This window comes from Pantoea sp. AS142, from assembly GCF_037152305.1.
In the GTDB taxonomy this organism is placed as follows: domain Bacteria; phylum Pseudomonadota; class Gammaproteobacteria; order Enterobacterales; family Enterobacteriaceae; genus Pantoea.
The window spans coordinates 1-57,671 of sequence record NZ_JBBCMO010000015.1; the positions used below are offsets into that span (position 1 = coordinate 1).

55 protein-coding genes and 1 pseudogene (1 of these 56 running past the window's edge) are annotated in these 57,671 nt (G+C 52.8%); 16 read left to right on the forward strand and 40 right to left on the reverse strand.

Annotated features, from left to right (window positions below; genetic code table 11):
* Window positions 1-111: 111 nt before the first annotated feature.
* Window positions 112-1,155 (forward strand): annotated as a pseudogene (gene umuC, locus WFO64_RS20680) (translesion error-prone DNA polymerase V subunit UmuC); the annotation flags it as partial.
* 52 nt (window positions 1,156-1,207) lie between these two features.
* Here umuC and WFO64_RS20685 read toward each other — a convergent pair.
* The 4 genes from WFO64_RS20685 to WFO64_RS20700 form a co-directional block, all read right to left on the reverse strand.
* The gene (locus tag WFO64_RS20685; protein WP_337013910.1) at window positions 1,208-1,444 is read right to left on the reverse strand and encodes a hypothetical protein; all 237 of its coding nucleotides are present in this window, start codon (window positions 1,442-1,444) and stop codon (window positions 1,208-1,210) included.
* 24 nt (window positions 1,445-1,468) lie between these two features.
* Window positions 1,469-1,711, reverse strand: a complete 243-nt coding sequence (locus WFO64_RS20690; protein ID WP_337013911.1) for a hypothetical protein — start codon at window positions 1,709-1,711, stop codon at window positions 1,469-1,471.
* Window positions 1,712-1,806: 95 nt separating this feature from the next.
* Entirely contained in the window at window positions 1,807-2,076 is a 270-nt protein-coding gene (locus WFO64_RS20695) for a ribbon-helix-helix domain-containing protein (RefSeq protein WP_337013912.1), read from the reverse strand.
* A gap of 44 nt (window positions 2,077-2,120) precedes the next feature.
* Window positions 2,121-2,777: an AAA family ATPase gene (locus WFO64_RS20700; RefSeq protein ID WP_337013914.1), complete on the reverse strand. Its 657-nt coding sequence runs from the start codon at window positions 2,775-2,777 to the stop codon at window positions 2,121-2,123.
* A 318-nt stretch (window positions 2,778-3,095) separates the two neighbouring features.
* Here WFO64_RS20700 and WFO64_RS20705 point away from each other — a divergent pair, with 318 nt between their 5' ends.
* Window positions 3,096-3,458 carry a hypothetical protein gene (locus WFO64_RS20705; protein ID WP_337013916.1) on the forward strand — a complete coding sequence of 121 codons (363 nt, stop codon included), beginning with the start codon at window positions 3,096-3,098 and terminating at the stop codon, window positions 3,456-3,458.
* 60 nt (window positions 3,459-3,518) lie between these two features.
* Here WFO64_RS20705 and WFO64_RS20710 read toward each other — a convergent pair whose 3' ends face one another.
* The 3 genes from WFO64_RS20710 to WFO64_RS20720 form a co-directional block, all read right to left on the reverse strand.
* Window positions 3,519-3,737, reverse strand: coding sequence for a hypothetical protein (locus WFO64_RS20710; RefSeq protein WP_337013918.1), 219 nt, complete (start codon window positions 3,735-3,737; stop codon window positions 3,519-3,521).
* 42 nt (window positions 3,738-3,779) lie between these two features.
* Window positions 3,780-3,974: a hypothetical protein gene (locus tag WFO64_RS20715; RefSeq protein WP_337013920.1), complete on the reverse strand. Its 195-nt coding sequence runs from the start codon at window positions 3,972-3,974 to the stop codon at window positions 3,780-3,782.
* Between the two features lie 133 nt (window positions 3,975-4,107).
* The gene (locus WFO64_RS20720) at window positions 4,108-4,485 is read right to left on the reverse strand and encodes a hypothetical protein (protein ID WP_337013923.1); all 378 of its coding nucleotides are present in this window, start codon (window positions 4,483-4,485) and stop codon (window positions 4,108-4,110) included.
* 8 nt (window positions 4,486-4,493) lie between these two features.
* Between WFO64_RS20720 and WFO64_RS20725 the strand changes: the two genes are divergently transcribed.
* Window positions 4,494-6,059 carry an FRG domain-containing protein gene (locus WFO64_RS20725; RefSeq protein WP_337013925.1) on the forward strand — a complete coding sequence of 522 codons (1,566 nt, stop codon included), beginning with the start codon at window positions 4,494-4,496 and terminating at the stop codon, window positions 6,057-6,059.
* A gap of 173 nt (window positions 6,060-6,232) precedes the next feature.
* Here WFO64_RS20725 and WFO64_RS20730 read toward each other — a convergent pair whose 3' ends face one another.
* The 3 genes from WFO64_RS20730 to WFO64_RS20740 form a co-directional block, all read right to left on the reverse strand.
* A complete protein-coding gene (locus tag WFO64_RS20730; RefSeq protein WP_337013927.1) occupies window positions 6,233-6,772 on the reverse strand; it encodes a hypothetical protein in 540 nt (179 codons plus the stop codon).
* On the reverse strand, window positions 6,747-7,301 hold the full coding sequence (locus tag WFO64_RS20735) for a hypothetical protein (protein WP_337013930.1): 555 nt from the start codon (window positions 7,299-7,301) through the stop codon (window positions 6,747-6,749). The genes WFO64_RS20730 and WFO64_RS20735 overlap by 26 nt, the downstream gene beginning before the upstream one ends.
* Before the next feature lie 175 nt (window positions 7,302-7,476).
* The gene (locus WFO64_RS20740) at window positions 7,477-7,929 is read right to left on the reverse strand and encodes a hypothetical protein (protein ID WP_337013931.1); all 453 of its coding nucleotides are present in this window, start codon (window positions 7,927-7,929) and stop codon (window positions 7,477-7,479) included.
* Between the two features lie 361 nt (window positions 7,930-8,290).
* On the opposite strand from WFO64_RS20740, the gene WFO64_RS20745 reads away from it, so the two are divergent.
* Together WFO64_RS20745 and WFO64_RS20750 are read left to right on the forward strand one after the other, a co-directional pair.
* On the forward strand, window positions 8,291-8,557 hold the full coding sequence (locus WFO64_RS20745; RefSeq protein ID WP_313678799.1) for a hypothetical protein: 267 nt from the start codon (window positions 8,291-8,293) through the stop codon (window positions 8,555-8,557).
* Window positions 8,558-8,559: 2 nt separating this feature from the next.
* Entirely contained in the window at window positions 8,560-9,222 is a 663-nt protein-coding gene (locus WFO64_RS20750) for a recombinase family protein (RefSeq protein ID WP_337014077.1), read from the forward strand.
* A gap of 229 nt (window positions 9,223-9,451) precedes the next feature.
* Here the strand turns inward: WFO64_RS20750 and WFO64_RS20755 are convergent, their stop codons facing one another.
* The 5 genes from WFO64_RS20755 to WFO64_RS20775 all read right to left on the reverse strand — a co-directional run bounded on the left by WFO64_RS20755 (window position 9,452) and on the right by WFO64_RS20775 (window position 15,402).
* On the reverse strand, window positions 9,452-12,631 hold the full coding sequence (locus WFO64_RS20755) for a hypothetical protein (protein ID WP_337013935.1): 3,180 nt from the start codon (window positions 12,629-12,631) through the stop codon (window positions 9,452-9,454).
* 122 nt (window positions 12,632-12,753) lie between these two features.
* On the reverse strand, window positions 12,754-13,047 hold the full coding sequence (locus WFO64_RS20760) for a DUF1493 family protein (protein ID WP_337013937.1): 294 nt from the start codon (window positions 13,045-13,047) through the stop codon (window positions 12,754-12,756).
* Entirely contained in the window at window positions 13,041-13,499 is a 459-nt protein-coding gene (locus WFO64_RS20765) for an STM2901 family protein (protein ID WP_337014079.1), read from the reverse strand. The genes WFO64_RS20760 and WFO64_RS20765 overlap by 7 nt, the downstream gene beginning before the upstream one ends.
* A 147-nt stretch (window positions 13,500-13,646) precedes the next feature.
* Complete coding sequence (locus WFO64_RS20770; protein WP_337013939.1) at window positions 13,647-15,044, reverse strand: DUF1173 family protein; 1,398 nt, start codon at window positions 15,042-15,044, stop codon at window positions 13,647-13,649.
* Complete coding sequence (locus WFO64_RS20775; RefSeq protein ID WP_337013941.1) at window positions 14,989-15,402, reverse strand: phospholipase D-like domain-containing protein; 414 nt, start codon at window positions 15,400-15,402, stop codon at window positions 14,989-14,991. The genes WFO64_RS20770 and WFO64_RS20775 overlap by 56 nt, the downstream gene beginning before the upstream one ends.
* A 225-nt stretch (window positions 15,403-15,627) precedes the next feature.
* On the opposite strand from WFO64_RS20775, the gene WFO64_RS20780 reads away from it, so the two are divergent.
* Complete coding sequence (locus WFO64_RS20780; RefSeq protein ID WP_337013943.1) at window positions 15,628-15,876, forward strand: Hha/YmoA family nucleoid-associated regulatory protein; 249 nt, start codon at window positions 15,628-15,630, stop codon at window positions 15,874-15,876.
* A gap of 323 nt (window positions 15,877-16,199) precedes the next feature.
* A complete protein-coding gene (locus WFO64_RS20785) occupies window positions 16,200-17,075 on the forward strand; it encodes a RepB family plasmid replication initiator protein (RefSeq protein ID WP_337013945.1) in 876 nt (291 codons plus the stop codon).
* Window positions 17,076-17,138: 63 nt separating this feature from the next.
* Here the strand turns inward: WFO64_RS20785 and WFO64_RS20790 are convergent, their stop codons facing one another.
* Complete coding sequence (locus WFO64_RS20790; RefSeq protein ID WP_137230246.1) at window positions 17,139-17,381, reverse strand: DNA polymerase III subunit theta; 243 nt, start codon at window positions 17,379-17,381, stop codon at window positions 17,139-17,141.
* Window positions 17,382-18,235: 854 nt separating this feature from the next.
* The gene (gene repA / locus WFO64_RS20795) at window positions 18,236-19,171 is read right to left on the reverse strand and encodes a plasmid replication initiator RepA (protein ID WP_337013949.1); all 936 of its coding nucleotides are present in this window, start codon (window positions 19,169-19,171) and stop codon (window positions 18,236-18,238) included.
* 914 nt (window positions 19,172-20,085) lie between these two features.
* On the opposite strand from repA, the gene sbnA reads away from it, so the two are divergent.
* From sbnA to WFO64_RS20840, 9 genes are read left to right on the forward strand one after another with little or no spacing between them, the layout of a single operon-like run.
* Window positions 20,086-21,078, forward strand: coding sequence for a 2,3-diaminopropionate biosynthesis protein SbnA (sbnA, locus tag WFO64_RS20800; protein ID WP_337013950.1), 993 nt, complete (start codon window positions 20,086-20,088; stop codon window positions 21,076-21,078).
* Entirely contained in the window at window positions 21,071-22,105 is a 1,035-nt protein-coding gene (gene sbnB / locus WFO64_RS20805) for a 2,3-diaminopropionate biosynthesis protein SbnB (RefSeq protein WP_337013951.1), read from the forward strand. The genes sbnA and sbnB overlap by 8 nt, the downstream gene beginning before the upstream one ends.
* Before the next feature lie 3 nt (window positions 22,106-22,108).
* Entirely contained in the window at window positions 22,109-23,098 is a 990-nt protein-coding gene (locus WFO64_RS20810; protein WP_013360154.1) for a TauD/TfdA family dioxygenase, read from the forward strand.
* A complete protein-coding gene (locus WFO64_RS20815) occupies window positions 23,085-24,824 on the forward strand; it encodes a non-ribosomal peptide synthetase (protein WP_337013953.1) in 1,740 nt (579 codons plus the stop codon). The genes WFO64_RS20810 and WFO64_RS20815 overlap by 14 nt, the downstream gene beginning before the upstream one ends.
* Entirely contained in the window at window positions 24,824-25,549 is a 726-nt protein-coding gene (locus WFO64_RS20820) for a thioesterase II family protein (RefSeq protein ID WP_337013954.1), read from the forward strand. Before WFO64_RS20815 ends, WFO64_RS20820 begins: the two co-directional genes overlap by 1 nt.
* 21 nt (window positions 25,550-25,570) lie before the next feature.
* Window positions 25,571-26,845: a dapdiamide A synthase gene (gene ddaF / locus WFO64_RS20825; RefSeq protein WP_337013956.1), complete on the forward strand. Its 1,275-nt coding sequence runs from the start codon at window positions 25,571-25,573 to the stop codon at window positions 26,843-26,845.
* Window positions 26,846-26,855: 10 nt separating this feature from the next.
* Window positions 26,856-28,028: a fumarate--(S)-2,3-diaminopropanoate ligase gene (gene ddaG / locus WFO64_RS20830; protein WP_013360159.1), complete on the forward strand. Its 1,173-nt coding sequence runs from the start codon at window positions 26,856-26,858 to the stop codon at window positions 28,026-28,028.
* Window positions 28,029-28,050: 22 nt separating this feature from the next.
* A complete protein-coding gene (gene asnB, locus WFO64_RS20835; protein ID WP_013360160.1) occupies window positions 28,051-29,874 on the forward strand; it encodes an asparagine synthase (glutamine-hydrolyzing) in 1,824 nt (607 codons plus the stop codon).
* Window positions 29,875-29,883: 9 nt separating this feature from the next.
* Window positions 29,884-30,834 carry an EamA/RhaT family transporter gene (locus WFO64_RS20840; protein WP_337013959.1) on the forward strand — a complete coding sequence of 317 codons (951 nt, stop codon included), beginning with the start codon at window positions 29,884-29,886 and terminating at the stop codon, window positions 30,832-30,834.
* Between the two features lie 117 nt (window positions 30,835-30,951).
* On the opposite strand, the gene WFO64_RS20845 is transcribed toward WFO64_RS20840, so the two are convergent.
* The 23 genes from WFO64_RS20845 to traC all read right to left on the reverse strand — a co-directional run.
* Complete coding sequence (locus WFO64_RS20845; RefSeq protein WP_013360163.1) at window positions 30,952-31,755, reverse strand: DsbA family protein; 804 nt, start codon at window positions 31,753-31,755, stop codon at window positions 30,952-30,954.
* A gap of 71 nt (window positions 31,756-31,826) precedes the next feature.
* Window positions 31,827-32,432, reverse strand: coding sequence for a hypothetical protein (locus WFO64_RS20850; protein ID WP_337013962.1), 606 nt, complete (start codon window positions 32,430-32,432; stop codon window positions 31,827-31,829).
* A gap of 26 nt (window positions 32,433-32,458) precedes the next feature.
* Window positions 32,459-37,582, reverse strand: coding sequence for a MobF family relaxase (mobF, locus tag WFO64_RS20855; RefSeq protein ID WP_337013964.1), 5,124 nt, complete (start codon window positions 37,580-37,582; stop codon window positions 32,459-32,461).
* On the reverse strand, window positions 37,579-40,200 hold the full coding sequence (gene traD / locus WFO64_RS20860; RefSeq protein ID WP_337013966.1) for a type IV conjugative transfer system coupling protein TraD: 2,622 nt from the start codon (window positions 40,198-40,200) through the stop codon (window positions 37,579-37,581). Before traD ends, mobF begins: the two co-directional genes overlap by 4 nt.
* Before the next feature lie 99 nt (window positions 40,201-40,299).
* Window positions 40,300-40,659 (reverse strand): hypothetical protein, encoded by a 360-nt coding sequence (locus WFO64_RS20865; protein WP_337013968.1) that lies wholly within the window; start codon window positions 40,657-40,659, stop codon window positions 40,300-40,302.
* A 420-nt stretch (window positions 40,660-41,079) separates the two neighbouring features.
* Window positions 41,080-41,763: a complement resistance protein TraT gene (traT, locus tag WFO64_RS20870; protein WP_129063691.1), complete on the reverse strand. Its 684-nt coding sequence runs from the start codon at window positions 41,761-41,763 to the stop codon at window positions 41,080-41,082.
* 179 nt (window positions 41,764-41,942) lie between these two features.
* Window positions 41,943-42,503, reverse strand: coding sequence for a hypothetical protein (locus tag WFO64_RS20875; protein WP_337013970.1), 561 nt, complete (start codon window positions 42,501-42,503; stop codon window positions 41,943-41,945).
* Window positions 42,504-42,518: 15 nt separating this feature from the next.
* Window positions 42,519-45,566 carry a conjugal transfer mating-pair stabilization protein TraG gene (gene traG, locus WFO64_RS20880; RefSeq protein ID WP_337013971.1) on the reverse strand — a complete coding sequence of 1,016 codons (3,048 nt, stop codon included), beginning with the start codon at window positions 45,564-45,566 and terminating at the stop codon, window positions 42,519-42,521.
* The gene (traH, locus tag WFO64_RS20885) at window positions 45,559-46,926 is read right to left on the reverse strand and encodes a conjugal transfer pilus assembly protein TraH (protein ID WP_337013973.1); all 1,368 of its coding nucleotides are present in this window, start codon (window positions 46,924-46,926) and stop codon (window positions 45,559-45,561) included. Before traH ends, traG begins: the two co-directional genes overlap by 8 nt.
* 34 nt (window positions 46,927-46,960) lie before the next feature.
* On the reverse strand, window positions 46,961-47,239 hold the full coding sequence (locus tag WFO64_RS20890) for a hypothetical protein (protein ID WP_337013975.1): 279 nt from the start codon (window positions 47,237-47,239) through the stop codon (window positions 46,961-46,963).
* 31 nt (window positions 47,240-47,270) lie between these two features.
* On the reverse strand, window positions 47,271-47,894 hold the full coding sequence (gene trbB / locus WFO64_RS20895) for an F-type conjugal transfer protein TrbB (protein WP_313678711.1): 624 nt from the start codon (window positions 47,892-47,894) through the stop codon (window positions 47,271-47,273).
* Window positions 47,884-48,096: a hypothetical protein gene (locus WFO64_RS20900; protein ID WP_129063645.1), complete on the reverse strand. Its 213-nt coding sequence runs from the start codon at window positions 48,094-48,096 to the stop codon at window positions 47,884-47,886. The genes trbB and WFO64_RS20900 overlap by 11 nt, the downstream gene beginning before the upstream one ends.
* Complete coding sequence (locus WFO64_RS20905) at window positions 48,093-48,563, reverse strand: hypothetical protein (RefSeq protein WP_337013978.1); 471 nt, start codon at window positions 48,561-48,563, stop codon at window positions 48,093-48,095. Before WFO64_RS20905 ends, WFO64_RS20900 begins: the two co-directional genes overlap by 4 nt.
* A gap of 10 nt (window positions 48,564-48,573) precedes the next feature.
* Window positions 48,574-49,371 carry a type-F conjugative transfer system pilin assembly protein TraF gene (traF, locus tag WFO64_RS20910; RefSeq protein ID WP_129063647.1) on the reverse strand — a complete coding sequence of 266 codons (798 nt, stop codon included), beginning with the start codon at window positions 49,369-49,371 and terminating at the stop codon, window positions 48,574-48,576.
* Entirely contained in the window at window positions 49,371-51,215 is a 1,845-nt protein-coding gene (gene traN / locus WFO64_RS20915; protein WP_337013981.1) for a type-F conjugative transfer system mating-pair stabilization protein TraN, read from the reverse strand. The genes traF and traN overlap by 1 nt, the downstream gene beginning before the upstream one ends.
* Window positions 51,212-51,841 (reverse strand): type-F conjugative transfer system pilin assembly protein TrbC, encoded by a 630-nt coding sequence (trbC, locus tag WFO64_RS20920; RefSeq protein ID WP_337013983.1) that lies wholly within the window; start codon window positions 51,839-51,841, stop codon window positions 51,212-51,214. The genes traN and trbC overlap by 4 nt, the downstream gene beginning before the upstream one ends.
* Window positions 51,842-51,850: 9 nt before the next feature.
* Window positions 51,851-52,843, reverse strand: coding sequence for a conjugal transfer pilus assembly protein TraU (gene traU, locus WFO64_RS20925; RefSeq protein WP_337013985.1), 993 nt, complete (start codon window positions 52,841-52,843; stop codon window positions 51,851-51,853).
* Window positions 52,840-53,181 carry a hypothetical protein gene (locus tag WFO64_RS20930; RefSeq protein ID WP_337013987.1) on the reverse strand — a complete coding sequence of 114 codons (342 nt, stop codon included), beginning with the start codon at window positions 53,179-53,181 and terminating at the stop codon, window positions 52,840-52,842. Before WFO64_RS20930 ends, traU begins: the two co-directional genes overlap by 4 nt.
* 166 nt (window positions 53,182-53,347) lie before the next feature.
* On the reverse strand, window positions 53,348-53,728 hold the full coding sequence (locus WFO64_RS20935) for a hypothetical protein (RefSeq protein ID WP_337013989.1): 381 nt from the start codon (window positions 53,726-53,728) through the stop codon (window positions 53,348-53,350).
* 91 nt (window positions 53,729-53,819) lie between these two features.
* Window positions 53,820-54,503 carry a hypothetical protein gene (locus WFO64_RS20940; protein WP_337013991.1) on the reverse strand — a complete coding sequence of 228 codons (684 nt, stop codon included), beginning with the start codon at window positions 54,501-54,503 and terminating at the stop codon, window positions 53,820-53,822.
* Window positions 54,500-55,123 (reverse strand): type-F conjugative transfer system protein TraW, encoded by a 624-nt coding sequence (gene traW / locus WFO64_RS20945; protein WP_337013993.1) that lies wholly within the window; start codon window positions 55,121-55,123, stop codon window positions 54,500-54,502. The genes WFO64_RS20940 and traW overlap by 4 nt, the downstream gene beginning before the upstream one ends.
* A complete protein-coding gene (locus WFO64_RS20950) occupies window positions 55,120-55,566 on the reverse strand; it encodes a TrbI F-type domain-containing protein (RefSeq protein ID WP_337013995.1) in 447 nt (148 codons plus the stop codon). Before WFO64_RS20950 ends, traW begins: the two co-directional genes overlap by 4 nt.
* Window positions 55,567-55,580: 14 nt before the next feature.
* Window positions 55,581-57,671 carry the 3' portion of a type IV secretion system protein TraC gene (traC, locus tag WFO64_RS20955; RefSeq protein ID WP_337013997.1) on the reverse strand. The gene runs 555 nt beyond the window's last position, so only the last 2,091 of its 2,646 coding nucleotides appear in the window; the start codon falls outside the window, past its right edge — the gene reads right to left on this strand; the stop codon is at window positions 55,581-55,583.

Genomic DNA, 57,671 nt, shown 5'->3' on the forward strand with positions numbered 1-57,671 from the left:
CCTGCCAGTAAGCATACCGAAGTGGTTCAAGGCTGAATAATTCCTGTTCAGAAAATAAACTTCAGAGGAATGGTAACTTATTTTTTTGTTTAAATTGCATTCCACATAAACCACAGCATGTCTCAGCGCGTCATGACCGCGCTGGAAGAGATAACACCCCGCGTTGAGCAGTATTCCATTGATGAGATGTTCCTGGACCTGACCGGCATTGACTTCTGCGAAGACTTTGAACATTTTGGCCGTCGACTGCGCGTACACGTGCTGGCTACGACCGGCCTGACTGTCGGCGTCGGTATGGGGCCGACAAAAACTCTGGCCAAATCAGCTCAGTGGGCCAGCAAAGAGTGGCCGCAGTTCCGCGGTGTACTGGCGCTGACGCCGGGTAAGCCTAAGCGTACCGCGACCCTGCTGGCGAATCAGCCTGTGGAAGAAATCTGGGGTGTCGGCCGGCGCATCGGTAAGCGACTCAATCTGATGGGTATTGAACACGCCCTGCAGCTGTCGCGCGCCCACCCTGCCCTTATCCGTAAAAACTTCAGCGTGGTGCTGGAGCGTACTGTCCGGGAACTTAACGGAGAATCCTGTATTCCCCTCGAAGAGTTTGTGCCTGCGAAACAGCAGATTGTCTGCAGCCGGTCCTTTGGCGAGAGAATTACGTCGAAGGTGCTGATGCAGGAAGCGCTGTGTCAGTACGCAACCCGGGCTGCGGAGAAGCTCAGAAAGGAGCGGCAGTTCTGCCGGCGCATCAGCGTCTTTATCCGTACCTCGCCGCATGCGCAGGGTGAGATATTTTATGGCAATAGCGCCGGCGAGAGTCTTACGATCCCTACTCAGGACACACGTGACGTGATTGAAGTTGCCATGCGTTCGCTCGACCGTATCTGGCTTGAAGGGCGACGTTACATGAAGGCCGGGATAATGCTCGATGACTTTACGCCGAATGGTGTCAGTCAGCTGAGCCTGTTTGATGAAGATAAGCCACGTGCAAACAGTGCGCAGCTGATGAAGGTTCTTGACGGGATCAATCAGTCCGGGCTGGGCTGCGTGTGGTTTGCCGGTCAGGGCGTGAATACGGAATGGAAAATGAAGCGGGACATGCTCTCACCGGCGTGGACCACGCGCTGGAGTGACATACCGGTGGCGCGCGTGATTTAGACGGGGCCTGCAGGGTACAGCATACTTTACGTCTGCCTGATGCCCTGCATTCTCAGGAAAACTGCTGCCATAACTCATCCACAATGATCAGGGGTTTACCCGGGCGCTTTCCGCGGAAGTATCGTCCGCGCGGAACCCTCTCCTTACGCGAAAGTTGATGAAGCCAGTCATCAAAGGCCGGACGGCGCCTGCGGACGGGTCCCTTAAACATACTGGCGGACTGCGTAACAGTTTTGAATACAATCCCCGGGCTGCGCATCTGCGTCAGCAGTTCCTGCATTTCTTTCATAGCTTCCTCTGGGTTAAATATTATTCACTGCCGTGTCTTTTTCTTCTTCCAACTACCGTTGGCCAGGAAGGCTGCGCGCGAAACGCAGGCGCCCCAGAGCAGCTGCATGCCGATTTTGGCAAGCTCACTGGCATCATCCATGAAAAAAAGCGGCACAATAAACAGTGTGCTCAGCAGAAACCCCCATTCAGCAGCGCTTTTTCTCTCAGGCGCGCTGAGTTTACTGAATCCAAAAAAGCCGGATATAAGTTGTATGATTTTCTTCATTGCGCTCCTGAATGTAATTTCAAAAAACATCTGAAAAGGTATTACTTAAAAATCAATATAATATTAAATTAATATTAAAAATATATTATTCTGATTTAACCTCCTACCTGCGCACCTTTGTCGAGTAGCTGACGCACAGCCATCCTGATAAGTGCAGCGCGAGACAGGCCTTCATGCAGAGCCAGATCGTCCAGCTGGGCAATGATGGCGGTATCGAACGTCACTGTAATCTGTTCACGCTGCCCTTTCTTAACTCCCCGCTTTTCAGTCTTATTTCCATCCGGGGCATCATTGATGAACTTTTCTATATCAGCCTGTTCCGACGGGGTTGCCACAACAGACTTGGGTCTGGCAGTAATAGCCATTACACATCACCTCGATATTGTTTTAATATTACAATAACATCTTATCAATCTTTAAAAACCATTGATATAAGCTTTTGAAGCTCATCCTTTGCTGGCCGCTCATGGGGTTTGAGTTTAAGCTCAACAACAGATCGACCGCTGCCGGCTGCATTAGCGAATGCTTTACGCAAATGGAGGAGATGGTCCAGCACCGGGATCTCATCCGCATATTCTGACATAGCGGTCACCATCTCCTGGTTGTCTTTGCTGCGTGGATTAACGTCAGCCCTGTTAAGAATAGAAAACGCAGGGAAAGGTTCACGTATGCTCCGGGCTTCCTGCAGCATTTTTACAACGTCTTCCATTGCCCATGCTTCAAAGCTTCCAGGAACAAACGGCACAAGCGCATAATCAGTAAGCGTGAGCGCTGCCCTCATGGCAGTCGAATCGCGTCCGCCACATTCGATAATGACGTCATCATAGTTGTCTTTCTGCTGCAGAACCTGCGTTCTCAGTACCGGTCCGTCAGGGAAATGAGAGCAGGCGATACCTGGCTGTACATCTGCCTCTGAACGTATAAGAATTGCTGTCTGAGACGACCCCTGTTTATCACCGTCAACGAGCCAGACTTTCCTGCCCTGATGCGCCCGGGCAATCGCAATATTAACTGCAAGAGTGGATTTACCCACGCCGCCTTTGGTATTAACAATAGTTAAAATCATATCAAAAACACCCCATTTTAATATTAAAAAAAGACTAGTCTGGATGAACGTGCTGGCGCAGATTGTAGTTTAAAAAAAAACGTAAAACAATCACATCAACATCATTATAATATTTTTTTAATATTAAAAAAATATTACTTCACACCCATGACTGCAGCGACTGGCGGATTTATGAAACAGGTGAGGGTAAAGGACCGCAGGTGTAAGGGCAGGGATTACAGAAAAAACGCAGACTGCCGATAACCTTCCGGACGACGGATGTTACAGCCTTAAAAGGGCTTAGCAGCCCAGCAAATTCAACCTGCAAGAAGGAACGGTATGAAAAACTCAGTAATCAAATTTGAGACTCTTTATGAAATAATCCGTGACTATTTCACAGGAGCACTGCCGCATTTCGCTTCTCAGGATGCAGACTGTATCGTTCAGCCTTTTCTTGATAAGGCCATGTCATACACTAAAGTTCGCGGGCCGGCTTTAGATCTGATAAGCCAGGGCGCAAAAATGCATCCCATTGATGAGGTTCTGTGCAATGCAATTAAACGTAAGGCATTTTTAGAGGATATCGATGCGAGCCTCAAATGGCTTAGCGCTAATGATTATCTGACATGGAACGGAAGCGGGAATGGTTCGTACCGGGCGACAGAAAAAATGCTTCAGGTCAAAAAATTAGAAATACTTTAACCTATAAAAGGCATCCCAACAGTGGCCGCCTGAGCGGCCTTAGCTTGGGCTGAGACACACTCAGGGAACAATCCAAAGCCGGTTTCTTCGCCTCATTTCATCCAGAATTTGCCTAATAATTATCGGGCTAGTCTGCAGTTCCCGGGTGGCTATTTCTCTCATTAATGGATTAGCAGAGTTATCCGCATAGTCCTCCTGACGTCGAATTTCAGCCAAAACTCTGTCCAGAAAATCCCGGAGTTCCTGATCGGTATAATCCCACAGATCACTTTCCTTCATGGCACAGCTCCTCAGTAATGAGTTTACCTGCAGACATAGATGTCATCTGATAATGCCAGAAATGTCTGGCATTATCAGTGTACTTGCATCCTCCGATGTCATGGAGAAACGTACACCCAGCTCGCGCGTCACGTCCAGCTCCATGACCTGCATGTACCATTCAGTCGACTTCTCATCCCTGTGGCCCATCATCGCCTTAATGACTTTCTTAGGCACGCAGTGCTGCACCAGATGCATCGCAAACTAATCCCGAAACGTTTTGGTCGTAATGGGGCGGATGCTAAAGGTGACGCCTACAAGCTCGGACGCGCTGACGGCCTGCCTTATCCAGGTCCATACGGTGTACGGGCTGCCTATTTCCCAGATATGCTCACCTTTTCAGTCTGACGGTGGCGAAATGCTCCCGCAGCCGGCGCACGTATCCGGGATCTGTAAGCGGTACAGCACGGGGCGGGATAGCCTCTGCCTCACGCAGTGCCGCCTGTTCCTCTTTCGTCGGCCTGCAACGCCCGCGCTGCTTCTGCCGGTCCCCGTCGCGCCTCTCCTTCAGGGTATGCAACACAACGAAAGGCGCATCGAGTGCGCGCCCGTCCTGGCCGTCCAGCGTAAAGTCCTTAAGGGTAAGAAGCAGCACTTCGTTCAGGCGCCCGCCGGTATTCCAGAACGCCTCGATCAGCAGCCTTTTGCGCTGGTCACGATCGGCGTCGAGCAGTAGCGCCACGTCCGGTGACAGCAGGTAGCGGGGCATTGCTGACTATGATGCATTCTGAACTTCATGGCAGAGCGGGCTCTGAGCATACAGAAAATACTTACGATGAAATTGTCAGTAGCAATACCAAACAGTTGAGTACAAGTGTAAGTAAATTGACCCATCAGTATTCACTTAATCAACGATTCTGGCATGATGAAAAGGTAAAAAAAATTTATGTAAGGATGACTGAAATGTTGAATCTTATCGTGGTCGGCAATCCCGACAAACACAGTTTTTTTTCTGAAGATCATGGAGAGGGCGCTTTCCCGGTTTCCCGGCTCTTTGAATCCACTCCGGACTCACTGAGAAGCAAGCTTCTTCCTCTGACCAGTAAAACCTTAGAATTTCTTCAGGAACTGCCGGTCATATTTATGACGGAACCGGAATTTGAAGTTGAAGTTGAAGAACATGAAGATCATGACTTAGGTGGATGGAAAAGCCATGTCAGCATAGGAAGAATCAGTAACATTAAGTTATCAGATAAAAAGCGAGAAAAAGTACTGGTATTTGACTATGAGTTAACCAAAAAAATTGGTTATCAGTACCTAGCCAGTGACAACAATTATAAGGAACTGGAACTGGGTAGCTTTGGACTGAGCAGAAATTTTTGGGCAGTAAAAAGCATGAACCTTAACCACTGCCTTGATATTTTAGGCCTCGGTGCTTTCGCCGCTGACGTTCCCGCAGCGGTCACAGCTGAAGCTCCAGACAATGAAGAAGATCTTGAGGTGATTTCGGATATTAATCAGTTCTTGGAAATCATACTGAATCATCCGCAGAACGATAATGAAGATGTATTTTATCGGGGTCATTCAGATATCAGTTATCAGCTGGAACCATCGCTTTTTCGCAAGGATGCGCAGGGCAATTATCGTTATCGTCATCACGAATCTGACATGATAACGGAGCTGCTTACCGTACAACCTGCCGAGTTCAGAGATGACCGTTATATGCTTGATAAACTTGTACGCATGCAGCATTATGGCCTGCCTACTCGCCTGCTTGACGTATCAACTAATCCTCTCATCGCTCTCTATTTTGCCTGTTCTAAAATAAAACGTGATGAACTTGGCAACGAGATCGATGGTAACGTCATCATACTGACAACACCTAAAAGTGAGATTAAGTTTTTTGATTCTGATACCGTAAGCTGTATTGCCAATCTCTCAAGGCTTCCTTCCCGAATTAAAAGCATACTTAATACCAGCCTTTCAACACCGGAATTTAATGCTACCGAAGAATGTGGGCAACTACTGCACCTCATCCGCAATGAGAAATCTTATTTTAAAAGTATTATAGATCCAGCACACCTTAACAAAATAGTTCTGGTAAAAGGACGTCTCAGCAATGTGCGTATCTCATCTCAGGCTGGAGCATTCCTTTTATTCGGTGAAAACGTTGATTTGCCAGAAACAGGCCTCAGCACGCTGAATGTCCGAAAACTGCTGATAAGAAATAAGGAGCATTTAATGCGGCAACTCAGCCGCTTCGGCATCAACGAAAGCACTGTATATCCGGGTATAGAGAAAGCCGCTACGGAAATCGCAAAGCTGTACGATGGCAGGAGTTAGTAAGACAATGGGCATACAATGCTGCTGTATGCCTTTACTTTCTGAGCCAAACTGCACTACCGATTTTGAGTCATAAGCGCATGAGGATTTAAAAAAACCGCCCCTAGGCGGTTTTTTCAATAATCTCGGGATTAGCTAGGTGTAACTGAATGAGATCAGCGCTAAGCAGCACTTTATTTCACTTTAGGTGAAATCAACCCGTAAGATTGCGACTGAACTTTAGTTTGTAAGCGCTTTCTTCTTTTGATACCCACTAAAGGACCTTCGCTTGCTGACTGACCTTCTACAGGATGCATTGTTCCTGTTTTAGCATCGTATCGGAAAAGTTGACCATCTCTTGGAACGGCTCTTGAACAATTTTTCCTGATAGGTGCAGCGGCCAAAACATGCATAGCAGGACGAGTAGTTCTCTCGACCGATGCCGCAGTTAAACTTTTCCGACTGCCAATCCACTGAGGCGTTACTTTGCGTATAAAAGGTTTATGAAGATCGCCCGTTTTGTAAACATCGACTTTGGTATCATTTTGGGCTGGTTTATAGGCTGCTTCCTCAAGAACATATGCTGGAACAACCTTACCGTTATGGTGAACATACTCACCAGTCTCAAGTTTACGTTTAGCTATATTGGCTGAAGCTTTTTTAAGTCTGCGAGTCAGAAAATCATCTAACTGATCTGCTGTTAAGCTTTCAGTAGTATTGCGTGATGATTGCATAACCCCTCCCGGCGTCGCCTAACTCGTTGAAATTTTTGGTCAACGGGATGGACTTAAATTTAAAAGGCGTTTCTCTGGCAAGGCCTAAAGCCTTGTTATAAACGCGATTCAGTTCAGGTCTGGCTGCTTTCCAAAGATAGAGCCCCGACTTACTCACATTGTAATGGTCATATAATGCGCTAGCAACCCCTATGATTAAGTCTTTCTTTTGTCTGAAATTTAACTTTACGTGGTCAAAGTTTTCACTATTTGCAAGACTAAATGTAACAATCCAGGCAGCGCTCTCCGGTATAGATATCATCTTGCCATCATGCTCAGCATCGCCAACAAAAAGCCTAAGGTGGCTTTCCTGAGAAACCCTGTTGAAGCCTATAGAATAAAGAAAACCGTCAACCCTACTGCCTACCCAAAATTCCCTTAAAACATACTCATCGGTTTCGTTTTGTGTGAATGCCTGATAGGGGTCATGCGGATCTGGTTCATCTGAGCTCTCTTCTTTTTCAAAATCATGCCAATTCCATTGATGCAAATCTTCCCCCTAACGACACTGAATTAAACAAAGCTGCTTATGTATGTTATTCACATCAAAATCTGAATAACTCCCATTTTTAAAATACCGATAATTAAAATTGAGTCTTGCATGAAAGCTATTTGCTTTAAGTGTAATTTAACAAAGTAAGAAACACCATAGAATCATGACACCTCTAACCATCTGAATTAAAACCAGAAAACTTACTTTTCCATGTACTAACCGTTTCCAAGACATGTTTATTAACTGAACGATTGAAAGTGGTTTGGTGTACGTAAGGTCTACCAGTTAAATGTTCAACTGCTAATGAGCTAATTACTGCGTTAGAAGAATCCTGCGGGGCACGTAAATCAACAAAATTATCATCGGCGACAACGTCAATGAATTGTTCTCCATCATCCGCGAGAATAACTACGACGCTACGAGGTTCGTCAGCATACTTGCGGGGAACTCTTCCTGAAATTTTCATCAGGAAGAGTTCCCATACAGCTGGCGACATTGAGCGTTCGCCACTTTCCCAGTACTCCCAAGAACGTTTGGTCGCATAAACAAGATTCGCAGCTTGTTCGGTTGATAGTCCTATTGAGTTTCTAGCATGAAAAATTGCTTTAGGTTCCGGCCCATTCATTTTTAAATCTCCGCACAAAAAAACCTGACAAGATAAGAGCCTACCATTAACCCAAAACAAACCTCAAGTTCGAAAAACGAAATATATTCAAAATCACACTAAATAGTCACTTGATAACCTTAACATCGATAAGATTTATATTGTTCACAATCTTGATGGTTACTATAAGCAAGCTAATAGAATCTATAGGTAATTTGTTGAGTCATATTCGGTTTTAACTTTGAATAGGCTATTAAAGGTGGCCAATATCTACATAGCCAATATAGACCGTTTTTAATCTATAATGGCCTGTTAGAACGATAAGGCTATTTTAGGTATACTCAAATTGACCACCACTCAACTTATAAAGAGAGGAGTTTGAATGCTGGGTACTAAAACGAGAACTTTTTCGGGCAATGTGGTTCGGACCGCTCATGTGGCTACGATCAATGAAACGAACCTCATGCTCTATGGCGTTCTGCTTACTGGGGATACGGAATGGTTGCGCATCTGCACTACTAAGATTGAAGATGCTGAGAAAATTGCATTTCTTAGCCCGGGCACTTACGTCGGACTTAAGGTGCGAGGAAACATTCCCTTCCAAGGAACGGTATACATGGAATTTCACTCACTGGTTTTGTCAGTATGATTATGCAGATCGCACGTATATATCTACGCGTCAGTACCGACGAGCAGGAACTGACAAGGCAGAACAGCATTATTGAAGATGCCCGGGGTAGGGGTTTTTATGTCGCTGGCGTATATAAAGAGAAGGCATCAGGTGCCCGGGCAGACCGTCCTGAACTTCAGCGCATGATTGCCGACCTACAGCCCGGGGAGGTGGTCGTGGCTGAAAAAATCGACCGTATCAGCCGTCTTCCCCTTACGGAGGCTGAACAACTGATCGGCTCGATAAAGGCTAAGGGGGCAAAGCTGGCCATTCCCGGCATAGTGGATCTGTCCGAACTGGCCGTCAGCCATGACGGCGTGGCTAGAATCGTGCTTGAGTCCGTTCAGGATATGCTGCTTAAGGTAGCCCTTCAGACCGCACGGGACGACTACGAAACCCGTCGAGAAAGGCAACGGCAGGGCGTTGAACTGGCGAAGGCTTCAGGTAAGTATAAAGGGCGCAGACCGGAACCCAAAACGCACGAACGTATCATTGCACTCAGGGAGTCTGGCATGACGATAGCGCGCACAGCTACCTTAGCGGGATGCAGCGTCAGTCAGGTCAAGCGGATATGGGCCATTCATAAAGAGAATACAGCAGGCAAAACGAACGCCATTCCCCCCCAGGAAAGAGGAAAAGAATGAAAATTACTGGCTAAAGTTCTTATGCCGTACCCGGTCATAAACGGTAAAAAATTCAGTCGGGAAAATGACTGTCAGATCATTTTGTGCCCCAAACTCCTCGATGACGCAACCTGAAAAGCCGGAGGGAATAAAATGCGTCTCGAACGTTAGCAGCAGTAACTTTTTTGCTGAAGCCGTTCCGGGTATGATGCCGCAGTCGCCTAATGTTGCACGGCTGCGGTCTTTACGGCTATACGGTGCTGCGGTTGTTATGGTCAACAAATCTGATTTTTACCGGCTCGCTGACGATGCACTGATATTCAATGTCAGCGTGTAAAGAAATTTTTAAGTCGTCTTCAGGATGTTTTTCAGTTCTAAAGTTTATAGCACCTTTGCCTGCAGGCGCTTTAATTCTGAACTCACTGAAGGCCCTGAGATTGACGATAAAAGGATCGGCTTTTCTGTAAAAGCGGAAATGCAGCAACGAACAGTCTTTGTGTACACCCCGGATTTTAAGTTTGCTGTCTGAGTCATAATACAGTAATGATTTGCCATCATTCCTGCCCCATAAATCTCCCAGCATTACAGATAACTCCTGACTCATGGCTTCATTACAGACAATCAGGCAATCGCCATCTTCTGTGTCGGGAAGTTTAGAGACAACGTCTAGAATTTCACACAAGCTGGACTCGACAATTTCTCTGCTGGCTTTTTCGCATCCCAGCCAGCCAAGTATTCGTGCTTGCAGGGAATTAACAATGCTTGAGTACAAAAATGAGTCCGCGTTGATAACAGTTTTGCTAATCCCTTCAGAGTAATAAATTTTATCATCAACGTGCCAATATGGAAGAACAACACCATTATCAAGTACCTGATGATAGGTCAGCTCGCGAAACTGATTGAAGGGAAAAGCATCCGGGAGTTTATCGCTGAGCATCTCTGAAACTTTTCTGCTCAGCGCATCTACTTTTGACACGCTGACAGGAAATGAGAGCACATCCTGCTCCATGCTATTGGTTAAGAGATTCAGATATTCTTTAAGTAGGGCACTGGTCGCATCCTTACAGGCGTTAACATCCTTACCGTTCTCAATTCTGAAAGACGCGATTCTTTCGACCGCAGTTATAGATTGCTGAAGACTTTCTGCCAGTCTTTCTTTTACACCGTAACTCAGCAAACCAGCTGTCAGGCAGGACTCGAATCGCTTAGATACCGACTCACCAGTGGCCGAACTGACCATCATCATCAGTTCAGCAAACTCACTGTACAGGTCTGAAATGCCAGATAGCCGGTTACCACTGTATATCCGCCCGCTTATCATTCTTTTCCCGTGTTGTGATGACATATGCCGGATCATCCCGCTTAGCCACCCGCTTGCGGGATTCGAGTTTTTTCTGCCCCAGGCAATGATCCGTATAAATACGTCTATAACATCCGATGATTTGGTAAGAGCCATAGAGACCCGTTCAAAACCGCCAGTATTTTCGACGAGTTTACCGCTGAGAAGGGTATCAACTGTAAAACTGAGTACATCTGCGTTCAACTCACTTCCGCGATGGAGGAGAAAAGCAGCAGTGCAAAGTCTGACATCCGTCAGCGCGTTCGAGAATGCATGCTCTGCCAGATTATCAGTGTGGATGATCTGTGTACCAGAAAGATTTTTGGGGTTAAACGGTTCATCACCGTTGAATATAGCCGGCGTGATGAAAAACTCCTGCCAGATAAGCAGGCCGGTATGGCCCAAATCATTAGTCGGTCGGTTGAGCCAGCGGTTAAACATATCGGCAGCGTGACGAACTGTTTCATCATCTCCGGCGACGGCTGCATGTATCAGAATATCCGGCATCAGGCGTAAATGCTCGAGCCTGCTGACATGAAAAAGTCTAGTATTGCCAGGTTTTGCTATTTTATAATGCAAGCTGTCTGACCAGCCTTCCCATAGGGCTACAAACTCCATGACCAGTTCATCGTACGTCAGTCGCAGTGTGGCATCTACTTTACTGACGTGAACTTCCCCCCAACTCATCAGCGTTTCCCAAGCGTAAATACTATAGGTCATTCCGAGACTGACCTCCTCAAACGTGCTCTCTGCCCTGTATTCAAATAACATACGAGGCAGTTGCATACACCCACTGAAGAACCTCCCGGAAAGTCCCATCCGCAGCACAGCTTGTGAGTTGAGACGATAGAGTTCCCTGTAGAACATTTGGCTAAAGCTTTGCTCCCACAATGCATCATTTTTAATAAGCAACAGGTTGCCAGCCTCAAGCTCGTTGCTGAAGCTGAACACATTAGCAATAGCGGTGAAATCACGACATACGCTGTCCAGCGCCTCTTCAAAAGCGTAGATATCTCCTGCAGCGAGAGCGTCAACGGCTTCACCGAGCATCCCCCTGATAATCCAAAGATTGTCGACAGTGTCTTTTGAAGGCCTGGCGGTTTTGAAAAAAAGCTTCATAAGACATACGGAGAATGAATCTGGTGATAGTCCCCGGACCTTAAACAGGGGAACATGGTCTGCAGAATGATTAACCTCAAGCGGATGGTAAAACGTAAATGATAAATGATTTCTTCCTCTTCTTTGTAACCTATTAATGAAGAAGAAAACCATTTTCATCGGAGTTAGATATATATCTGTCACAACCTCGTTGCGGCTAATTTTTTTTGTAATTACCGTAAAATCATCATCAAATGAATAGTCCTCAATAGAAATGTGAGGATATTTACTGGCATCTATCAATTTGCTGGCCAGGGGTGCGGCACTGAAAATATCTGACACCCTCTTTTTAAGGATAACAGCAAGAACGTCAGCGGTTAGAAAGCGCAAAACCATACGGTCACGCTCGACGTCATTCAGTACACTCAGACTTTTTATAAAAAACCAGACGGACAGAGCGATGTTAACCATCATCCAGATGACGCAGATAGCACAAAGAAGAGCATAGCTGTAATTGCTGCAAAACGTTCTGATGAAAATGCCCAACAAGATAAACCCTGAAAGTACAAGACCGCTCAGCCCGGCCAGCATGAACCCTGAGTATGACTGATAGGCTGCCTGCACTATTTTTCTGGCAGACTTCTTTTGAAAAATAATGCTTATCAGCCCGACAACCAGAGGGTAGACCACCCCAATGATGGTAAGCTGCCCCCCTAACAGGGTTGTCTGCCAGTCAAAAATTTTATCCCAGTGAGGGAACCATTTTGTCGCTACAGGCTGAATATGAGGGCGTAAAAACTGCATCACAGTAAAGATACAGAAAAAAACTAGAATTAGACTCCCGATGGCCCTGCCCGGATATTTTGAACTGGAGATGATTGTTTTTTCAATAAAATTCCATTTAAGTTTCTCATAAGATTCTTTTGATTTTATATTTTTTCTTATAAACCGGTCTGATTCATGACGGACCCCGCCTAATATTTTACTGAACATATCTTCCTTATGAATTTTCAGCCTTACGTTTCAATAAAAAAATCTATCAAGGAGTAGATGAAAGGTGCGGGATAAAAACCTGACCGCCTGAGCGCTTATAACTGTCTCCGGCGGCCTTGCAATCAGTCATAGCACCATCGCCTGGCTCGGGCTGACTCGATCAGCATATCTATGGTAAGAGGGATAGCCTCACGCGTTTTTTTTGGATAGTAGAGGCTGAAAGTCACCTGGTCAGTATCCATTCCAAACGCATCGAAGACGTTCTGCAGGCATTCTGCCGCGTCCTCCGGGTCGAGCTTCATGTCCAGATTTAGCGACATTTCTGGCGTGAGTGTTTTTTTCCGGAAAGTCAGCAGGGAGCGGCCGTTCCACGGCTCAATGAGTGCCATTACGCGTGCCTGGATGTCATCTACCATAACTTATCCTCCCCGCGAGCGATGGCATTGTACAGTCTGACCGAATTGAAACTGATATCGGCAACATCTCTGGCCAGAATTACCCAGCCAACGACGGGTATAGCCCGTCCAATAAAGGTGCTGAGCTTATGCGTAAAGAGAATGCGCGCGGTACGGGGTGGGTACCCTCCTACAATGGTCGGGAGCTTAATGCCGAAGGGAAACTTGGCTTTAGGGAACACCCTGCGCGCTGCCCGTGAGGCATAGGAGGTTCCCTTAAGAGCATCGCGCGGTTTAGTGCGGGTAGTCAGGACATTACGCCCAGACAGGATGGCCACGATCGCGCCGAAGTCATCGATGCCCAGCTGTTCAGCGATTTCTTCACAGAAAATCATGAAAAAGAGCTCACCAGCGGTGAGGTTCGGTCTGCCCGCGTAGAAATAGGTGTTATTGAGTTCTTCAGTCGTGTCCACTGCCAGCTCCTGCAAGTTCAGCTTCACTTATCGTCCTGACGATTCTTAAACAATACCTTCCGCGTTCAGGCCTGACAACCTGTCAGCCATAGGATAAGCAGATACGGTACTTCAGCCATATCTCCCTGCAGTTAAAAGACACCAGTGTCAGGCGCAGGGAAATGCAGGCATGTCTGACTTCGCAGCTGCATCCCAGTACCACCAACACCCGGGTCCATATTCCGCCTCATAGTGAGAGGTTTTTACCTGCCTGCGCTGCAGGTACTCAGGCGAGTTCATGCCGAACACTTCCATCGGCAGCGCATCCACGCCAGGAACGTCCTTGAGCACAAAATCCGGAAACACATCTTCCTCACCGTCGTAGCGCAGGGGCTTGATAAAAGCGCGTTTTTCCTGCCACAGTTTTTCTTCGACAGCCGCCTCATAGCCTGAATCGAGCGGAATGAAGCGTGGACTGACCGTCATCAGCGCCACATCGAGCACGGTACTGCAGCTCGACGGCCGGTTACGCCCGTCTACTTTTCTGAACGACGTTTCAGGCGGCTCCGTTTCAGCGATAACTACGACTTTCATTCCCCTTCGCCAGTCCCCGAGCTCGCGGCTGAAGCTCCGTTCCAGGCGCAAGCGCACGTCCTTCGGCAGAACCATGTCAGGAAAACCAGAAAACAGACCCAGTGGCACCATAGTTTTCAGTTGTGCTTCACCGGCCTCACTCCAGCCAGCCAGCACAGAAATGACAATGAGTCGTCTTTTGTTCTTTTCGGCGGCTCTCAGGTGTTCCCGGTTAGCGATAACCTGCTGAGTGCCCTTCGTGGCCATCAGCAGCAGGGATTCTTCCAGCGGCACGCGGCCGATACGCATCCGGGTAGCCGTCTGCTGCAGGCGCCAGCTCACCCAGCCAGGGGTGCGTTTCTTTTTATCGAAAGCGGGGTGCCAGACATTGATACCAGACTGCTCCCACAGCAGGTGCAGAAGCCCCAGCAGGCTCATTGAGGGCCGCCGTTTGCGTTTCACCGGTTCGTCATCTGAGACGTTTTCAGCTGGTTTTACCTCGGAAGGGGCTTTTTTCTGGAGGCCCGTGGGCAGTCTGACCACAATGGTGCCATCAGCTGCTGCACGAACAGTGTCCCCCAGATAAATCTCTGCCTGGCGTTCATCAGACCACACCGAATAAAACCGGCAGTCAGGTTTATGCTCATTACCCGTAAAGGCGTATGACGATAGCCAGCAGCGCTCGATATCCCGGGAGTAGTGAACCTTCAGCCGCCTCCTGACCGGCTCGCTTTCTGCCGGCAGACAGCTGCAGGTCACCACTGTCGTTTTTTTATTATCCCTGGAGTGCTTGAGCCAGCGCTGCCAGGTAGATGTTTCATTCTGCTGGAAAGCCTCAGACGCCTCCTGCTGACCCCGCTGGCCAGTGAAGTGAACCGGATAAATTTTTTTCTTAGTCATATACAGTCCGCTCAGCAGATGATATTTCGCATGTAGATCATGAATAGTTACATTGTACGGGCGATGACTCAGCCCAAAGGCGATTAAATTCATTTTGATATTGCTGACTCAGAAATGAATTGCCTCGGATAATCAGGGCGTTTTCGGCATTACGTTTTTCAGCCGATGATGTGTAATTAAACGATCCCGTCTGCACGCCGTTATTTCCTGTCACAATAAACTTGTTATGCATGATGCTATACTGCTCGTCTGTTCTGACCTGAATACCTGAACAGGCCAGTTTGTTAACCAGTGACCAGCGGTCGTGACTTTTCTTTTCATCTGCAACAATCCTTACATGTACGCCACTTTGCGCCAGTTGACTGATCGATTCAGCAATGGGAACGCTGGTAAAATCGTAAGCGGCTACGTCGGCAGAACCGGCAGCTGTGTGGATAAAACTGAGGATCAAAGTCTGAGCTGTCCCCCCCTGGTGAAAACCCGACACCGACCTCAGCGTCAGCCTGAGAAAAAAAAGGTAAAACAAAAAGAAACAAACAGCAATTTTTCAAAGTTTGTAACCTTATATAGAGATAACTATCTTTAATATTGATTATAATAACTCTACCATATGAAGGTTGCCATTTTTTTGCTTCACTCATAAAAAGTAAATAATTTATCAATCGGATAGCGAAAAATGGAAATTATAAATTCACTTAATTCAAAAATTAATTGGAATGATATGACTAAAACAGACTGGCTAATGAAATTCAGGCGTTGCCATACACTTGAAACCCTTGAGACTGTTTATGAGAATCTAAGCTACAAAATTCCTGACGATGAAGGATTTGCCATGACACAAGCTTATGATCATCGCAAAGCTGAGTTTGCAGCAGGTAAACTTTTTGATCGTGTACTTGGGTATGTATGGAGGTTTGTTAAATAGATACGTGCTTTGGATTAGCTGGTTGGCTCCTCACTTGAGGACTCGACAGAGGTTCTTACCATCCAACTTATCCACTGGATAGTCTAAATAAAAGGATCATTAGAGGATCAATAGTAGATTAATAAGGAATAAGATCGCTCTGAGACCTTTGATAGCAACGACTTCAGCCTGATTCAATACACTGCACAGGGTAAGTCCATCCACTGTGAAGGGTATGTTATCCACTATATAGGGTTCAAACTACACTATAGCGGGTAGATTTGATCCACTGCACCGGGTACTATACCGCTCTTATACACTCACTTTGATATTTGGAATTGTTAATGGAAAACAATAAGTTATCGCTAATTATCGAGGAAACATCCAAAGAATCAGGTGAAGTTATTCACCTTCTTCCTACTCTGCGTCAGACAATACAACCTAAAGTTCTGCTGCGACTGGGGGTCTTTGTGCCCACGCTGAAATCAACGGATAAGGGCGGCAGAAAAAGTCACAGTATCGACGCAACAGAGTCACTGTCACGACTGTCCATTGTAGAGGGTGAGGGTTACAACCAGATTCAGATTTACGGTCCGCGTCTCGACATGGATACCGATTTCAAGGTCTGGGTAGGTATTATTTATGCGTTATCGAATAAAAAGCTCGATAACGACGATCAGCTGGAACTCAACTTTGCTGACTTCGCAAAGTACTGCGGTTTCGAAACAAAGCGCATCGACAGGCAGCTGAAAGACAGGTTTGATGCTTCTCTTACCCGAATTGCCCGGACCAACATAAGCTTCGTGAAGAGCGTACCCGGTACAGACGATCGTATCACTATCAACATGCACCTTGTTGAATCGACTTACTACGACAGCCACACTGGCAAAATCATCATCAAGCCAAACTCAAAGCTCAATACACTGTACCGGGTAGATGGTAAAACCAGGTTGTATCTTAAAGCACTCCAGAAGCTTTCCCGTAAAGAGTCTGCACAGGCACTCTATCTTTACCTGGCTGAGTTACCGCCAACCTTTTATCGGATTGGTTTTGACCGGCTGCGTGAGCGTCTTCAGCTGACATCACACCTGGGTAACCAGAATGCCACTGTGAAGAAGGCTCTTCAGCAGCTGAAAGACATCGGCTTTCTCGAATATTCCGTAGATAAAGAGGGGAGCGAATATGTGCTCAATATCCTCAAACGCAATAACAAACTCTGAATCCCCCGGTATAGTGGATAGCCCGGAACGCAGGACGATCACCCGTCATAGTGTATCTCAGGACTACTCTTTGGCCTCTTTTTGATAAACAGCATCAGTACCTTTAGGTAGTAGCTGTGATTGCTGCCGGTAATGAACAACTCTTTCACGAAAGTACTCACGCAACGCCGCTGGCTGCTGTAATTCGACTTCATGCGGGATCACCGGCATGTTGAGGCGTTCTTTGTAAGCCACCCCTGCAGCAGCAAGGTCAACGCTGACCCTTTCTCTTTCACTCTTTTCTTTACTGGCCAGATTGTAAGACATGTTGGCACCTCCGAAGCTGAGTATAATGCGTTGCATGCCGCGTTAGCGGCATAAAGGCGCCAGATGCTGTCAGGGCAGGGTATAGTGGTTAGACGGCGCCGTACGCCCGGCGCAGCCGGTTACGGTCTGATATATTGCGCTAACCAACCCCTTCCTGCTGAGCAAAACGGCCTCAAAGCGACGATCACGTTAATTTAATCCCATAGCCCCGGTGAGCGGGCTGGACGGCGCAGAGCGACGTACAGGGCGTGATTTCCGGGGTCTTGGTTTTACTGTTCATTATGAACAGTAAAACTTAGAGGATTAGTTACACCATCCATTACAGCCACTCCTGTTCCGGCCCTATGGGCCGGGGCGGGGGCGGCCTGTCAATGGGCACTCGGAGTTTCAGGTCTGCTCCGGTTCTGGCTGAGAGGGGCTTGAGGGTTCAGGTTGACTCTGATTTGGTCTTATATCGTGTTTATGAGTGTTGTAACTAATAGTTTAACTATGCCCGCCGCAGGCGGGAGCTACTTCAGATTCTGAGCGGCGCGGACGCCTGCGGCCGCTGCAAGCGAAGGCCTCATTAATCCCTCAGAATAGCCTGACTGAAAACCTTATTTTCTTTTTGATTATTTCTTTGCTGACCAGAGGTCAGGAATGTCTTGCGGGTAACATCAGGCTCAAGTGCAGGTAAGGTTAACTTTCCGATTGCGGGTAAATGTGGATAAAAAAAATCAGCACCTGAAAGTACTGAGTTCTGGCAGGTCAGAGTGCCGGAAGTTCATGCCCGCAGCCGCAAAACCAGGGTTTTCTGTAGACGACGCAAACGACTTTACCGCCAGTCAAGGCGGTTAGAATCAGGCGGAGAGACGTCAGTGAACGACGTCGGGAGGCGCAGGCTCGTAGCCGAGTCCCAGCTCCAGCTGGTTAAGATGCTGCCACACAAGGCGATCAAAACTGTCGGCATCGAGATTAATCAGTTCGTGGTTCGGCCGCGTGCGGATGAGCCAGCTGGCCATCGTGCTGCGCCGTTCGTCGAGAGGGAGTCTGCCCAGCTTATTACGACGCTTCTCCCGCACTGCTTTCTCACGCCGGCTGAGCAATGTCGCTATGCGCGCTTTTTCATACCAGCGCCGGCGGGCAGCACGAACAGAATCACGCGTGCCGGGTTCGAGAATGCCTTCTTCTTCAGCTTCGATGCGCAGGTTTCGCTGCAGCAGCAGCTTATCCATATTGACACCGCACAGCTGCCAGAAACGTTCCGTAAGAATAATATGACGGGGCATCCAGTACTGTTCGATCGGGTCCCATTCCAGGTCGGGCATTTCAATAAGACCAAACCGGGCCAGTTCAGGGAACAGACGCGACAGCCGGCAGGGTTCTACCCGGGTTTCAGGGATGACATGGCCATCACTGTCTTTCGGGCTGAGTTCACTGGCCAGCCGGCTGACGTTAACAGTCACAACCCAGGTGGCCATGTCGGCACGCTGAACAAGCAAAGGGAATATTGCATCAATAAGCGCACGCCGTTCCGGCCGGAAGTGACGATCGCGACCTGCAGCTTTACGGTACTGGGTGAAGTAAGGATGGAGTGACGGCCGGATACGCAGTTTCCATTTACCGCTGGCTTTCTCTTTGACGACCAGACGGCGCATGGCATGGCCAAACTCCCCGGGAAGCGGGCGATAGCCGTCAGGTGCGAACCACTGCGGATCAGGACATTTGCAGGTGACATCATGATCGCCGCGGCGACGTCTGTCATTTTCTGAGGTCGGGCGGTTTAACCCGATTAAAATCTGGTCATTCACCCTGTCCCGTACTTATGGCGGACAGGGGTTGTCTTATGAATAGCATGCGTTATAATCCTTCACAGGCGCTGCGCCTGCTTTTGGACCCCCTGATTTCTGACTCTTCCGCCAAGTTGATACCAGATTTCGGGGGGTTTTTGCATTCAGAGCCCGATGAAACGCGGACTCCATACCCTGGACGTTTTTACGGATACGTTTTATCCGGTTAGTTCATTCCCGCGCCGCGCATGATCGACCACAGGTTTACTGCAAACCCTCATCGTCAACCACCACAGTATTCGATAAGGATCTAAAAAGGATCGCCGCCCGGCGAATTCTGAAAAGGATACCCATCTCACCCGCTTAAATCCAGCACAGTTTGCGCATAGTACGAATCGTATGGATAAAAAAAACTCAATGATAAGTTCATTTTGACCACCCTCAAGATAACGACCTGACTTAATCCAAATCACGCGTCTGGCGGGATGGTGCCCCTCTGGCAGGATTTCGGATGATCGCATTTTTAGAGCGACGGGCAGAGCATTCCGGTTGAGGCATACCGCTGCGTTGCGAGGAACGAACAGCCTGAATGATGTGGCAGTCTGATGGAAAAGGTCCTGATGGGATGACATGTCTCCGCGGAGAGTAGGAGTGTTCGGGCATGTTGTTATCAGTCTAAGGAATGATGGTGTTATGGCCTTTATCTGAAAATCTTCCTACCTCTGTTAATCAATCACTCGCGCAAATACCGTCAATTAGGACTCTCTGCTGCTTATTCTAAGCCACATCTGCAAGTATTTTAATGCTGGCAAATTTTGAATGATAGTAATCACGAACCCTGTTACGTTACATTTTATTAACTTTTTAACTTTCATAGCTCAACGTTTATGATAAATTCGCCTTACCTATAAGGCTGAGTTTCAACCGGAGTAAGCATGCAGCTAGAATCGGTAGATGAAATTATAAATGACGATATATTTCTGAAATTTAAGGCTTTTACTTATGATATTGACGTTTTTGTAAAAGTGGAAGGGATGAATGCTGGCGGTTCCATTAAAATGAAAACTGCTAAAGCTCTAATTAATGACGCTATTGAAGAAAAAGGTTTACTTAAATCAAAAAGATTTATCGAGTCCAGTTCTGGCAATCTTGGTTTATCACTGAGCATCATTGCCGCCGCTAAGGGATTACATTTCACTTGTGTCGTAGATAAAAACACTTCACCGCAGAACGTTAAAATGATGCGGGCACTCGGTACTGAAGTGATTATCATCGAACACAAAGATGCTCAGGGCGGCTATCTAGGCAATCGTTTGGCTTGCATACGCTCAGCCATCGAGAAGGATCCTGCACTCATCTGGCTTAACCAGTATCAAAATATGGCCAATCCCGCTGTGCATGCAGAAATGACTGCTAAATCTATCCTGGCAGAGTTCGGTAAGGTTGATTATCTCTTTATCGGTGCTGGTACCACAGGGACATTGATGGGTTGCGCCAGATTCTTCCGCCGTTACTCTCCGGAAACCACATTAATTGCTGTTGACTCAATAGGGTCCATCACATTCGGTACCCCAGGCGCTATCCGCCATTTGCCGGGATTAGGCTCCAGCGTTCAACCTCATTTTTTTGATGAGACTCAAATTGACTTGCTGATTCAGATCCCCGAAGCAGAAACGGTTGCGACCTGCCGCGATATCGCACGCCGCTTTGGTTATCTGGGGGGCGCTTCTACTGGCACGATACTGGCTGCAGTTAAGCGTCTACATAAGGATATCGCCAGGGATGCCAATGTGGTGGCAATTTCACCCGATATGGGTAGCGGTTATGTAGATACTGTTTATAACGACGAATGGTGTTATCGCACCTTTGGGGACAGTTGGGAAATTCAGGAAAAAAATAGCAATATGGAAGGGATAGGATATGTCTGACGATCAGGTTGATTTTGAGGTCATCACAGGCGGCTTCATAAAAAAGGTTATAGATTCTTCAAGACGGGATATTATCGCACTGGTCAGCCAGTGTTATCAGACGCATCATCAGGGTAAAACCGATAATCCAGATAGTTATTTCCTGCGATTTAAAAATAAACCAGAAGCAAGAATAATTGCACTGCCTGCCGCCATAGACAACCCTGAGGCTAACACCTCTGTTTCCGGTATCAAGTGGATTGCCAGCTACCCGCGCAATATAGAAGCCAACCTGCAGCGGGCATCGGCGGTAATTTTGCTTAACGATTATGAGACAGGATACCCATTCTCATGCATGGAGGCGTCGCAAATCAGCGCAGCACGAACTGCGGCTTCTGCAGTACTGGCGGCCAATCACCTGGGACCATCAAGTAAAAAAACAAAACGCCTGTCTATTATTGGCGGTGGTCTGATCGCCAGAACGATTCTTGCTTTCTTTAAAGATGAAGGTTGGTCTTTTGACAACATTGTTATTCACGATATCTCGACAGAATACCGAGATAAATTCATTAAGAATATTAACCAGCAAGATCTATATCCGGTGATGGCAGCAGTCGATCAGTCGGAAGCGCTGGCTGCAGACATTGTTATATTCACGACTACAGCAGCTTCACCGCATATTATGGATGACCAGCTCTTTGAGCCTCATCAGTTGATACTCAATATTTCTTTACGCGATTTATCCCCTGAGATTGTTCACGCTTGCAACAACGTGCTGGACGATATAGAGCATTGCATGAAGGCCAACACGTCACCCCATCTTGCTGAACAAAAATATGGTCATCGCCGTTTTATCAACGGAACGCTGGCGCAGGTTATCAACGATGAAATAAAGCTCGATAAATCTAAACCCACTATCTTTTCTCCCTTTGGGTTGGGCGTACTCGATCTTAGTCTGGCCATGTTTATTTATCGGTATAAATGTGATGCCCCTGGCCGACACGTCATCCCCGGTTTCATTCCCGACCCCCAACGCTGGAGCCTTTAAACAATGAGCCACTCTTATAATGTTCGTCCCTTGGTCAGCGGAGCTCCGCACGTTTCTCTGGTAACAGCTTCCACCAGTGACGCATCTATCGACGAGTTTTTCAGTAATCACCCTATCGACGAAATCCTGTCGGAGAAAGGAGCGTTGCTGTTTCGCGGTTTTTCCATCAACGAAGACCAGCAGTTCAGCCAGTTAGTAAGCATCTTAGCGAAAGAAGAACTGACCTATCAGGAGCGTTCGACACAGCGCAAGAAAACTGCTCAGGGTGTGTACACCAGTACAGAATATCCGGCAGCGAAAACTATCGCCAACCACAGTGAAAATGCTTTTCAGCAAGTTGTGCCTGGAAAAATTTTGTTCTATGCCCATCAGGCTGCACTCAAAGGCGGGGAAACCCCGATTGCAGACAATTCACGGGTGCTCTCGCTGATCGATGAGGAGATCGTCGCTGAATTTCGACAAAAAGGCATCCGCTATCTGCGCAATTTTGATGGAGGATTCGATCTTTCCTGGCAGGAAGCCTTTCAGACCGAGAACAAAAGAGAGGTTGAGACTTATTGCGTTAAAAATGCAATCGATTGTGAATGGCTTTCTGACAGCCATTTGCGTACTTCCCAGCTGCGCAGCGCGACACGCAGGCATCCTCTGAATGGCAAAGAGATGTGGTTCAATCAACTACATCTGTTCCATATCACTAACCTGGAGCTGCCCGTACGACAGGCGTTACTTGCCAGTCTTGGGCGTGATTTACTACCGCGTCACGCTGTGTATGGCACCGGTGAGGAAATCCCGGATGAGGTGGTAGATCATATTCGCGCAGCCTTAGTCAAGGCGGAGCTGGTTTTCCCCTGGCAAACCGGGGATGTTCTGATTGCCGACAATATCTTAGTTAGTCATGGCCGCAAGCCTTTTGAAGGGGAACGAGCGGTGCGTGTTGCTTTGATAGACCCGGTTTATCCCTCAGCAGAGGAGAATCCTCATGCACAGCGTTGAGGCTTTTAACTCGCCAGGCTTGAACTCGCTTCTTGAGACCACTGCACGGCGTTTTGGCAATCGTTTGGCCGTTCAGGATGACAATCATTCGCTTACGTTCGCTGATTTTTTTGAGAAAGTTGGCACCCTTGCTGAAAGATTGCGACTTATGATCAAGCGCGGCGAACACGTGGCCGTGCAACTGCCGCGGGGAATAAATTATATCGTTGCAGCCTATGCGATCTGGGAGGCTGGCGGGGTTTATCTGCCTCTGGACAATCAATGGCCATCATCACGCATTGAGGGGATCTTGCATCGTTCGCACGTGCGGGTACTGATCCATACTTCACAGACGGACCCAAGCTTAGAGCTGACAGAACTGCCTGCAGAAACGCGAGCTGAATCAACAGTGGCTGGCACTCCTGCCTATATTATTCACACCTCTGGTACCACCGGAGAACCAAAAGGCGTAATGGTTAGCCACGAATCATTGATTCATTTGGTAGAGAGTCACCAGCGTGATATTTATCAGGCGCATAACGTCGCCGAAGGGCCTGTGGCTATAAATGCCTCTTTCTGTTTCGATAGTGCGCTAGAGCGTATGGCATTAGTTGCCTTGGGCTATAGCTTACATGTTGTCAGTGATCAGGTAAGAAAATCGCCCTATGAACTAGTCAAATATCTACGCGACAACTTTATCGTTAATGTAGACCTGGTGCCTTCTCATCTCAAAGTACTGCTCAGCGCAGGTCTTAATGAAAAATGTGATGCTTTGCGGCTGGTGATTGTAGGCGGTGAGGCGATAGACGCAGAACTCTGGCGTGAGATTGTCGAAAGTCAGGCCATTTACATCAACGTATACGGGCCTACTGAGAATACAATCAATACCAGTTTTTGTGAGATCCGAGGCGAAACGCCGCATATAGGCCGCCCGTTTAAAAATGTGACATGTCTGCTCCTGAATGAAAATGGAGAGCGTTGCGCGGCCGGCGAGGAGGGTGAACTGTTGGTGGCTGGCCGCCACCTCGCGCAGGGATATTATAATGCGCCGGATCTTACGGACCGGGTCTTTGTCCAAATTGACGGGATTCGTTACTACCGCACAGGCGATCGGGTGCGCCAGAATGAACAGGGAAATCTACTGTATCTTGGCCGCATTGATGATCAGGTCAAAATCAATGGATTCCGCATTGAACTTGCCGATGTACAGCACAATCTTACGCAACTACCCGGCATACAATATGCAGCCGTAACGCCAATCAAACTACCGAATGGCCAAGGATTGCTGGCTTCCATTGTATGGAATAGCGATGCTGCCGAACAAAGTTTTACCAACCTTGAAGCATTGCTTGGTGAGAAGTTACCATCATATATGGTACCGACTCGCTGGCAAAAGTTAGATGCCCTTCCACTTACCGACAATTTGAAGCTTGACCATAAATTACTACTAAGCCACTGGAAGAATAGTCAGGAACAGAGCGGCGAGAAATTCGCTGCCGAATCTATCTCTGCTACTGAACATCAGATTAAAAGCCTTTGGCAAAAAATCCTGAGACAGCCATCCTTATCACCTGATGCCCATTTCTTCGCATCAGGCGGGGATTCGATGGCAGCTATGACCCTGCTGGTTGAGCTCAGGAAGGTGACGCCTCAGGAAGTAAGCCTGGGAGATATTTTTAAATATCCAACTATTCGCAAGATGGCCGCCTGGCTGGATGCATCTTCTGTGCAGGCGGAGAGTAAGTAATGTGTCTGATTTTTGTCCTACCACACGCTGGCGGCGGCGCGCATCACTACTATGGCTGGGCGGAGCACCTTTCTCCTGAAATTCAGTGGGAACCACTCGATTATGCGGGGCATTTTTCCCGTATGGATGAACCGCTGTATACCACTTTTGAACATGCAATTCAGGATCTGGCGGGGAAAATAATCGATCGCGCCTGCGGACAACCATTCGGCCTGTTCGGTCACAGTATGGGCGGCGCGCTTGCATATGAAATTTCGCAATACCTCACCGAGCGGCAGATGGCAGAAGATTTGTTATTCATAGCCATCTCCAGCGCCCTACCATCGAATCGCCGCGATCCTGGCATGACCCGATATTACGAGTTGCCCGATCGGGATTTTATTCAACACCTGATTGACACGGGCGGGATGACGAAGCAAATGGCCGCGGAGAGTGAATTGATGGCGAGCTATTTGCCATTAATTCGGCAGGATTATCGGCTTTATCATCAGTATCAGTCACCGTTGCATCCACCATTGAAAATCCCGCTTTATACATTGTGGGGGGAACAAGAGGAGGATCGTAACGACAATATGCCGGCATGGAAGGATTACAGTCACGCTTTTAATGGAGGTAAATCTTATCCAGGCAACCACTTCTACTGGCGATATTGTCTGGACGCGGTTACCGCTCATATTTCGTCTATCGTTTGCCAAACATTAACAGAACAAGCCGGCAGGACTTAATTATTTATCAGGAATAGCACTATGTCGATTTTGAACAATAAAGAAGTCATCGTAATCATTGATGCCTGGTCTGGTGGCAAACACTTAATCCCTGCATTTCAGGCGCTCGGATATTTTTGTCTTCACGTCCAATCTACATTTCTACCGGAAGTCTTCATCGCCGATAATCAACTGGCTATCGCCCGCAGTGACAGACATATCGTCCATGATGGCAATATTGAAACACTACTTAGTCAGCTGCAGCCTTACACCATCAAGGCTATTTTGGCTGGTAGCGAAGGCGCAGTTGGACTAGCCGATTGCCTGAATGACGCCCTGGAACTCACTTTCAGTAATCAGTTCGAACTATCTGCTGCACGACGTAATAAGTACCTGATGCAGGAACAGCTCGCTCTAAAGGACGTGGCTTCCATCAATCAGCAGCTGGCTGGGCACTCAGATGAATTACAGCAATGGCTGGCAAGTCACGCTCGCTGGCCGGTGGTACTGAAGCCAATACAAAGTGCTGGTACCGATGGGGTATTTATCTGTCATGACCTGGCGCAGGCCCTTCAGGCATTTGACGCCATTCTGGCTAAAAAGGATTTTTTTGGAAGTCCTAATCGGGAAGTATTGTGTCAGGAGTTTTTGGTAGGAGAGGAATTTGTAGTTAATGGCATTGCCTGTCAGGGGGAGTACTTTTTTACTGAATTATGGCAATCCAAAAAACAACAGCGCAACGGTTTCCCGGTATATGAAACGCAGTACCTGCACTATCAGAATGATGCCGACTTTGACGTGCTGACCGCCTATACCGCGCAGGTGTGCCAGGCACTTGGCATTAATAATGGGGCTTTTCATGCCGAAGTAATGATGACTTCGGGGGGGCCTGTGTTGATTGAAATCGGGGCCCGGGTTGCAGGCGGTGCAGACCCTTATATTATCGAAGAGTGTCTGGGGCATTCACAAATAAGCAAATTAGCACAGGCTGTGCTACATCCGGCTAAATTCCTGCAGGAGTGTAGACGGCAGCATGACTTTTCAGGCCATCGACGCGCCGCATATGTTTACATGATTTCGCCTTCCCTGGGTCGGGTGCAAGTCACACCGGAAGCAAAATTCATCAAGATCGACGGCGTTATCAGCGTCAATTATCACTACGCCCCCGGAGATATACAGCAAGTGACCTGTGACCTGTTGAGTTCTCCGGGAGTAATCATTGCTATCAGGGATAACCCTGCCTTACTAAAACAGACGATTGCAGAAATCCGTGAGGTCGAAGCGGATTTTTATCACTTGGGCTTAATGGATGAATAAGGGAGAAAACATGAATCTGGAACTGTGGGTACAAAACATCAGCGCCACATTCCCATGGTATGCGCAATTACTCAGGGATAAGCAGGCAGATCTCAGCCGCCTGGAGTCGCTCCCACTTATTACAGAGGAACTGCTGACGCAGCATTACTACCATGCGGAAAATAGCTTTCACGGAGAGCATCACAGTTATCTGACATCTGGTACCACATCCGGCAAGCGTAAGCGTATCTTTTATTCCGATAATGATCAGCGTATTTATTTGCAACAACGCATGGAGATCATCAGAGATTTTTGCGGAGAAGGGCATACCCGCGCCTGTGCTGATCTGGGTACAGGTCATGCGGCCGCAACAGCCGGAGAAATTTTTCAGGCAATGGGGTGTGATGTCGAATTGATCGATTTCACAAGGCCGATTGAGCAACATATCGAGGTGCTTAACCGCTTCAAGCCTGACATTTTTTTTACAATGCCGATGATACTTGATTCTCTTATAGCAACCGGAAAACTCGATTTTCAGCCAAAGAGGATCATCTTGTTAGGCGACGTTGCAAGTTTGGACTGGCAAAATAAAGTAGCGGACTACTTCCATATTCAACCAGCGCAGGTTTTAGATCTCTTTGGTAGCATTGAAATCGGCTCTATCGCCTTCTATAACCATGCACTCAAGCGTTATCAGTTTGATTCATATGTGCGACCAGAAGTTGTGCCGGTACAAAGTCTATATCCTGGTGCGAAATATGGTGGTGATGGCGGTATTTTACTGCTCACTTCGTTTGCTCGTGAATACTTCCCGGCTGTACGTTTTGTGACTAACGATTTAATTGAAGGATTCGCACAGGAAAATATTGGTGGACGAACCATTTACACTTATCAGCGTTGCTTAGGCCGTTTTGCCGGTGAATTCAAGCACGGTGAAAAAATTAACCTCAGCGATATAAGTGATGCTTTGGCAAATAACCTGCCTTATCACAAATATGATCTCGCCGATCATGAAGGCGGCCTGGTAATTCGCATCGCGGCAAAATCAATTCCGACCGAAGTCAGTGCAGCTATCAAGCATGATCTGTTGGCCCGAAACCCCGATATAGCTCAAATGATTTCTTCCGGATTGGTCGGTGATATTCGTATTCAGTGTGTTGACGCACAGGAAATCACCGGCAACGTCAGTAAACGCCGCTACTAAGTCGCTCTAACAAGGAAAATATATGTGTGGTATTGCAGGGGTCATCAACTATCGTCGCCAGCCGACGCAGCCTTCAATGTTATCGTCAATGTTAGCTTCTCTGAAGCACCGTGGTCCAGATCAAGAAGGTGTCTATCATCAAGAGCATGTCAGCATAGGCATGCGGCGTTTAAAAATCATCGCTCTGGATAATGGCGCACAGCCCTGTTACAGCAATGACGGGCGATATGTTCTGGTATTTAACGGTGAAATCTACAATTACCGGCGTTTACGTGCTGAGTTGATAGCTCAGGGATTTAGATTTGAAACTGAATCCGATGCGGAAGTAATAGTTAACCTCTATCAACGGGACGGTGAAGCCTTTTATCAGCGACTGGATGGCATGTTCGCTCTAGCCATTTACGACAGAATCGACGATACACTGCTACTGGCTCGCGACCCGGCAGGTAAGAAACCACTGTTTTATGCTGTTCATGATGGTATTGTCAGCTTCTCTTCTGAACTGAACTCCTTACTAAAAGATCAACGTATTCCACGCCATATTGATCCGGTGGCGCTGGATTATTTTCTGCGCTTTCGTGTGGTTCCGGGCGATCGCTGTATTTTCCAAAACATAAGTAAAGTGCCAGCCGGTGGAGGTGTCAGCTTCGCGCACGGAAAGGAAAGCCGACAGCATTATTGGCGCGTGAATTACCAGCCAGAGTCGGATGAAAAGCCGCTGGAACAGTGGGTTGACGAGATCGATGAGTATTTGAACCAGGCTATCTCTAAACGTTTGATGGCGGAAGTGCCAATTGGCACCATGCTTAGCGGCGGGCTTGATTCAAGCCTGATTACTGCCATCGCCTGCAAGCAGAGCCGACATAAGCTGAAAACCTTCGCTGTGGGCTTCAATGAATCTGCATTTAGCGAACTGGAGTACTCCCGAAGGCTGGCAAAGGATCTGGGTACAGAGCATCATGATTTCATCATTACACCGGGAGAGGCTTTCGACGCGGCACATGATCTGGTAAAGCACTTTGGTGAGCCTTTTGCTTTTCCTTCTTCAATAGCCAGTCACTTTATGTATCGTCTGGCACGTCAGCACGTGGCGGTAGTACTCGGCGGTGATGGGGCAGATGAATTATTTGGTGGGTATGCCCGTTACTCGTTGGTAGCAAATTTCCCCCATTTACCCGCTGAGCATAAACTGCCGCGCAAGGTTGACCTGTTAAATAAGACATGGCGTGCAGATGCATTCCCCGAATTTTATCAGGCGCTTTTAACCGATGGCGTAGGAGGTCAATTACGCCAACAACTCTATAGCAGATCAATGGCACTACGGTTAGCCGAAGAGGGTAGCGTTGCACAGGTAAGACGCTATCGCGATGAACTAATGATGCACTCAGACCCTCTTTCTGCTGCTATGGAATATGATTTCAATCACTGGATGCAGGAAGCTCAGATGGTCAAGGTGGACATCGCATCAATGGCTAACTCGCTTGAGGTACGCGCCCCTTTTCTGGACAGGCAGATTGTTGGTTTTGGAAGTCGTTTGCCGGGACAGCTCAAACTCCATGCCGGGAAGGAGAAATACCTCCTGCAATGTCTGGCGAAGCGCTACCTGCCAGCCTATATTGTTGACCGAAAAAAACAGGAACTTGCCGTTCCTCTGGAGCAGTGGATGGTATCGTCGATGAAAACCCTCATCATTGATACTCTGACCAGCGAGCAGGCATTATCTCGCGGCTATTTTAATCCTGACAAATTACGCCAATTCGTCAGGGAATTTGACGGTAGCCATAGTTATGCACTGTGGACACTGTATATGCTGGAAAAATGGCACCAACAGTTTTTTGATAATTAGGAGTCATGAATGACGGAGCAGGGTAAGTACCTGGCAGGTGTGTTTTTCACAATACTTTATATTTTAATCGCCTCGACACAAAGCGTGATGTTAAATATCTGGCTGCATGGTGTAAATGTTTTTTTAGTTGTCGGCATGAGCTTTATGGTTGTGACTATGGTTTTTGCTACAGTGGGTTTTGTACGCCAGAGATCAGCATACTCAATGCTATTTACTCAGTGGCGACTTTTGGTGGCATTGAATATCGTCTCAATGTTCAATTGGCTGTTTTACTTCCTGGCCGTTAAGTATCTTGAACCCTCCGTCGCTGTAACGCTGACCCAGGGCTTAGGGCCTGTCAGTATGACGATTTATCTGCTCTCTAAGGGGCAACCGGTCAGTCTGGTGACCCGCTCCTGTCATATGGTCATCTTCATTACAGCGATAGCTATGTGTGTCTATACCGTAACTTTCAGAAATGTTTATACACCGTATACCCGCGAGGAAATGATTGTGGGAATAATTATTGCGACTTTATGCAGCATCAGTATTACTGCTACCGTTGTTATATCAAAACGTTTTGCTGTCGGAAAAATACCCGCATCGGCGCTTTTGTCCCTACGATTTCCATTATTAATCGCGGTATGCCTTGGTATATTGTATTTTCAGCATGGAGTAGTTGTAAACAGCAGCATCCTCTTTGCAATCCTGCTTATTGCGCTCATTGGCGTAAGTGCCTCAATTTATTTTCTTCAAAAAGGAATAGAGCTGGCAACGCCTCTGGCGGTATCTACCGTGCTGGCACTTTCGCCGCTTGCTGTATTTATTATCCAGATGTTTAATTCTCAAACATCTTTCAGCCTGACATTGTTTATGCTGATCATGATAATTGTAAGCGTCTCAATTATATCGATAATCTACGATGCCAGGCAGTTAGGGCGGCGAGCACGTGAAGGTGAAATCTCTCTAAGTAAACAGTAAGCTAGTGAATCAGAAAACGACTTCCACCAAGCTTCGATATCTAAACTGCCCCCAAAAGGCCGATTTTTCGGCCTTTATTTTTATCAAAATAAGACCCGCCCAGCTATGCCGCTGCAGTTACAAACCCTTAGCGGCAGCAAGCGCAATGGCCTGCTGCAATACGCCTTCGCTGACTACGCCGGGTATTACCGTAATGTTCTGAGCAGTGGCATTTTCCGCCGGCATGACAATAATGCCGGGTGTTCCCGTCAGCCCCAGCATCTCAGCCAGAGCTGCATTGTTCTCCGTAATATGGTCAGAAACGGTTTTATCCTCCTCTGAAGCTTCATCTGCACCGGCCGCGGCAGCGACCTTCTCAATGTCTTCTGCCGTCAGTTTTCCTTCGTTATGCCCGGTGCGGTAAATACCATTGTGAAATGCCATGTACGCATCTGCCCCCTGCTTCCGGTAAATACCCAGCCCACGGCGTGAAGACTGCTCTGATTCAGGATAGCGGGCGGCAAATATGGTCCAGTCCCGGAACGCAAAGCGAACGCCGGCGTTTGCAGCCATCACCTTTTCCATCACCGGCGCCATCATGCTGCAGGCGATGCATTCGTAATCGAAAAACTCGGTCACGATGACTTTTGAGTCCGCCGGCCCTTTGACAGGCACGCCATCCAGCTGTATCAGCAGCCGGTGTGTTTTCAGCGCTGACTGCACGTAAGCCTGCTGCTGCATGGCCTGCTGTCGTGCCTGCAGCTTTTTACTCACCTCAATGAGCACGTCCGGGTGCGCGACCAGATAGTCCGCCGCAATCTCACCGATGCGGACCTGCTGCTCCGGGGTAAACGCGTCAGCGCCGGCAGCACCGGCCTGTACTGTAAACAAAGCAGTGCTCATGGCCAGAGCAATGCTGGCCATCTTAAAGGTATTTTTCATGATTTATCTCATATGCCTGCGGAGGCAGGCCGAAGGTGACGCAGCCGCATTGAGGACGGCCGCAAAGGATATTAACGTTCTTTCTGTATGTGACGGGTGATTTCCGGGGCAGGTAACTCCCTCTCAGGCTCCCGCCCCCGCGCTTCAGGGGGCAGGCTGACCTGCGCCTGCTGGTTGAGTTCGCGCGCGGCACTGGCCAGCGCCGCTGACGGAATTTCCGGCTGAGCCGTTTTAACTGCAGACCGCGAACGGTTAAGTTCTTCCTGAACCTGGCGGACAACATCAGCCGGGGGCGCGCCGTCGCTGCCTCCTGCGGCAGCCTGCCTGACACTGTCCGGTATACCGCCTACCGACAGCGCACCGAGCACGGCGCGCACCGCAGCATCAGATGAGGCATCCGGCGTATCCGCCAGTGTCCGGGCAGCCTGTCGGACAAGCGCGCTGTAATCCGGCCGGGACTCGCCCGGAAGACGGGGCAGTTTCTGTTCCATAACTTCTGCCACACGCGCTGCAAGCTGCACCGCCAGCGTAACCTTATCCATCCCGTCCGGGCCTGGTGGCACTGCCGGCAGGCTGCTTTTTTCCATCAGATTGTCATTACTGACTGATTTTATTGCACTGCGCAGCGCAGCCTGCTCATCCTGCTCTCTCTCCGTTCGCGGCAGAACAGCGAGCATTTCCTGCAACTCAGCTTTCACCTGGCTCAGAAGCGTGGCGTCGGACGACGCAGCTCTTCCAGGTTGCCACCCGCCACCTTCAGAAGCTGTGCGGATGGAATCTGACGTCCGTGCACTATCAATACTCCCGCTTCCGGCTTTTCGCGCGCTGCGGCAAATCCCTGTGTGAGATCGGTGACGAGCACGACCTCGCCACTGCGACTTTTCTGCAGCATGGCAGCCTGTGCACCCTCCGTTGCCAGCTGACGAAACTGGCCGGGATTAATAACGCCCTTTTCATGGCGCAGCGGAACCAGCGTCAGGCCGGCTGCTTTGCCGTTACCGTCATAAGCCGGCAATGCCAGATGCGGATCCGGATACTTGCGTGTGGGTGGAATAATGCGGGCCGTAACCGGTGCACCGCCGAGTCCGTTGCCGTTCAGAAACGCCCGCCCGATGGCGGTTTTCGTCAGCGGCTGGCCCATCGTCCATATGGCGCGGGCCTGCTTACGCTCAGTTTCCGGCGACAGCGCATCGTGGGCGGTTTTAAAGCCCTTTTCTTCCCGGATTAACGCTTTTTTCCAGAGCTCCACGTTATCGGAGTAAACCTGCACGTGCTCTTTAGCCCTCGACAGGCTGATATAAAATGCCCGCATTCCGCTCATCATGCCACGGCGGCCGGTGGCGCTCTCCAGCGCGATAACAAAGCGACTGCTTGCGCCCTGAGCACCATGACCGGTCACCGCCCACGCATAGTCGATATGCTGGTCAGCCAGAGTATTGCCCGGAGAAATCACCTTCTCACCTGACGCACCTTTCAGTACGACATTTCCATTGTCATGCAGCGCCGTCACCCGGTACTGTTCATGCGCCGCATGGCCTGCCTGCCGCTGAGTTTTGGTCATACGGACGCTGTCACCAGTACGCAGTTCAAGGGTCTGTTGCCAGAAAACCTCGATTTCAGTCGCGTTAAGCTCGGCAGGCGAGTTATAGCGCATCCGGCCATCCTCGTCCCGCAGCAGCACGTTCTTCGTGCCGCGGTCCAGGCCTGTGACCTTCAGGTAACGATCGCCGCTCAGTACAATATGGCCGACCTTCCAGGCATCAAACCTGTTAAAGTCATGGCGTCCGCTGGTGACCCGCTCAAGCACCGGCACTAGGACTGCCTTCCCGCCCAGCTCATTTGCCTCCGTCATCGCCCTGTGAATACCCGCGTTCAGTGCGCGTCTGTCGTCATTCAGTGAGGTCACGATAAGCGTATCTTCACGTGCAGACGGCGTGCGGCTCATGTAGTCGGCCACGATTACATCATGGACAAGGGGCGCCCTTTTTCCGTCGGGGCCGGGCAGTTCATTGCCATTTTCATCCTTTGGCGGCGGCGGAACTTCAATAACGGAACGTTGCGGCGCCTGGCTGCCCGCCTGACGCGACACCACGGCAGGGGATACGCGGTCAATTTTCTCCAGCGCCGCCGCGGCCTTGTTCTCAATGACGCTGTAAACCGCGCCGCGCAGATCGTCGCTGAGCTGGCGCTTGATTTCCTTCATCACCGCAACATCAATCGGGCTGCGCTCCTGCAGGAGGCGGAAGGGGGCACCGCTCTCCGGTGATTCGAGCTGAGCGACGTCGCCCACCATGACAGCACGGCCATTGCCCGCCGCGATGGCGCGCAGGGCCTCAGCCGTGTCCTGATTACCCAGCATGGAGGCCTCGTCGATGAGAAAGAGCGTATTGTCATAACTGACCTTTTCGCCGGCGGCGGTGCGCTGCTGCCAGTCAAGCAGAAATGACTTCATGGTCTGACCTTCAATACCGATGCTGCGCATTTCTTTCACTGCACGGTGCGTCGGTCCCAGGCCGATAACGACTGGCCGTACGGTTTCGGGCAGTGTATCAATGGCCGTTTTGACAGCGTCAAACTGCGTGGTTTTACCCACCCCTGCGTAACCCTGTACCGCCGTAAAGCGGTCAGCACTCTCAAGGATAAGTGCGGACGCGTCGCACTGTCCGGCTGTCAGGCTGGCGGGCAGTACGGCTGCAGCACTGGTCATCAGCGGTGTCAGGACGTTCTTTCCGGCCTCAATTTCCCTGACGATCGCTTTCTCCATCTCCCATGTGGCACGGGCTACATAGCGGATTTCGCCGTCATACGGTACCTTAATGAGCTCCCCGGCCTGCTCTAACCGGATTATTTCTCCGCCGACCCCGCCTGTGCTGCCAAGAAATTCGGCCGCTTTTTCTATCAGCTGCGCAAACGGAAAAGCGACATCCCGCATATTAGATACTGCCCGTGAGACCGCCTTTTGCGCATCAGTCTGAATGCCGGCTTTCAACGCGCCCATCGCTTCACCGGCCTCCTCCCGGCCGCTCAGCTGGCGGACCAGCTCCAGCGGTGTACGGTTATCCCGCAGGCGCCTGAGCTTCTCTTCCGCACGACCCAGCGCTTCGCCGGTATAAATTTCAGCCTGGTTTCCAGACTGCGCCAGCGAATTCATCATGTTGGCGGACAGGTCGCGGGCGCCAAGTGACGCAAGCACAGTACCCGTCTCGCTGTCCCGGCTACCTGGCGCGCTGACGTAACCGTGGGTAACGTATAACGGGCCATCCGTACTGAGGCGAAGCGGACGCTTCTGCCCGTCCCGCTGAACCGTCAGCATGCCATTTTCCACCGACGTTACCCTGAGCCGGTCGCGCGCCCTGACGCCGGCTTCTTTATCGGCTGCGAGCGCAAAAAGTTGCTCACCTGGCGCCACGCTGAGGGTGACACGCGTGAACAGGCGCCAGTCGCCGGTCAGGGCTGTCATTTTCACCCGGCTCAGCACGCCGTCACCGTCAATCAGGGTCAGCATGCGCGTATCCTCATGCACACGATCGATGACATAGTGACGCGTTTCCTCTTTTTCCGTGCGATCTTCAAGTACCATACCTGCCCGGTAGGTAGACGGAAGCCGGCGTTCTTTGGCGGAAGCAAAAACAGGGCTGCGAGCCTCGACTTCTGCTGTATCACGCCCGAGTTTGCCGGCGTTCTGCAGCGCGTCGCGGATGACGCTGGTGAGCTGCTGCTGTTCACGGGCACCCGTCACGACAGCGGTTACAGGCGCGTCTCCGCCGCTGAGTTCGGCATAGCGATCGGCCAGAACCTGATACCGCTCGCGCTTGTCCTGAATACTCAGCACCCGGACGTCCATTTCAGGTGCCGGGGTGCTCAGCGTGAGGCGCTCCGCCCCGGCTGAAGCCAGTACGGAAAGCGCACTGGCGTTAGACTGACGGCCGGCGCTGTCAAGGAACAGCAGCTGCGCGTTCTTTTCCCGCGCCTCGGCGGTCAGAACCAGCACTTCTTTCAGCCCGAGTTTTTCCGCGCCCTCAATAATCAGCGTGCTCTGCACGCCGAGGCTGAACGTGCTGTCCAGCACGCGGCTGCGCGACAGCAAATCGTTCTTCAGCAGCGGGGATGTCCCAAAGCTCAGCGCACGCTCTGCGGAGCTGGACAGCACTTTCACGTCCCGCCCCTGCTCCCGTGACATTGTCACCAGCTCCTCGGTAGTTTCGCGCAGGCGCTGCACGGAAGCTGGCGCATTCAGAATGGCCACCGGTGATCGCGCCACTTTTTCAAGATGTGCCGGCGGCGCTTTTGAAAAGATGCGCATATTCGCCACTTTATTCTCTCTAAGGATTTCTGCCGTCAGCGACTGAACAGAGAGTTCATCAAGTAGGTGGATCTGTGAGGTAAACACGCCCTTTTCGCCGTCAAGCGGTGTCAGCAGGTCTTCACTGATTGCCTGATCGATGGCCCTGCGCAGGTCTGGCAGCTTCTGCTGCGTTTCACCCGCATCGTGGGCGGTCAGCAGCAGGTCACCATAGGTAAAGCGGGTCCGGCTATCGCTCAGCACGGAAATGGCAGCGCGGACCGCGTCCATCGCCGGCACAGGGGCGTCCTGCACCTCACCCGCTTCAGGACGGGACATTTCACGTTCACGCGCTTCATTCATGACGCCCTGAATGTCAAAGCCGGTATCTTCCATCTGACGCTGCCAGCGCGCCTGCAGCCGGGCACGGCCGTCAGCAGTTTCAGGTTTGGCGATCGGGTCATCTTTAACCTGTGCTGACGGCGTTGATATGTCCTTATCCGCTGTAACAGCCGCTTTTTCTGCGGCTGACACCGCGCTCTCAGGACCAGACTCTGCCGGCACGTCTCTATCCTCTGCTAACGGGGCTAACGTTTCTTTATCCGCTGTTGCAGGGATTTTATCTGTTACTGCCGCAGCCCGCTCCGGCGCAGGCTCAGCCTGCACGGGTATGGAGGAAGATTTAGGCCGGGTGCCCCCCGGTGCCGCCTCGTCCTCACCATAGCGGCTGATGTCCTGCTTGCGCTGGCGCGTATCGAGTGCGGCCACGTCGCGGCTCTTCAGCGAGGCATCCTCGCCAGCGCGTGCGTGGATTTCCCGGTGGCGCGAGGAAAACTCATCCAGCACCGCTTCCGTAAAGCCCTTTATCTCCCACAAATCATGACGGCCGCCGGTCGGCACGGTTTCATAGCCGATAGCCTCAGCCTTACCTTTAAGGACATTACGGTAAATTTTGCCGTACGTTATCTGGTTGCGGTATGCCGTTTCGATAAAGCCGGCACCGTGAATGGTGTCGGTGGCCAGCGCCTTCCATTTGCCGTCCAGCTCCGTGACGTTGGCCATCACCGCGTGCGTGTGGATCTGCGGATCGAGGTTGCGGGAGGTATCGTGCGTGAACAGGGCGGCGACCATTTTTCCGCTGGTCACGATGCGCGTGACGCCCTCCTTCGTGTCCCGGGCGCTTACCGTCTGCTCCATGATGGCCAGCGTCTCTTTTACTGCGTCATGGTGTGCCTCCAGCAGGCGTTTATCGCCGCCGGCAAGGATAAGCATCGAGACGCTTTTGGGTGCTGAAAAGGTAAAGTCGTGCCCCGGGCGATGCACGTGGGCACCCTGCACCTCCTTACCCAGCATCACGCCGTTGGGCAGATTGCCGTGCAGAATGTCCGTGAACGTATCCAGGTCAACCGGTCCCTCAAGCCCGAGTTCGCGCGCACCCTCCCCCATCCACTGCGTGGGCATGTCATCCAGAAAGTAATAGTTATCCTTGCTGCTGTAGTAGCCGGCAGCGTCGGCGGCCGAGGCCACCGGAGCAACGGTCATCATCGTTCATACCCTCCCGGGTCAAGGCTGTCACTCATCTCCTGATACGCGTCGTAGTCGTCGCGATGTCGCAGGATGTTCTTTTCGTCATCGGCCATGCGTGCGTTGGCGTCGCTGTACTGCCGGGCATCAGCCTCTTCGCGCTTTTCCTGGTCGGTTTTTCGCGGGCTGATGTGCCGGACGATGAGGCGGCCGCCGTCGTCTTTTTCCATCTGCATGCTGAGCTCAGGCGCTTCACCCTGCGCCGCGCCGTCCTGCGGCACCGCCTCCTCAGCGTTGCTTTCACTGCTTTCTGCTGCTGTAGCCCGGCTTTTACGGCGCGCCAGCATATCGAGTGCGCTGGGTCCGGACGGTTTTGGTCTGATAACGGGTCGTACTGCGGGCTGCGGCGTTTCCGATGGCGACGCTTCTCCCCCGGTGTCTGACGGCGTGACCGGCCGGACAGGTGCCGGCGGCGTCATTTTCGTTTCAGGCGGTGCCTCTACCGCAGCCTGCTTTGCCGGCATCGGCTCAGCCTCAGCCGCGATGACCGGCGCGGGTACAGTACGTAGCGGGAACGGGCGCACGTTTGAGGGCGGCGGCGTATCACTCACAGCTTCTGATGCGGGTCGTGCCTGAGCCGGCGTCGCAGCAGGTACTGGCGTCACAACCTCCCGCTCAGCAGGTGAAATCGGACGACTCACGGGCGGCTCAGCTTTTAACGGTGCGGCAGCCGGTGAAGCAGGTACGGTCTCCGGCCCGGATGTGGCGGTGGTGCGGTCACCGTTTTCCAGTATTTCTTCGCCGGTCGGAAACGAAATGTTCGCCGCGCGGGAGCTGCGTTCGTTGCTCTTGATGATTTGTTCGAGCTCCGGACTCAGCCGGTCATGAAAGTCACGCTCAATCAGCGCGGGGTGATATTTTTTCTGTTTGCGGTACTTCAGGTTCAGCTTCACCACCGGGTACTCGCCCGGAAGGCGCACATAGAACTGCAGGTTTGGCATTTTCATAATCTGGTCGTAGTCCACGATAGGCTCATTGACCTTGTCCTTACTGATCGAGATACCATCACGCACCTGGTCAAGGCCGTAGCTGTTCTGCTCGCGCGCCTCACGCCGGCGCTGATGACCCAGTTCCTCCTCCACGATTTTGGCCACCTCAGCGCTCGGCGAACGGCCATAGGCGCGGGTGTTCAGCAGGTCAAAGATGGCTTTGGCCATCTCGCGGCCGTAGATGTGGATTAGCTGCGGCATGTTCTGAATGCCCAGCACGAAACAGCCGCCGAACTTGCGCGCCTCGGCCAGCGTTTCGTTGAACTCCGGTATCTTCTGCAGGCTGGCAATCTCATCGCCGATAAACCACACGCGCCTGTCGCTGTTCTCGCCCATGCTCTGCAGCAGCAGCGTGGCCAGCGACAGCCACATCGATATCAGGGGGCGCACAGCCTTGCGGTGGCGTGCCGTTGTGGAAATAAACAGCCAGCTGCTGTCGTACTGCGCATCGGTCATCCACTCGCGGATGCTGAATTCCGGCTTACCCTCTTTATCCAGCCCCTGCAGGTAGCGCAGCGACTTGGCGTAGTTGGTCAGCACCGAGCGGATAGAGATGGCGGTCTTCTCGATTTTTTCCTCAACCAGGTTGGCCGACGGGGTGTTCTTCAGAAACTCGCGCAGGCTTTTCAGGTCGATGGAGAGACAGGTTTTCAGGAACGTTTCGATGCTGCGGTCAGGACGGGACGCGAACTGCATGGCCGTGTCGCTGAAGATGGTGCGCGATGAGGAGACCCAGAACGGATCGGAGTCGCCCTCAACCGGCATCAGCGCGGCCGTCATGTTCTCGTAATCCACCACGTCCTGCGCCTCGCGCCACAGCACCCAGTTCTCACAGCGCCTGTCGTGCGCGTTCAGGATTTTGTCCAGGCGCTCGTCGTAGTGGGTCTCAATAAACGTCCCGCCGGAGTCGTAAACAATCGCCCGGTCGCCGCGCCGGCGGATGTAGTCCAGCAGCCAGCGGATGAGGGTGGACTTACCGACGCCGATGGTGCCGTGAATGAGATAGTTCATCACCTCGGCGTTCTTCACCATGTTCAGGCCGCCAATCTGCAGATCAGATTTCTCACCGGCCTTTTTCAGCAGCCGGTTGACCTCTTTAAGCTGGTCAGTAAGGGTCATGCCCGAGATAAACTCGTCCTCACTCTCCCGCTTACCGATGCGACCCACATACCAGGCAATAAGGCACCAGAGCAGGCTGGCGGCAATACCGCAGGCGCTGGCGATAAAGCGCAGGTTCGTCAGGAACTGGCGGCCCATGTCCTGCATCCACGGATTGGACAGCAGCTGCGCCGGCGTCAGCTTTATCGCGCACAGCTGCGCACTTTCATCGCAGTGCCAGAAGATGTCCCATGTGGCTTCGGCCGCACGCGGGGACAGGTCCAGCAGAGAGTGGCTGGGCCACGCTGCCCAGTACCAGAAGCCGTTACGTAGCACGTCATCGGGCGTCGTCAGCCAGAACACCGCGCCGGTGGCCACCACGAACAGCAGCAGCATCCAGTGGAAAATCCAGTTGCTGACCTGCACAAACATCCGCAGCCGGTAGGCCGTCATCTGGCCGCCCTGCGTCAGGTATTTGGGTGTAAAACTCATGGGTAACTCCGGATAGCACGCAGGTGCAGCCCGCCCGTGAGAATCGGGCAGGCTGACGACGAAAGAAAAGTGGAAGCCGGGCCGCTCGGGCCCTGGAGATTATTTCAGCGTGACGGACGCGAGGGTGCGGATAAGCCCCGCCCGGCGCAGCAGCCAGACACCAGCCATGACGGGGATAGCACAGGTGAAGACAAACAGATTCCAGCAGGCCAGCGTGAGCCCGGAAAGCACGCAGCCGGCAGTCATTACCAGCAGAACCAGCAGCAGCGTGATAACGCCCGGGGGCATCATGTCGCCCTGCACCATGCGGGTGGCGAGGTCCCAGGCATAAAGATGGCTGTGTGACATGATGGTTTTTACGATATCCGGCCCGAACTGCCACAGCACGATGGCGCTCCAGGCGAAACACAGGGTTAACCAGATAACAATTGTGCGTGCCGCACCGTTGAGAGTGAGCATAGATATTTCCTTCAGAAATTTAAGGTCGGGGATGAAGTACAGCCGTTACAACGCAGACTCCGGCGCGCTGCGGGAAAGGCACCCCGCTGAGCATGAGGGATATAGGTCGGTTAAATCTGAGCCACGCTTCCGCTACCCCGTATATCAGGGAGAAACGTGGAAATATGAGGTCCCGTAAGGGAGGAGGGCAGCACCCGTGGTGTTGACGCTGCCCCGGTGTCCGCTGCCCGGGGGGCGCAGACGGGGGTTGGCAGGCGCCCCGTTGTCAGGAGAGATTTTCTTATTTCCCCCTTAAGGCGCATGCCGCCGGCTTTGCAACCGGTCATGACTTAATACCAGGAATTTCAGCACCCTGCAAGCTGCTATATCTTAATAACTGTCTCCCTGACAGTTGCAGAAGCAGCTAAGCAGTATCTTGCGTTACATGATGCCGGCGACTGATTTAGCCAGCTGCGCTTCAAGAACAGGCTTTGCCTCTTCAAACTTCAGGTTCACTTTATTAGCGTTTGAAACGACGCGGGTCTGATACTTCATACGGTTGCCTTCTTCACTGCTGGTCTGCAGCTTGAGGCCAGAGTTTCCCTGCCTCAATGCTGCCACATTATCTGTCGTCACGGCTGCTTTGCTGCGTTCGGAAATCTGTAGATCGGTCACCATCGTAAAGTTCGTGTCCTCGACCAGAGCATCTGCTGCCATTCCCGCAAGCCCCGCGGCCAGGCCTATGCCCAGAATGGCTCCACCTGAATTACTGTTATAAGCAGTAATCCCAGCACCAAGAGCAGCCCCCGCAGCGGCGCCTTCATACCCTGTCGACAGGAAGCTTTGTGCCTGCCGTAAATCCATCTTCTCTGCTTTCAAAACGTTAGCCTGAATCCAGTAATAAGCAGCATCAGGGCTGGAGGTCACGGTATAGCCTTTTGCACGCAGGTCCTGCGCCAGTATCGGCTCAAGATCACTCATGTCTTTATCAGAGGTATTTCGCACCTGCAGATAAACCGTTTTCTGACTGGATGGCTCCAGCCAGACGGTCTGGCTCATCTGCGTTTTGACATCGAGATTGCGTTTTTTAATAGCTGTACTCATGGCACTACAGCCGGAAAGCATAAGACAGGCAGCAGCAGTCGCTGCCACGAAGACATTGCGGTTTTTCACAGGTGCATCCTTATTTAACAGAGAAAACGGAAATGGCGCGCCCCTGGGCACGCTGTATTAACTGGAAGAATTTATAAAGAAAACCCCTTCAGCCAGAATGGCGGAAGGGGTATTAGCAGGAACTGGGTGTCTTAGATGTTTTTAATAATCTTAGCGAATTTGCTCATTGCGCCAGCAATACCATAGCGTGTTAATTCTGAACTGATAATAGCCTGCATGATGAGATGACTTATCAAAAGCATGAATGGCGCTGCATAAAATAACTGCGGATTCCAGGCTGCCATTAACGCGAAAATGCCATTGCCAAAGATTGCTGCTATACAGGTATTTTTGTATGTCCGGCTTAACTTCTGTACCAGTAGCGATTTACTTCTCACCGTCTGAGGTATAGCGGTCAGCAACAGAAACGGAGTATAAGTCATAGCCATAATCGCTAAAGATAAGATTAGTGTGAAGCCACCGAAGGCCAGCGTCAGCCCCTGATAATGCAGCGTCGGGTTAATCCACACATCGTCTGGCGGCACAAAGCTATAAATGATGTATGCGAACGATAATGCATACAACGACAAACAGGTTACCGGAAAAGCAGCACTCAATTTCATTGCATCAAGTGCATTTGGAACTTCATGTTCGCCAGATGCAAAACTATTAAGCAGATAATCTGCGTCCTTCTTGATATCGCTATACATCATCCCAGCCCCCCTTACTTATCCGGCACGCCGTCTAAGCTCCGCTATTTTTCTATCAAAGTCATCGCCCAGATTGTCTTTGGGTTTCTGGCCCTGCTCATTTAACTCTTTATTATGACCCGCTTTGAAATTTCCTTTAGCAGAATCATGTTCATGCTTAAGTATATCACTGGACGTCTGAACAGTGGTTTTATTTTCGGCGATTTTACCGTCATTTTCCCTGAGAGTTTCCATAAGGCCAGATCTTTGTGCTGCGACCTGATTGGCGACATTATTCTGAATGCCGGTGCCTGCGGCCTGCTCGCTCACACGTTTTGACCCGTTGCGGAAATCTTCTCTTATTTGTTGTGAAGGTGCACCGGCCGGAACGCTGAGATTCCGCTCTCCCTGCCGCGTGCTGACTTCCGCTGCCTGCCCTTTCATGACGACAGCATTCTGCGACGAATCTTCAGCGGGTCCATGACTGTCAGCCGGCGAGCTGCCCGACAGGCCCTGTCCGGAAGCCTGTGCGCCGGCCGGAAGCGGGCTTCCACTCCCGGCAGATGTCCCTGCAGCATCCAGCGAACGTGATGGCTGCAGCGGCTCACTGTTAACCTGGTCAGTCCGTGCGCCATAGTTACGCATGATTTCAGGTTCCAGCCGCTCATGCATAAATTCAGTAGCTGCGCCCTGCGCGCTTCTGACGTTTGTCAGGATGTTCTGGGCGTCACTGCCATATTTAGCAGTAGTCCAGTCCACAAACTCCTGATTGTAGTTGGCGTCCAGGCTGGCACTCTGCGTCTGGGAAAGAGTGGCCATGCGGCTGAATTCCTGACTGCGCGTGCTGCTCTCGGTGTACTGATGGTACTGACTCTTCGCATCATTAAGCGTCGCTGCGAACTGCTGAGCGTTAGAGCTGGACTGATTATCAGTATGACTCCCTGAATCGCTCAGACGGGTCGATGTCACCATATCCATGCCCTCGCGGAAATCACGTGCCTCCTGACTGCTCTGGTCGCGGCGACTATCACGCCCCTCTGAGTGACTGTCCTGCGTACCGTGCGAGCTGCCGGTAGTGTGACGAAGGTCAGCACTGATACTGGCTTCTCCTCCGGCGCTGACGCCGGTCGCCCACTTGCCGAGTTTACCCGCCAGCTGGTCACCGGAGTCAAATTTAACCTGGCCTCTGACACCCGTTCCAGCACTGCCCTGATTGGTGATATCCATCAGCTGGTTGTAGGCCTGCTGTTCAGAAACATTGTGCGACTTCGCATAGTTCTCAACGGCAGACTGCATTTTACTCGCGCCTTTAGAGACATTCGTTGCCACACTGTTGTCGCTGCCCTGCGTCATGCTGTCGCTGTTACCGCTCTGTTGAGTCAGCTGGTTCATCTGCTGGAAGCCGCTGGTCACGCTGTGGTTATAGCCATCAAGCGAACTCTGCGCCTGCTGCTGCGCCTGCCGTGCCTGCTCGGAGAACCCGCTGCTGGCGAGAGAACTGAGCCGCATGCTGACAGGCAGGTTTGATATCGCCTGACTGGTATCCACTACGGTGTGTCCGTCAGCCGTCTGTGTCATCATCGCGTTATTGCCGGTCTGGAAGCCCTGAGATCCCGAGCGGCGCAGCATGTTGGTATCAAACTTGTTGGCACTGACATTATCCATCGACATGTTATTAAACGACCAGTTGCCGTCCGCCGTCGTGGAAGCCTGTCCGCCGGTCGCAAACGCCGCCGAGCTCATCACTCCGCCAACGGCCTGTGAGGCCACAGACGCCGCTCCTTTGGTCAGGAAAAAGGCGAGCACCGGTATGGACATGCTCAGATAGCCCGCGATGTTGGCCGCGTCTGAGTGCTGCAGCGCGACCTGATCCTGATTGGCCAGCACCAGCGGCGTGGCCCCGGTCTTCGTCTGCAGATAGAAGTTGGCCAGCGAGTTAAGAATGGCGAACATCACCGGCCACATGGTGAAATAAACGAAACCGCCGGCGTACAGCTTCAGCGTTTTAAGCCCGAAGATGTCGTGATTCACCAGCGCAAGCGCGATGACCAGCGGGAACAGCGCAATCAGTACCAGCATCATTAGCGACTGGAACATCGGCAGCGTACGCGACGCTATCACGCCACCCGCGCCCCAGCTGATGCGCTGCTTGGTCATGCTGGACTCAGTGGCCAGATTCAGCAGGTTGGCCGTATCGGAAGAGCGCGCCGCAAAACCTTTCCAGCCGTCACGGATGGCCGCATTGGTGATGTTATTACGCATAATCTGCGCTGCGCTCAGGCCGCCTGCATAGAAGAAGTTGTAACTCTCATCCATCGCGTTACCGAGCAAAGTATCCCCGCTGACGCGGCTGCCGAACACGCGCGTGGCCAGTGCATGCCAGGTTGTGCCGCCGATGCGCACGTCCGCCCCGATCAGATTTTTGACGACCGCAGCCGCCTGCTGGCAGGTGATAAACTGCCGGCCGCTGCCCGTATCCTGATACAGACCGCGCAGCGGGCTCGGGTTATTCGTAATCAGCGTCAGCGGATCGGTGCTGTTCAGCAGCTGTGACACGGTATATTTGTTATTCAGCAGGATATCGCCCACCACGCAGTTTTCCACGTAGTTGGTAAGCATGCCGGCCAGCTGCGGATTCTGTGACCGGAAGTCCGTGGTCTGTGCCACAATCTGCGAACCGAACAGCATGCCGGACTTCGTATAGGTCAGCGAGTCCGGCCGCGAGAAGCTGTACTCATAAAGCCGCGCCACGCCGAACTGCACTGACGTGGTCAGCCCGGCGATGAAGGCCAGGCCGGCCGGCACGTTATCCACCTGATAAACTGCCGCCGGATCGGTGACATCAAGTATCTGCACGCTGCGCTTCGGAACGAGCAGCACCGACGTGATAATAAAGAAAACGGCCAGCCAGCTGGCAAACACCATCGGGTTGCGCGATTTGATGAAGCTGAAGATTACGCCCAGCACGCCAAAAAGCCCGGCGATACGTTTTAACGTGTCATAGGTGTCGCTGCCGATGACGGTAACGACGCCGTTAAACACCTGACGCCACATGTCACCGCCGTAAATGGTCCAGACCTCAGTCATTGCCCGTTCCCCACTGATAGTTGCCCTGATAGGACGTCGAGATAATGGTGGATACCTGCTGCTGCAGGTACTGCATGTTGCGATCGATACCGTCCAGCGCGTTCTGGTCGGCGGTACTCTGCAGCTTCATCTGTGCCAGGAGCGAGGTTGCAGCCAGCACGTTGTTACGCAGCTCGCCGGCTGCCTGCTCGGGGAAGTTTTTACCGGCCAGTGACTGGCTCGCCTGTTTTACCAGCTCCTGCAGGTACTGGATCATCATGTCCTGCGCGATAAAGTCGGCGACCTGTATCAGGTAGGTCGGGCTCATGCCCATGCTGCGGGAGTTGGTCAGGTATTTCAGCACCGGCACCGAGGTGGTGTTGATGAAGCCTTTCTCTCTGTCCGACAGGCCGGTATCGGCCGTGAGCTTGCTATCGATAGAAATCATCAGGTTTCTTACCTGCGTCACCAGCGCCACATCGCTGCTGACCGTGACGCTGGCCACCGTCGGCCCGAGGCACAGGTCCTGCTCATCACAGCCGTACATCTTCGCGGTGCCGCCGCGCATCAGCACGGTAATGATGTCGCGGTTATCAACCAGCGGCGTCAGGACGGTGACCTGTCCGGCTTTATTGAAGATGATGGAGCCCACTACGCTCATCACCAGTTCCTTCAGCTGGCGGTTACCGTCGAACAGGTGATTGCGGCCCAGCGCGTCCCAGATGAGATTTTTGTTTTTCAGCACCTGATCCTTCATGTTGGCGGACGCCCGGCCGGTGACGCTGTCACCCTGACCGCCCACGGTGCAGCCCTGACGCGACGCCGCCCAGTCGGAGAAAATGTTGCTCTCACCTGCAATGTCCTGACAGATTTTCTGGTTCGATACCTGAGACACCGGCCACAGGCCGCCGATGATGCCCTGCGCGGCCTGACAGGAGCTCATGTTGGCGGAGTTCACGTCCGAGGCGAGTTTCTGCAGAAAGTCTTTGGCCTGCTTGAGCTCCGGCACCATCGTCTGCAATGCCAGGTCAAAGGCGTAGCCCGCAGCATTACTCATGATCTGCTTAACGAATCTCTGCAGTTCGGCCCCGTTGATGTAGGAAAAGGCGCCCAGATAGGAGTCAATGCCACCGCAGCCGGCGTTGAGTGACGGTACCTGCATCGAAATGAGCTGCACCTGTTTGACCGGGTTACGCAGATAGATGGAGCCGCCGGTAACGTAGCCTGCGGCCTGACCCTGCCATGCCTGCGCCTTTGAGACGTTGCCGTCAAAGCCGAGGCTGCCAAAGTAGCCGTTCAGGTCACCCTGCACGTCGGCAAAGGCCGGCGCACTCAGGGTAAGCGCAGCCAGAGCGCCTATTAGGAACTGACGCAGATTCATGATGTTTTCCCCGCCTGCAAGTGTGTACGTTCTGTCATTGAAAACTCCGTTCATTCATAAATCCGTGCCGGCGCAGGGTGATGCTGGTCAGCACGCCGCAGCCGAAGCCACCGGCAAGGGAGAACAGGAACAGCAGCGGATAAAGCTGCAGACCGCTGAGCACCAGCGCGTCAGAACCGTAAGTCATGCCGTCCATACGGCCGGCAATTTCGCAGGCGAGCCAGGCATACAGGCCGGCGGCGGCCAGCAGCGAGGCGCAGACAAGCAGCAGCGCCGTCTCCAGCCGGGAGAGCGTTAACGTTTTTTCAGTCATGGGTATTCCGTCGGCGGCACTGCCGCCCGTATTACTGCGGGGTAAGTAAGGTACTGCTCGGGACCGGACCCAGCGTGTCCGGCGGGAGGTTATCGATATCGGCTTCGATCATCTGCGCCAGTCGCTGGCTCATGGTTCCCATGTCCGTCTCCCCCTGAAACAGCGGGTAGGCCACGTTGGTGTTCACGTTAACCATAAAGGTGGTCGGCGTGGCGATGGGCAGCCCGTTGCCGAAGAAGGTCAGGATCTCACCGGCTATCGGCTCATTCGGTCCCGCCTTGCGCGGGATAAGCGCCACCGGAAAGGCCGTATCCCCGTAGCCGTCAAGGCTGTAGGGATACACCTTGATTCCCTCTTCATCGGCCCAGGCCTTCAGCTTCGGGTCGAACTCCGCGCTGTTCTTACAGCTCCGCTGCATAAAGACCACCACCGCATAATCGTTCAGGTTGACCTGCCGCCCGTCGGTGAGGGACATTATTCTGGGGGGCTTTACGGGTGCCGAACGCACCGGGCGGGTCCCGGGCAATCCGAAATCCGGCAGCTGCGCACCGCGCTGCCCCTTCGCCTGCTCAAGCGCAGCAATGTCCGAGGCCACCGACGCCTGTGCGAATACCGGCAGCGTCAGCAGTACCATCAGCAGCACGTTAAGCCTCATGATGGCCTCCCCGGCCGCCTCGCGACCTTCGCCAGGCAATCAGCTCCGCGATGAGGCCCAGCGCAACCAGAACCAGACAGGCTACCGAGACGCCGGCAAGCACGTCGTACGTGAAGCTGACTGACCACGCCAGCAGCTGGCGCAGGCAGTTAAAAATGATGCCTGACATGAACAGTAAGATGATAAGAGGTAAGCGGTTCATTTACGGACTCCCTGAGCGTGGCGGCGCAGGGTCCGCACCGCCACGCCGGCAATAATGGAAAACAGTACGCCGGTGAGGTAGAGGCTGCGCAGTGTACTGTCAGTCTCTGTTGCCCATGCATCACGGCTCTCTGCCGCCTTCACACACTTGGCAGGCGGGGGGGCAGGCCTGATATCTCTGCTGACCGGTACGGCCTTATCCCATGATGTATCAGGAACGGACGGCCAGGACTCCACGCGTGTGGCCTGCGAGGCGCAACTCCACACCTGCCCTGCCGGAGCATCGCGTATCAGCCTTTCGGCCTCGCTCACCAGCAGATGCCCGGCGCCACCGGCGCTGTGCGCGCTGAGCAGGAACAGCAGAAAAAACAGCAGCGCCGGATGAATCACCAGCGTCTGCAGCAGAAAGTTGCCTGCCCGGTTTGCGGTAAGCAACCGCCCGTGCCAGACAGGTGAGAGTGTCAGCATAATCAGGTCCTCAGAAGTTAGGCTTAAAGCCGGTGGCCACATTGAGAAAGCGCTTCGCCAGGTCGTCCTGCGTCATAAAACCGTAGGCGAGCGGACGGAAGCTTTTTGACTTGGGGTCAACCAGAAACAGCGCCGGATAGTGCGTAATTCCCATGCGCGCGCTCTGGCCGGCGTCCGGCCGGCTGTCGGGCACCTGCGGCGACACCGTGCCGTCCACGCTGACCGGTATCAGGGAGATGTGCCGCAGGCGGGCAAAGTCCGCCACCACGCCGGCCATCTGTGCATCAATCGGGTCACCGCCACGGTAGAAGTAGAACAGCCCGTACTGGCCGGAAAGCTGACTGATGGCCTGCGTCTGCTCCTGCTGGTCCCGTGCCTGCTGCAGCGGCGCGGTGCTGTTGTAGTGCGGATGGTCAAGGTTATAGTCGAGATCCGGATGGTCAAGCTGCGCCACGGCAAAGGACTGACTGAACATCGAGGCCCGGTCGGTCCAGAACTTCTGCCAGCGCAGGAACGTGGCGGTATGCTCTGCAGACGGATGGAGGATGGCGTTGTTCAGCGCCTCCTTTGTGTACGCTTTAAGTACGTCCGCCTGCTCTGACGGTGACAGCCTGCTGAAGTCCGGCACCTGCGGCGCGGGCTGCGCTTTTGGTGCCGGCGGGTCAGGCTTTTTCTTCGGCTCGTTGTACCAGTGCCAGCCGGTAAACGGGTCAGCCGGCGTCACCACCGCGTCAGCAGCCGGCGCATCGTCCGCCACCGCCTGTCCGGCGCACATTGCTATCATCAGGCTAATCAGCAGCCGCTTCATTATTTACCTCCTGTCTGCGCATTGACCTGCGCAGCTATACGGTCTTTTGCCTGCTTGATCATCGTCGCTGAGTCAGGGATTTTCTGATTGGCCATGAGGTCGCTGTAGAAGTCCTGGAAGTTAATCAGATCAAAGTTAATGGCCTGCAGTTCAGGAACCGTTATGCCACGACAGTTCGGTGAGTCACCGCTACCAAAGCTGACGTGCAGCTGATCGCGGCGCCCCTGCTCCTGGATAATGCGGGCGAGCTTGCCGCCGAACACGCAATAGGCCTGCTTCTTCTGCACGCACACCCCCAGCACTGCCTTGTTGCAGGCTTCGCCGACCAGAACGGTAACCTTTTTAGCCTTCGCTTTACCGATGGCCATTTCGTCACTGTTACAGTTGGCCAGCCCCGAACTGTTCCCCCAGCCGGTATCAACGCAGCAGTTTGAGAAGCCGGCCATCGCCTTGCGGCAGTAGAGCGCCTGTCCGGTAAAGGCCTTAATATCTATCTGATCGCCGTTCTTGACGTCATCGCCGGCAGAGGCAAGTCCGGCAAGTTTGGCCACGGCGGTATCAAAGCCGCTGTCGCCGGCACCGTCGGTACCGTTGCAGTCGCCGCTCTGACAGAGGTATTCTCCGCCGCACAGCAGGCCCTGCGAGCTGTAGGTGGTCTGGCACTGGTAAGTATCCTGCTCATGCATGCACGTTCCGCCTTCCGCCTCGGTACAGCCGCGGCCGGCAATGGTGCAGTTGCGGTCAGACATCAGCTGAGCGCAGTTACCGGTGGAGTTCACCGGCACGATGTAGCTGTCCTGGTACTGCCAGCAGCCCTGCGTCTGGGTATAGGTCTGGCCGTCGGAGGTAACAGATCGTGAGCCTCCCGGGTCGGTGCAGACGCTGCCGGTACTGGCGGTGGCCTGGGATTTGTCAAAGCTGCAGCTTTCGGACCAGGTCGTGTCGGCCTTTTTGTCGGACACGGTCACGTTAAACGTCACGTCGAGGTGGAACAGCGTGGTGCCGTTATTAATGTATTTAATGAGCGTGTTAATGACGGAATCAAGTCGGGACCCTTTAGGGGTAATCACGGCAGAGTAAACCTGACCCGCATTAACCTGCTGTCCTGCGACACCCAGGCTGTCAGCCCCCTTGCCGTATCGGAGGGTTACATTGTTATTCAGTATCGAGGTGACATAATCTGCCCCGGAGTTATAAGACGGGGCCGGGGTATAAACCAGCTGCGTGGTGCCGCTGACGAGGGTAGCCGTTTCAGGAAACGTGAAATCTACCAGTATCTGATTGCCCGAGCGCCGTGCGTTTTTGAGCAGCATATTCATCGTCCGGGTTTCCGTGTGGCTTGAGCCCGTGACGATTACGCTGCCGGTGCGGGCACAGGTCTGGACCTGTGCTACGTCCCTGTCGCAGGTGAAGTTTTCAAATACTGACTTCGACACGACTTTGGCGGTGCACTGGCTGTTGGTACCGTCCACGATGGAGCCGCTGTTCGCCTCCGCATTCTTGCCGTTCTGGATAAAGTCGGCGTTCGGGTCAATGGTCACGGCCGGATTCTTTGTTGAAGAGTCCGTGACCGCCTGCCCCGCTTCATTACTTCCGATCTGGGTCTGCCCCTTATCCTTTATCCCGCCGTCCCCGCCCTGGACGCCGCCGTAGTACCCCCCCTGCGGAGGACTGGCGGTGTAGCCCGGGATCACTGACGCCGGGTCGGTCCCCTTCGCCGCAGCGGTGCCCTGCCCCTTATTTGAGCCCGCATATCCCGCACCCGCGTTGTAAGCGTCACTCGTCGCATCAGCGAATGCGCCGGACGCCATCAGACATAAAGAAAGCAGCAGGGCACGCTTCATTTCGTACCCTCCGCATCCTGAAGCAGCTGCGCGGCCGTACTTCCACAGTCACCGCGCTGCTTAACCTCTTCGAGCGCCTGCTTGACCGGCAGGCTGCCATAGATGACGTCAGACTGACTGCCACAGGTGACGACAAGTGCCGGCACGGCTTTAATGTTGTACTTTTCGTACAGGGTCGGGTCAATCTGCACCCCGGCCTGCTTATCTTTTTTAGACAGTTCAAACATTGTCTCAGCGGTCTGACGGAAGTCGTTGTTCAGCAGGCCGTGCAGCGTGGCCGGTATGCCGAACCGGCGGGCGTCCGCAAGCATCGGCAGCAGCCCTTCCTCTGGGATACCCAGGCTCACGAAATACACAGCCCGCGGCGCGGGGCGGGCGGCGCTATTCTGATCCGCCTGCGAGGCGGCAATTTCGTTCTGCAGCTGCGAGACCCGATCCTGCTGCGCATCCGGCAGCGTGATATTCATGCCCTTCAGCTGGCTTTTGAACAGCTCCAGGTCGCGCTGCTGTTGCTTCATGTACGCCATGTCATTACCTGACACGACCGGCTGCTCTGCAGCATTCGCCATTTCTGCGCAAAGAAGCGCGGCGCCCGCAAGCAGCGCCGTAATCAGAGGTTGTTTCATGGTGAGTCCTTACAGATAAACGCAGTTACGCTTTCGCCACATGAGGTAGCCGAAGTTCTTTTTCGTCGCCGGTGAGTTGTGTACCGAGCCCCAGAGCTGGGTCGTGGTGCCGAACGGGTGGCAGTCATTAGGTTCGGGGTACATATTCACCATCTGATAACGCCAGCGTGATTTCGGAATGATTGGGGACGGATACTGGTAGCACACAGCCACGTCCGCCCCGACCGTCTCCATCACCAGTCCCTCCCTGTGCAGCTTGAAGGCCATGCGCTCGCTGACCAGCAGCGAGGCCTCCAGCGGCGAAAACTCATTACTGGTGAAGCCGGTAAACGGATACATCGAACCCTGTGCGCCGGCGCACCAGAACAGCGGGTCCAGCGGCACGCCCGCCGTGGAGGCAATCGAGTCCGCCGCACAGGCGCCCTGCGCCAGCAGGTTATTGAACAGCGCCACTTCCGGGTTCAGGATCATGGCCAGCGTGCTGTCGTTCCACAGCGGGTCAACCTCGGACAGATAGGCGATGTCCATGTCGCCGGTCTGCATGCAGCCCGTACTGGTGATGATGTTGAGCCAGTAAATCAGCGGGTATTTGTACCAGTGAACGTGATAGAAGCTGCCGGGAGTGGGTGAGTCGCTCTGCCCGCCGCGTCCGGCACCGGTGCGGCCGAGGTTAATTTTAAAGCCGCCCATGTTCACCATAACGCCGGGCTCGCGCGTTACGTCGGTCAGCGCCAGCGGCTCCCAGAAGCCAATGGCCAGCCCCAGCCGGTAGAAAATACCGTACGGACACATCTGAATCGGCGAAGCAGGGTTCGGGGTGTCCGGATGTGCGCCTGATGCGAGCTGTATGCTGCCCAGCGACATCGGGAACAGGCACTTCCAGCAGACGTCACTGATAGGGTTTACCCAGCGCCCGTCGCCGGCGTTGCTGGTTGCTGCCATGACAGGCTTCGCCATGACACCTGCCGTGAGCAGACAGATTATAAGGAGGAAACGTTTCATGAGCCTCTGACCTCTGCTTTACTGCGGAGCCAGACGCATACCGGGCCGTCGTCCGTGTCGTGAATGCTGCCGGTAAACCAGCCTGCGCCCGCTGGCCCGGACGGCTCCCAGCTGCTGCAGTCACCGGTTTTCCGGAAGGCCTGCATCATCCAGTCCGGCGCGTCGTTTTCCATCCAGGTGAAGGCGGCTGCCAGGTTATGTGCAGTAAGCCAGGCCTCAAACTCGCCGGGCTGCGGATATTCATTGCCGTCAGCGGGCACAAAAAATTCAGGATGTGTCCAGCCGCCCCAGCGATCGCGCACGACCGGCTGAGCCGATATTTCAGCAGGGTGTGTCATAGGGTGAGATTCCGTAAAGATGGCAGCGGAACTGCCGGGGTCAGACGTTAAACGGGCCTGCCTGCGGGGTGCAGGCTGAGGCGTACCGCAGCAGCGCGAGGAACGAACAGCCTGCGCACTGCGGGCAGAAAAGGCATTCAGGTGGCCGCAGCCACCCGGGGAGGATTTACTTCACCACGCGGCACAGCCTGCTGGTGATATCGTCGAGCTCGCGGTCATAGCTGGCACGCTCGGCCGCACTCAGAAAGCCCTGCTGCTTTACGTAGCCGTCAGCATCTTTTCTGACCCGGTCAGCCTGCTGCCACAGCTGTTCAGACTGCGCTTCTGTCAAATGACGCGCCTTGCGGGCGTTACCGATATCGGCCTGCAGCACGTTAATGCGCACTGATATGTGCGCCTGAAGCGGGTCTTTAATCCTTCCACCGGTTTCCCCCTTCACGTCATGCTGAGCCTTTACATCGCATGACGGCCAGTCCTGCGTAAATGACGAAGCCGCGGTGGCATGGCCGGCCGCAAGCAGTAAAAGGCCGAATGTCATTTTTTTCATTGCCTGTATCCCTTTGTGTGAGTATTCACGCGCAGAATTATAGACCAGCCGCTGTGAGCCACGGCACCGAGGCACTGCATCCCGCGTGTCGTCATTCTGTCGACTCAGGACCGTGGTCGCGCCTGACAATGTACCAGCCGGCCGCCTCCGCTCCCCGCATACAGTAATCGGTCCAGCTGCCCGTGTAGTCATCCTGTTCGGCATCGCGCAGCATCGCCTCTTCAGCGTCGTCACTCTGGCGCGGGTTCAGATAGCGGGAATGCGCCTTTACGATGGCCACACCTACCCGGGCCCGGACAGGATAGGGCAGCGGGACCTTTGACCGCGGCTCGTTGCGAAGCGCAAAGCCTTCCGCCTCCAGTGCGCCGCCAAATGCTGCCAGCATGCACTGCCAGTAGTGGCTGTTCGCCTCATCAGCTGCCAGCTTCGCCATCTCGCGACTGCCAAACGATGCCGGAGATGATGAGACAAAAGCCACGCGCATCGTGTCCGGCCGTTCAGGATTCGTTCTCCTTCCTAAACGGACAAGGACGATGGCCATCACCATGAAGACAATGAAACCACCCACAGCCGGCAGGCCTGATGTAAACGCCCGGATGCTTTCCGGTGCCAGTGAGAATTCGGCACGACATATAGGCGGGGCTTGTACCGCCCATTCTGTCTGCATCACCGGCTCAGCGTGCAGCTGAACGGGTGCGGCCTCGGATGACGACGCAGAGTATTGCCAGTCATTTACCAGTCTCTGCACAAGATCATACGGCGTGTTATCACTCATTTCAGTGCCACCTCCTCTACCCTGAGCATCCTGTCCGCTCGCGTTATGCGCACTGGCGTATGCTCAAAGCCGAATTTCGTTGTTAACGTGCCATACTGGTCGAAGTACACCGGCTCATCCAGCGCGATGCTGCTGTTGTGTACGTTGCCCTTCACTAGGATGACCTTAAAGTTCTGCAGCCCCGCGAGCTGTTGCTTCAGCCACGCCATTTGCTGCGGATTGTCACCGTCCACGAAGTACAGCGTCTCGCTGAAGGCGACTTTATCCAGCGGATTAACCCTGTCGCCCACCCGCGCGATGACGTTGCCGCGCATGTCGCGGATGGTTTCCCGCACCGTAAAGGTCGGGTCATACAGGAACGCGCGGTCCGTTTTCGCTGGCGTCAGCCCGGCAACCGGTGCCGGACGAACGGCATGGGCCTTCACCCGGGCCTCAGCCTCACGCTGCAGGCGGTCCATCTCGCCGCTGTCCTCCATGCCCTTAAGGCGCTGACCGATAAAGGTCAGCAGGTCCGGCTCGGCGATCGGGAACAGGTGGCCGATGGTGCCGAGCTCTTTAGCCTGCACGGGCTGAGCAACCACTGCAGCGAGCAGAACAACCGCTGTGGCGAGTTGCCTCATGGCGCCCCCTGCATCTGCCGGGCAATATCGGCCTGAATGACCGGGGTAATATCGGTGACGCCGGCAACCACCGCGCCCTTCACCAGAATGACGCCGCCGTGTGCGGCCTGCCAATCAGACAGGCTGGCGTCCAGCGCGGCGCCAAAGCACTTCGTCAGCGTTTCCAGCGCCCCCTTTTCCACCGGCTGCTGCGCCGTCTGCTGCCGGAACGTGTCGATGGTGCCTTTCATGTCAAAAACCACGTAATCGGGCTGTACGGCCCTGGCAACCAGCGCACTGACGCCGGCGCTTGTAGCGATGACCAGCACGGTGAACGCCGCCAGCCGGATGCTGCGGCTGCGCATCAGTCGCGCAGCCGCTGTCATGCGAGCGCCGTCACTCACCCCTGCGTTATCCGCGGTTTCTGTGGCCACCTGCTGAGGCGGCTGTCTTTCTTCCTGCATCGTTAATTCCTCTTTTAAGCAGTGGTCAGTCCGGCCCAGCGCTCCAGCTCCTGCATCTCGGCCTGGTACATGTACGGCTCGCAGGCCAGCAGGTAGGCAGCTTCTTCGCTGGTCGCCCCGGCCTTCTGCGCCTCCGTCATGTACTGATAGTCTTCCCCACGGGTGCTGAACATGGCGCGCGTGACCGGGTCAACAAAGACGCGGTGGAACGAGCTGTTTTCGCCCGTTGAGATCATCACCGAGCTGAAGCCGGTATCGCGCGCAGGCTGGAACCCGCGGATGACCTGCGTTTCAACTTCGCTGAACTGATCCGGGTTGGAGTTGAGGTAGGTTTTGAATGCCTTCGCATCCTGCAGCAGGGTTACTTTGGTGCCCGAACAGTCCCATGCCGCCGCAGCAGCTGGCGGTGCAGCCTGATCTTTGGTGCCGGTAAAGTCTTTGATGCCCTGCGTGATGGTAATGAACGCCCCGCGGTGGCGCCGAACCGTACGGTAGCCGGTTTCGATAAAGCGGGCTGCGTGCGGGTTAGAGCCGCTGAACAGGCGCCAGGCCTCATCGATAATGGCGACCTTCTTCAGGCTGCGCGGCGAGTGGTACATCTTTTCCTGAATCGCCAGAATCAGCGAGTACAGGATGGCGGAGAGCAGGTGCGGCTGGTTCTCCAGGCTCAGCAGCTCCAGTACGGCAAAGCGCGTGTCGCCGTCGAGCGTCGGCTTGTCCGAGTTGAAGTAGTCGCCGTTGGCTCCCCACGTACACCAGCGGTCCAGCAGCAGCACCAGCTCGTTAATGCGGTTCATGATGGTCGGCTGCTGGCCATATTCCTCTTTCACCGCCGCCGACTTCATGTAAAGCACTACGTCATCAATACGCGCGGTGTTCTGCTTCGATTCGTATGCCGCCACCACCCCTTTGAGAAGGATGGTTTCGCTGACCTTATCAAGCGGTTCGTTAGGGCTGGCCAGAACGGTCAGCAGGCCCTGAATGCCCTCGGCGGATTCTTTAATGTCCCGCACGTTGGCGAACGGGTTAAAGCGCAGCGTCGCGCCATCCAGATAGGCCCCTCCCGCCTGCCGGCAGAAGTTCTTATAGCTGCCCCCCATGTCGATAACCCAGCCGAAGCCGCCGGCGTTCAGCACCTGCCGCAGGATTTCCTGTATGAAGAAGCTCTTCCCCGCCCCGGTGGTGCCGGTCACCGCGATGTTAAAGTTGGTGGCCCCGTTGCTTTCGCTGAACATGTCAAAAAAGGCCAGCGCGTTGCGATAGGTCGGCAGCGGGCTGCCCGATGCCGCCATCTGCCGCTCGGCCACGACCGGCATGAGGTTGACGGCGTTAAAGCTCTTGCAGCGCAGGGTGGCATTCATGTGCTTCATGTCGTCCCACAGCCCTTCCTGCATCACGAACGGCAGCGAGGTCATCCAGTTGCGCAGCTGCTGGTAACGGGGGGCGGACATTTCCAGGTCATTTTTGCGGAACACGTTGATGGCGGAGAGTTCACAGCGCTGCTGTTCGCTGTCGCTGTCGGGCGTGAACAGCGTCAGGTTGAGGTTAAAGCTGCACATGGCGATTTCGTTGCTGGCAAGCCCCATACGCAGGTCGCGCCACTCCTCATAGGTGCGCTGCGTATTGGGAAACAGCTTGCCGTAGGAGGAGTTGGCCTTCTTGCCCATGTCCTGCTCTTTGCGGAACGCCTCGTTCTGACTGCTCACCTGATCCTCCACGCAGATGGTCCAGCTCAGCAGGAACGGACAGGGAATACCTAAATCCGGGAAGCGCATGTTCTGCAGGTTGTCCGCCGCCTGCCAGAGTGCAAACTGCCTCGGCACCTTCGTCAGCTGCATGTTCACGATGCGCGTGCTGACCACCGCTTTATCGCCGCTCTCGCTGACCGCCCGGTCACCCTGCTGCCGCGCGGTGATCAGCTTCAGGTGATCCGGATGAACCTCCATTTCGGTACTGTTATCCACGCACTGGCGGTGCAACTCCTGCTCCGGGTTCCAGTGCTCGCTGCCGGCACTGACCTGCCCCGGCCGGTAATTCAGCTGCTCGCGGATGACGGATAAAAACTCATTCGGTCCCACGCGACGTGTGTCCATGTGTGCGGCCAG

Coding starts and splice junctions, on each gene's coding strand:
- WFO64_RS20685 (WP_337013910.1), bottom strand. CDS start 1,444: ATGAAAGAAATGCAGGAACTGCTGACGCAGATGCGCAGCCCGGGGATT.
- WFO64_RS20690 (WP_337013911.1), bottom strand. CDS start 1,711: ATGAAGAAAATCATACAACTTATATCCGGCTTTTTTGGATTCAGTAAA.
- WFO64_RS20695 (WP_337013912.1), bottom strand. CDS start 2,076: ATGGCTATTACTGCCAGACCCAAGTCTGTTGTGGCAACCCCGTCGGAA.
- WFO64_RS20700 (WP_337013914.1), bottom strand. CDS start 2,777: ATGATTTTAACTATTGTTAATACCAAAGGCGGCGTGGGTAAATCCACT.
- WFO64_RS20705 (WP_337013916.1), top strand. CDS start 3,096: ATGAAAAACTCAGTAATCAAATTTGAGACTCTTTATGAAATAATCCGT.
- WFO64_RS20710 (WP_337013918.1), bottom strand. CDS start 3,737: ATGAAGGAAAGTGATCTGTGGGATTATACCGATCAGGAACTCCGGGAT.
- WFO64_RS20715 (WP_337013920.1), bottom strand. CDS start 3,974: ATGCATCTGGTGCAGCACTGCGTGCCTAAGAAAGTCATTAAGGCGATG.
- WFO64_RS20720 (WP_337013923.1), bottom strand. CDS start 4,485: ATGCCCCGCTACCTGCTGTCACCGGACGTGGCGCTACTGCTCGACGCC.
- WFO64_RS20725 (WP_337013925.1), top strand. CDS start 4,494: ATGATGCATTCTGAACTTCATGGCAGAGCGGGCTCTGAGCATACAGAA.
- WFO64_RS20730 (WP_337013927.1), bottom strand. CDS start 6,772: ATGCAATCATCACGCAATACTACTGAAAGCTTAACAGCAGATCAGTTA.
- WFO64_RS20740 (WP_337013931.1), bottom strand. CDS start 7,929: ATGAATGGGCCGGAACCTAAAGCAATTTTTCATGCTAGAAACTCAATA.
- WFO64_RS20745 (WP_313678799.1), top strand. CDS start 8,291: ATGCTGGGTACTAAAACGAGAACTTTTTCGGGCAATGTGGTTCGGACC.
- WFO64_RS20750 (WP_337014077.1), top strand. CDS start 8,560: ATGCAGATCGCACGTATATATCTACGCGTCAGTACCGACGAGCAGGAA.
- WFO64_RS20755 (WP_337013935.1), bottom strand. CDS start 12,631: ATGTTCAGTAAAATATTAGGCGGGGTCCGTCATGAATCAGACCGGTTT.
- WFO64_RS20760 (WP_337013937.1), bottom strand. CDS start 13,047: ATGGTAGATGACATCCAGGCACGCGTAATGGCACTCATTGAGCCGTGG.
- WFO64_RS20770 (WP_337013939.1), bottom strand. CDS start 15,044: ATGAATTTAATCGCCTTTGGGCTGAGTCATCGCCCGTACAATGTAACT.
- WFO64_RS20780 (WP_337013943.1), top strand. CDS start 15,628: ATGGAAATTATAAATTCACTTAATTCAAAAATTAATTGGAATGATATG.
- WFO64_RS20785 (WP_337013945.1), top strand. CDS start 16,200: ATGGAAAACAATAAGTTATCGCTAATTATCGAGGAAACATCCAAAGAA.
- WFO64_RS20790 (WP_137230246.1), bottom strand. CDS start 17,381: ATGTCTTACAATCTGGCCAGTAAAGAAAAGAGTGAAAGAGAAAGGGTC.
- sbnA (WP_337013950.1), top strand. CDS start 20,086: ATGCAGCTAGAATCGGTAGATGAAATTATAAATGACGATATATTTCTG.
- sbnB (WP_337013951.1), top strand. CDS start 21,071: ATGTCTGACGATCAGGTTGATTTTGAGGTCATCACAGGCGGCTTCATA.
- WFO64_RS20810 (WP_013360154.1), top strand. CDS start 22,109: ATGAGCCACTCTTATAATGTTCGTCCCTTGGTCAGCGGAGCTCCGCAC.
- WFO64_RS20815 (WP_337013953.1), top strand. CDS start 23,085: ATGCACAGCGTTGAGGCTTTTAACTCGCCAGGCTTGAACTCGCTTCTT.
- WFO64_RS20820 (WP_337013954.1), top strand. CDS start 24,824: ATGTGTCTGATTTTTGTCCTACCACACGCTGGCGGCGGCGCGCATCAC.
- ddaF (WP_337013956.1), top strand. CDS start 25,571: ATGTCGATTTTGAACAATAAAGAAGTCATCGTAATCATTGATGCCTGG.
- ddaG (WP_013360159.1), top strand. CDS start 26,856: ATGAATCTGGAACTGTGGGTACAAAACATCAGCGCCACATTCCCATGG.
- asnB (WP_013360160.1), top strand. CDS start 28,051: ATGTGTGGTATTGCAGGGGTCATCAACTATCGTCGCCAGCCGACGCAG.
- WFO64_RS20840 (WP_337013959.1), top strand. CDS start 29,884: ATGACGGAGCAGGGTAAGTACCTGGCAGGTGTGTTTTTCACAATACTT.
- WFO64_RS20845 (WP_013360163.1), bottom strand. CDS start 31,755: ATGAAAAATACCTTTAAGATGGCCAGCATTGCTCTGGCCATGAGCACT.
- WFO64_RS20850 (WP_337013962.1), bottom strand. CDS start 32,432: ATGCTCGCTGTTCTGCCGCGAACGGAGAGAGAGCAGGATGAGCAGGCT.
- mobF (WP_337013964.1), bottom strand. CDS start 37,582: ATGATGACCGTTGCTCCGGTGGCCTCGGCCGCCGACGCTGCCGGCTAC.
- traD (WP_337013966.1), bottom strand. CDS start 40,200: ATGAGTTTTACACCCAAATACCTGACGCAGGGCGGCCAGATGACGGCC.
- WFO64_RS20865 (WP_337013968.1), bottom strand. CDS start 40,659: ATGCTCACTCTCAACGGTGCGGCACGCACAATTGTTATCTGGTTAACC.
- traT (WP_129063691.1), bottom strand. CDS start 41,763: ATGCTTTCCGGCTGTAGTGCCATGAGTACAGCTATTAAAAAACGCAAT.
- WFO64_RS20875 (WP_337013970.1), bottom strand. CDS start 42,503: ATGATGTATAGCGATATCAAGAAGGACGCAGATTATCTGCTTAATAGT.
- traG (WP_337013971.1), bottom strand. CDS start 45,566: ATGACTGAGGTCTGGACCATTTACGGCGGTGACATGTGGCGTCAGGTG.
- traH (WP_337013973.1), bottom strand. CDS start 46,926: ATGAATCTGCGTCAGTTCCTAATAGGCGCTCTGGCTGCGCTTACCCTG.
- WFO64_RS20890 (WP_337013975.1), bottom strand. CDS start 47,239: ATGACTGAAAAAACGTTAACGCTCTCCCGGCTGGAGACGGCGCTGCTG.
- trbB (WP_313678711.1), bottom strand. CDS start 47,894: ATGAGGCTTAACGTGCTGCTGATGGTACTGCTGACGCTGCCGGTATTC.
- WFO64_RS20900 (WP_129063645.1), bottom strand. CDS start 48,096: ATGAACCGCTTACCTCTTATCATCTTACTGTTCATGTCAGGCATCATT.
- WFO64_RS20905 (WP_337013978.1), bottom strand. CDS start 48,563: ATGCTGACACTCTCACCTGTCTGGCACGGGCGGTTGCTTACCGCAAAC.
- traF (WP_129063647.1), bottom strand. CDS start 49,371: ATGAAGCGGCTGCTGATTAGCCTGATGATAGCAATGTGCGCCGGACAG.
- traN (WP_337013981.1), bottom strand. CDS start 51,215: ATGAAGCGTGCCCTGCTGCTTTCTTTATGTCTGATGGCGTCCGGCGCA.
- trbC (WP_337013983.1), bottom strand. CDS start 51,841: ATGAAACAACCTCTGATTACGGCGCTGCTTGCGGGCGCCGCGCTTCTT.
- traU (WP_337013985.1), bottom strand. CDS start 52,843: ATGAAACGTTTCCTCCTTATAATCTGTCTGCTCACGGCAGGTGTCATG.
- WFO64_RS20930 (WP_337013987.1), bottom strand. CDS start 53,181: ATGACACACCCTGCTGAAATATCGGCTCAGCCGGTCGTGCGCGATCGC.
- WFO64_RS20935 (WP_337013989.1), bottom strand. CDS start 53,728: ATGAAAAAAATGACATTCGGCCTTTTACTGCTTGCGGCCGGCCATGCC.
- WFO64_RS20940 (WP_337013991.1), bottom strand. CDS start 54,503: ATGAGTGATAACACGCCGTATGATCTTGTGCAGAGACTGGTAAATGAC.
- traW (WP_337013993.1), bottom strand. CDS start 55,123: ATGAGGCAACTCGCCACAGCGGTTGTTCTGCTCGCTGCAGTGGTTGCT.
- WFO64_RS20950 (WP_337013995.1), bottom strand. CDS start 55,566: ATGCAGGAAGAAAGACAGCCGCCTCAGCAGGTGGCCACAGAAACCGCG.